This is a genomic window from Pseudotabrizicola sp. 4114, from assembly GCF_031457365.1.
Lineage (GTDB): Bacteria > Pseudomonadota > Alphaproteobacteria > Rhodobacterales > Rhodobacteraceae > Pseudotabrizicola.
Map to the genome: position 1 here is coordinate 113,725 of NZ_JAVDWP010000003.1, position 56,106 is coordinate 169,830.

Genomic DNA, 56,106 nt, shown 5'->3' on the forward strand with positions numbered 1-56,106 from the left:
CGGGCAGGAAGATTTCCGGGTGAATTTCTCGGGCGGGATGCTGGCCTCGATCCAATCGGTTCTGGCCGGGTCGGATGCGCTGACGGTGCTGCCCTATTCGGTGGTCTTCATGTCGCGCCGCACCATCCCGCTGGAGGCGCTGCCGCTCAAGATCGACCACCCCGACCGGCAGTTGGGTCTGCTGACCGTGACCGACCGGCAGGGGCCACCAGCGGTGGCGCAGCTCATCAGCTTTCTGCAGGCCGAATGTCAGCGGCTGCAGGCCCGGATGGACCATGACCAGCAGGTCACCCGGCGGCGCGGCTGACCGCTATTTCAAGGTGATATAGGTGTCGGGGTCCAGTGACGCGATCCGCACCGCGACCGTCAGCCCTGTCGCGCTGTGCAGATGGTCGCGCAGGTCATAGGCCATCTGTCGCAGCAGGGCAGGGGTGCGCTCGCGGTGCGGCAGCACATGCAGTTCGGCATTGATCTGCGGCTGATCGGGCAGGCCCAGCACCGGGATCACCGCAATCTGACAGGCCGAATGCCCCACCGACAGCGCCTCGCACAGCATATCGCGCAGGCCCGGCAGCAGGGCGGCAATATCGGGTCCGATGGTCCGATACTGCGTTTCATCCACAAAAAGCTTTACATTGGGCATGGTGGTTCAGCCCGGCACCAGAATGAAATCAAACGGTGAACGCCAGACCGTGTCGCCGCCCTCAACCCGCTCATAGGGGGCGATCAGCGTATCCTTGACTCCGAACACCGCATCCGAGGTCAGATAGTCATCGCCGCCGACAAAGGTGTGGGTCACCAGCTTCTGATAGCCGGGGGCGGTGATCAGGTAGTGCATATGCGCGGGCCGGTACGGGTGGCGGCCCAGATGGCCCAGCATCTGCCCCACCGGGCCGTCATCGGGGATCGGATAGCTGACCGGCTTGATGCCGCGAAACGCATAGACCCCATCCGCCCCGGTGATGAACCGGCCCCGGTTGTTCCACTTCGGCTGGATCCCCGGCTGCTGCACATCATAGAACCCGTCGGCATTGTCGGACCAGACATCAACCGTTGCGCCCTCGATCGGGGCGCCGTCCAGATCCAGCACCCGCCCCTCGAACAGGCAGGCCTCGCCTTTGCCATCAAGGCTGATGTTCTCTCCCATCGCCCGGATCGGCGCATCGGCCACGTGGAACGGGCCAAAAACTGTGTTCTCCGTCGCCGGTTCCGGGCGGCGGTTGTTGATCGCATCGACCAGCATCGACACGCCCAGCGTGTCGGATAGCAGAATGAATTCCTGCCGTTCACCGGAACAGATCTGGCCGGTGCGGGTCAGAAAGCCGACGCCATATTCCCACTCCTCCTGCGTCAGGCCGACATCCTTGATGAAATCATGCAGATGCCGCACCAGACTGGTCATCACAACCGCCAGCCGGGGATCGGTCTGCGCGCCCATGCGGCTGTTGACCGTTTCGGCGGATCTGGCTTCGGAAAAATAGCTCATGGTCGTTCCTCCAGGGTAGGGTGGGGGGGCCTTGGCGCGGCGTGGCCCAGGGGCAGCGGGTCATATCCAATCCGGTGGATCAGCCCGCCCCACAGCCCGCGCCGGGCAAACAGCATGATGGCGATGCCGATCAGCCCCAGGGCAATCAGATAAACCGTGCCGTAATCGGCCAGCAGTTGTTGCAAAGCGTAGAACACCAGCACGCCGACAATCGGGCCGGGCAGGGTTCCGATGCCGCCGATCACGACTATGAAGATCACAAAGGCGGTCCAGTCGATGACCGAAAACGCCGCATCCGGGGTGATCCGGCCGGTCTGGATGAAGAGCAGCGCGCCGCACAATCCGGTGGCAAAAGCGGTCAGCAGAAACACCAGCGCCTTGAGCCGGGTCGGGTCGACGCCCACCGATTGCGCGGCCACCGGGTTGTCGCGCACCGCCTGCAACCCCAGCCCCATGCGCGAGCGCAAGAACAGCCAGCACGCCAGCAGCATCACCGCCGCCAATGCCAGCGCCAGCCAATAGGTCACCGCATCAATCGCCGCCGCAGGCGACACCCCCAGCAGATCGCGCACCCTGCCCACCCCCAGCATCTCACGCGTGGCATCGCGCGGCAGGGCGGTGCCGGTGCCGCCGCCAAGCGCGCGCCACTGGCCGAACGACAGCCGCGCAATATCGGCCACCGCCCAGGTGCCGATGGCAAAATACGCGCCGTTCAGGCGAAAGGCGAAAAACGCAACCGGAACCGATAGCGCCATCGCCACCACGCCACCGATCAGCACCCCCGCCAGCGGGTCCAACCCCCACAGGATGGTGGTGGCAAACATCACATAAGCCCCGACCCCGACAAAGGCCTGCTGCCCCACCGACACCAGCCCGGCAAACCCCGCCAGCAGGTTCCAGTTCAGCGCCAGCACCAGCAGGCACAGCACCTTGAACAGATCCTGCACCAGAATCCGCGGGCCAAGCACCGGAACCAGCGCCATCGCCGCCAGAAGCGCCAGACCGATCGCGAGTGTCACAAGCGTTCTCATCGCTGCCCCTCAGTCATTCGCGCGCGGAAACAACCCGCGCGGCCGCACCAGCAGCACCGCCACAAAGGCGATATGTCCGGCCAGAATCTGCCATTCCGGGTTCAGCGCCGCGCCAAAGGCCTGCGCCACACCGATCACCATGCCGCCCGCCAGCGTGCCCCACAGGCTGCCCAAGCCGCCGATGATCACCGCCTCAAAGGCATAAAGCAGCCGCGCCGGGCCAATCGACGGGTCAAAGTTCGCCCGCGCGCCCAGATACAGGGCGGCAATCGTCGCCACCACCAGCGCGATGCCCGTCGCGATGGCGAAAATCCGGCGTGGGCGGATGCCCATCAGCTGCGCCGTCACCGGATCATCCGAGGTGGCACGGAACGCCCGCCCCAAGGCCGTGTGATAAAACAGCCAGTTCAGTGCCAGAATGACCACGATGGCCGAGCCAAACGTCACCAGCGGCATCACCCCCACTGTGACCGGCCCCAGCGGCAATGAGGCACTTTCGACCGGCCCCACCGGCAGTTTGCGGCTGTCGGCGGTCATGCTTTGCAACAGCACATTCTGGATCACCACCGACAGACCAAAGGTCACCAGCAGCGGCGGCAGAATGTCATCGCCCAGCACCCGGTTCAAAAGCGCGGTCTGCAACACCCAGCCAAAGGCGAACATCACCGGCAGCGCCAATGCTGCCGCCAGAAACGGGTTCAGCCCGGTCGCCGTACCGATGCCCAGAATGAGATACGCCCCCAGCACGATCAGATCGCCATGCGCCAGATTGACCAGCCGCATGATCCCGAACACAAGGCTCAACCCCGCCGCAAACAGCGCATAAAGCCCGCCCAGCATCACCCCTTGCACCAGCGTATCCAGCCAGATCATGCGTGGTTCACTCCGAAATATGCGTCATGAATCGCCGCGCGGGTCAGATCCTGCGGGCGGCCCGACAGGGTGATCCGCCCTTCCATCATGCAATGCACATGGTCGGCCACCTTCAGCGCCTGGCCGATATCCTGCTCCACCACCACAATCGCGGTGCCGCTTTGCCGGATGGTGGGAAAGGCGGCGTAGATTTCGCGGATCACCACCGGGGCAAGGCCAAGGCTCAGCTCGTCACACAAGAGAACCACCGGGTTCGACATCAGCGCCCGCCCGATGGCCACCATCTGCTGCTGCCCGCCCGACAGGGCGGTGCCGGGTTGCCCGCGACGCTCGCGCAGAATGGGAAACAGCGTGTAAATCCGCTCCAGCGTCCAGAACCCGTTGCCGCGGCGCGCATGCGCGCCGATCTGCAGGTTTTCCTCGACCGTCAGGCTGGGGAACAGGCGGCGGCCCTCGGGCACCATGGCGATGCCGGCGGTCAGAATGTCGGGCGCGGGCAGGCGGGCAATGTCGCGCCCCGCCAGCCGGATGCTGCCGCCGGTCACCCGGGCAATGCCGGTGATCGCGCGCATCAGCGTGGTCTTGCCCGCGCCATTCGCCCCGATGATGGCAAGAGTCTGGCCCTGATCGAGCGTCAGATCGACCCCGAACAGCGCCTTGAAATCCCCGTAATGCGCGGTCAGGCCTTCAATCTCCAGAAACGCGCTCATGCCTCGATCCCCAGATAGATTTCCTGCACCTGAGGCGAGGCCATCACCTCCGCCGGCGTGCCCGACATCAGCACCCGGCCAAAGTTCAGCGCGATCAGCCGGGTCACCACCGATGTCAGCGCATGCAGCACATGCTCGATCCAGATGATCGCCGTGCCCTCGGCATGGATGGCGCGGATGGTGGCGACCAGATCGACGCATTCCGCATCGGTCAGCCCGCCTGCAATCTCATCGAGCAGGATCACCCGGGGCCGGGTCGCCAGCGCCCGCGCCAGCTCCAGCCGTTTGCGGTTCAGGAGCGGCAATCCCCCGGCCTTGCGGTCCGCGAAGGCCGTGAGGCCAGTGCGTTGCAGAATGTCCATGCAGATCCCCGGGGCCTGCGCCGCGCCCAAACCGCCGCCAAACCGCGCCGCAACCAGCAGATTTTCATAGACCGTCAGATGATCAAACGGCTGCGGAATCTGAAACGAGCGCCCGATGCCACTGGCACAGCGCTGCATCGGGGTCTCATGTGTGATGTCGCGCTCATCCAGCATCACCCGCCCCGCATCGGGGCGCAGATTGCCGGTGATCAGGTTGAACAGCGTCGATTTCCCGGCCCCGTTCGGCCCGATGATCCCCAGCGCCTCGCCGGGGGCAAGGTCGAAACTGACATCGTCAGTCACCTTCAGCGCGCCAAAGCTCTTGGACGCGCCCTGCAATGACAAGATCGCCATACTGCCTCACTCCCCCCGCTGTCCGGCGGGGTTTCCCTTTGGACAGGTTAGCCGCACTGCCAGACGAAGATGATCGGATGGCTGCGTCCCAATATCACGTTTCGGTATGAACATGCGGCTTAACCCGCCGCAATGATCAGCTCTGCCGCCTTTTCCCCGATCATCACCGCAGGCGCATGGGTGTTGCCGCTGACAATGCGCGGCATCACCGAACAATCGGCGATCCGCAGCCCGGCCAGCCCCCGCACCCGCAGGCTGGCATCGGTGACGGCCAGCGCGTCATCCCCCATCCGCGCCGTGCCGACCGGGTGAAAGATCGTGGTCCCGATGTCCGCCGCCAGCCGCGCCAGACTGGCATCATCCTCCGCTCCGGGGCCGGGCTTCAGCTCCACCGGGGCAAAGCGCGCCAGATGCGGCTGCGCCATCAACCGGCGGGCATGGCGGATGCTGTCGGCGGCCACCTTGCGATCCGCCTCGGTCGCCAGATAGTTCGGCTGGATCGCCGGGGCGGCGGCAGGGTCGGCCCTGACCGCATGGCTCGACCCGGCAGAGGTCGGGCGCAGGTTGCAGACCGACACCGTCAGCGCGCGCGTCTTGTGCAGCGGCTGGCCAAAGGCATCAAGCGACAGTGGCTGCACATGGTACTCGATATTGGCGCGGTCGTGGTCCGGACCCGAGCGGGTAAAGATCCCCAGCTGGCTGGGTGCCATCGCCATCGGCCCCGATTGCATCAGCGCATATTGCAGCGCAATCCCCGCCTTGCCCCACAGGCTGCGCGCCCGGTCGTTCAGCGTGCGCGCGCCCGAGATGGCAAAAACCGTGCGCAGTTGCAGATGGTCCTGCAGGTTTTCGCCCACGCCGGGCAGGGCATGGACAACCGGCACGCCAATCGCGCCCAGCACATCCGGGCGGCCAATGCCCGACAGCTCCAGAATCTGCGGCGTGCCGATGGCCCCGGCGCACAGCACCACCTCTTGCCCGGCGCGCACTTGATGCAGGCCCCTGCGGTCGCGGAACACCGCGCCGGTCACCCGCTGCCCCTCCAAAGTCAGGCGCAGCACCTGCGCGCCGGTCACGATGCGCAGGTTGGGCCGCCGCCGGGCCGGGTCCAGAAACGCCTTGCGCGCGTTCCAGCGCAACCCGCGCCGCTGGTTGACCGGAAAGTATCCCACGCCTTCATTGTCGCCGGCGTTGAAATCGGCACTGGCGGGGATGCCCATGGCTTGCGCCGCCTGTGCCACCTCGTCCAGGATCGGCCAGTGCAACCGCTGCTGTTCCACCCGCAACTCGCCATCGGTGGCGTGATGCGCGTCCGCCGCGCCGAAGTGCCGTTCTGACCGCCGGAACAGCGGCAGCACATCCTCCCAGCCCCAGCCCGGATTGCCCAAATCGCGCCACAGGTCATAATCCTGCGCCTGACCGCGCATGTAGATCATGCCGTTGATCGACGAACACCCGCCCAGCACCTTGCCGCGCGGATAGAGCAGGCTGCGCCCGTTCAGCCCCGGCACGGGTTCGGTGCGAAAGCCCCAGTCCAGCCGGGGATTGCCGATGGCAAACAGATAGCCGACCGGGATATGCACCCAAGGGTGATTGTCGCTGCCCCCGGCCTCGATCAGCAACACCCGGCGGGTTGGGTCGGCAGACAGCCGGTTGGCCAGCACACAGCCCGAAGACCCGGCCCCCACGATCACCACATCATAGCTGCCGAAATCGGCAGGCGGCTCAGCGAAAGACATCGCGGTAATCTTCATCCATCAGCGTCAGGCTGGCCGAGCCGTCTGCGGTTTCACGCAGGCGGTGCCAGCGCCGGTCCAGATAGATCAGCGATTCCAGCTCCGGCGCGCCGGGCGGCGTGCCGCAATCGCCCTCCAGCAGTTCGGCGGTGACAACCGTGGCCCCCTCGACCGGCAAGGTGCCGATGATGCGGGCGCGGAACCATGTCGCGACCGCCGTATAGCGCGGCTCGCCACTGGCCAGCCGCTCCCACGGGACCGCCGGGCCGAACCGGTCCGCGCCGGGCGTCGCCCCCAGCAGCGCCAGCTCCAGATCAGCGTAGCGCAGCAGGTGAATCACCACCGTGCCCGCCGCCAGCACCGCTGCGGTGGAGCCGGACCGCGCCGACAGTGAGAACGCGACCGTCGGCGGCGCGGCACTGACCGAGATCAGCGACGACACTGTCATCGCCACCGGGTTTTCGCCCGGATCAGCGGTGATCACCGCCACCCCGGCAGGGTGACAGCGAAACGCCTCACGAAAGGCATCAGAAAGGGCGGGGGCCGTCATCAGCATCACTCCTGTATCCCCGCTGGCCAGCCGCAACCGGCCAGCGGGCCTTGGCTTACTTTTTCTCGATCAGATCGTAGAACTGCCAGCTGCGGTCAGTCCATTGCCCGCCGATCTCGCGCCCGGCAGAGGTGACGATGGACGGCGCGATGGTGAAGTGGTTGGCCGCCACCATCATGTCGCGGAAGGTGCGCTGGATCACCCCGGCCCGCAAACCCGCCCCGCCCGAAGCGCGATAGGCAAAGTTGCAGACTTCGACGCCCGCCTCATGGATCTGCGCCTTGGCCAGATGGACCAGACTGATCTGGCGGGTGCTCATCTGCTGGCCCGCCTCGGCGGTGGCCTCAATATCTCCCCAGACCTCCATCACAAAGGCGCGGGCGGCGCGATAGCTGGCCTCGGCGCGGCCATAGTCATGCCAGAACTTTTCGCTTTCGCCCAGCAGCCCGGCGCGGCCCGATTTCGACCGGGCAAACTGGGCAATCTCGTCCAGCATCCGCCGCCCCGCGCCCATGGCCCAGCCGGTGTGACCGATGGCCGCCAGCCCGACGATGCCCAGACTGAACAGCTCTTTGAGCCGCTGCGGCGGCGCGGTCAGGATCGGGAACACCAGATCCTCGGCGATGAAGACATCTTCCGCCGCATAGTCGATGGACCCGGTGCCTTTCAGCCCCAGCACATCCCAGTTGCCCAGCTGCTTGTGTTCCGGGATCGGCGCATGGGCGCACATGATGATGACATTGCCCGCGTCATCCTTGGCCGGTTTGCCGCTGCCATCATCGACGAAGCAGGCCGAATGTGACCAGGTGGCATGGGAAAAGCCCGAGCCATAGCTCCATTTGCCGGTCAGGCTGTAGCCGCCCTCGACCTTTTTCAGCATCCCGAGCGGCGCGCCCTGACCCGAGAACCGGTTCTCGGTGCCCGGCGCAAACAGCCGCTCCACGGCGCTGTCGGGCAGGAACGCCGCCGACATCGCGCCGATGCAGCAATGCACCATCGACACCCAGCCCGCGGAACCGGACCACCACGTCACCGCCTCCAGCAGTTGCAGCACCTCGGTCGGGCGCATCTGCGCGCCGCCCAGTTCTTCGGTTGCCATCAGATGCGACATCCGCAGCGGGCGCAGCAGCGCGAAGCTTTCCGGCGTCAGCTCGCCCGCAGCCTCATCGGCGGCGGCATTGGCCTCCAGCGTCGGGCCGATTTCGGCGATCCGGGCCATGACATCGGTGTAATCGACGGTAGCGCCCCAGTAGCTGTGCTTCATAGGTTTGTTCATCGTTGTCTCCTCCTCAGACAATTGGCTTCAGGCGGCGAGAAAATCGCCGATTTTGGTCAGGGTTCCGGGGTTTTCCTGCAAGACCAGATGGCCCGCGCCGGGCACGCGCAGCAGGGTTGCTGATGGCAAGGCGTCACACCACAGCGGGGCCTGACTGGCGGGCAGCAGCCGGTCTTCCTCGCCCCAGACCACGAGTGTCGGGTTGGTGATGCGCGCCAGCATCCGGCGCAGGTTCGGGTGCCCCATGCCGAATGGCGCACACATCCTGCCCACCGCCTCGCCCTCACGGGCGCGGTCGGCGCCAAAGGCGGCGGCAAAACCCGGGTCAGAGCCATCAGGGAAATAGGGCAAGGCCACCGCCGGGTCATGTGCCAGATAGCCGGGGAAATCCTGCGGCGCGATTGCACCCAGCGGGGTCGCCGGATGCGCCGGGTCGTTCAGTCCGGCGGGGGCGACCAGCACCACGCGGTCAAACCGCTCGCGCGCAACGGCGGCCAGTTCGGTGGCCATCCAGCCGCCCATCGAAAAGCCCATCAGATGTGGTGCCTCAGACAGATCCAGCGCATCCAGCAGGTTCAGGTAATGCACCAGCAGGTCGGCCATGCCAGACACATGCGGTGCAGGGCCGGAAAACCCCATGCCCGGATGGCTGGGCAGCAACACGCGAAAGCGGTCGGCCAGCCCGGCGGCAAAATCAAACCCTTCCAGCGTGGCGGCGCCGTGCAGGAACAGCACCGGCTTGCCGGTGCCGATGGCCTTCACCACGGTCTTTACGCCGCCGATCTCATACTCCATCGTCTCAAACGTCACGGACATCTTGTCTCCTCCTCAGGATAGCTCTGGCTGGATCAGCACTTTGCATTGCGTGGTGCGGCGGCGCAGGCTTTCAAACACCTGCGGCACCTGTGACAGACCGATACGGTCGGTGATAATCCCTTGTGGGACGCCCCCCGCCAGCGCCTCAAGCGCTGCGCCGAACTCGTTACGCTGATGGAAAAACACCGCAAAGATCAGGTCGATTTCCTTGGTCAGCGCGACGAACGGGTCCCATTCATCGCCGCCGATGCACAGGCCGACGCCGATCACCTTGCCCTGCAAGCGCACAGTCTCAACAGCCGCCTGCAACAGCCCGCGCTTGCCGACGCATTCAAAGACGATATCAGGCGGCCCATTGCACAGATCGGCAATATTCTCGGCCAGCCGGTCGCCCGACAGAGCAAAGTCGGTGGCCCCCAGCGCCAGCGCGCGGTCGCGCTGATGGGTGTGGATGTCGGCCATCACCACATGCGACGCGCCCATCCGCCGCGCCCAGAACGCGACCAAGAGACCAATCGGCCCGGCCCCCAGAATCGCCACCCGGTCCCCCGGCTTTACCCCGGCGCGGACCACGCAATGCAGCGCCACCGCCAGCGGTTCGGCCAGCGCCCCGTCGGCCAGCGCCACCCCCGCAGGCAGCTTGTGGCACTGCCGTGCCGCCACGGTCACGTAGTCCGCATAGCCGCCGCCGATCAGCACCATCTCGGCGCAGCGCGCCGGATCACCCGACAGACAGCGCGCGCAATGCCCGCAGCCGCGCATCGGCACCACCGCCACGCCGTCACCGGGGCGCAGATCCTGCACATCAGCCCCCACGCTCACCACCTCGCCCGCGATTTCATGGCCCAGCACAAAGCCCGCGCCGATGCCGAACGGGGCAGGGTCTTCGGTGATGTGCAGGTCACTGCCGCAGATCCCGCAGCCCGCCACCCGCAGCATCACCTCATCCGGGCCGGGCACCGGATCGGCCTGCTCGCCAATGCGCAGCGGGCTGGAAACCGCGTCGAAAAACGCTGCCTTCATGGCCGTTCCTCCGTCTTGTAGGTCAGGTGCCGCCGGATCGGGAACCAGTGCACATCCCAGCGCTTAGACACCGCGCCCCAGATGCCGCCCCGGGCATAGAGTGCGACAAACACCGTCATCACCCCCAGCACCACGAAATAGCTCGCGCCGTATTGGCCGAACCAGCGGTCGGCGATGAAATAGATCAGCGAGCCGATCAGCACCCCTTCGATCGACGCAATGCCGCCGACCATCACGATAAAGATCGCCACATTCGCCCACATCGGATCAAAGGCCGAGGGCGGGTTGATGCGCAGCTGCGCCATCGCATAGACCGCGCCCGCCAGCCCGCAGCCCACCGCTGCCGCGACGTAGATCATGAATCGCAGCCGGGGCACGTTCACGCCCTGACTGGCCGCCGCGACCGGATTGTCGCGCATCGCGATCAGCGCCAACCCATAGCGTGAGCGCAGGAACCAGTAGCTGCCGCCGATGGTCAGCAGGATCATCAGCGCGCACAGCAGTGACATCGCAATATTGCGCTCCAGCAGCGAATAGTCCTTCATCACGTTCAGCGACATGCCGGCGCCCGCGTTCAGAAAGCCCATGTTGGATGCCACCAGCCGGAACACCTCGGCCACCACCCAGGTGCCGATGGCGAAATAGGGCCCGTCCAGCCGGTGCAGCAGCATGTAGCAGGGAACAGCGAGGAAGGCGGGCACCAGCAGGGCGATGAAGATCGCCAGAAACGGGTTCACCCCAAAGGTCTGCGCCAGCACGAACAGCGCATAACCCGCGGCCCCCATAAAGGCCTGCTGCCCGACCGACACCAGCCCGGCATAGCCTGCCAGCATGTTCCACATCTGGGCCACCGCGATATAGCAGCACAGCTCCAGCACCATGCGGATCGTGCCGGTCTTTGCCCACCACGGCATCGCGGCCAGGGCCACCACCGCCAGCAGAAACAGCACCATGGCAATGCGCCCGGAAGGGGTTTGCCGGCGAACCATCACCTGCGGCAGGGCAGGGGACAGTGGGGAAAGCGGAACCGATGTCATGTCTCAGACCTTTCCAAACAGCCCCTGCGGGCGGACAGCCAGCACGAGCAGGAACACCAGATGACCGGCCAGCACGCCAAAGCCGGGGTCGATGCGGAAACCGATGGCCTGCGAGATGCCCAGCACCATCGAGCCGATGAACGCGCCCCAGACCGAGCCCATGCCGCCGATGATCACCGCCTCGAACGCATAAATCAGCTGCGCGCCGCCATCGGCCGGGGCCACGGTCGAGCGCAGCGACTGGAACACGGCGGCAAAACCGAGGATGCCGACGGCAATCGCGGTGGCCGAGGCATAGACGGCGCGGGCGTTGATCCCGGTCATCGACGCGGCCTCGACATCCGCCGACGCTGCGCGCAGCGCCCGGCCAAAGCGGGTGCGTTTCAGCATCAGGTCCAGCCCCCAGGTCAGGCCGGTGGCAAAGACCAGCACCATCACCGGCAGCAGGCCGACATAGATGCCGCCGATCTGGATCGACTGGCTTTCGATCCCGCCGCCGGGCAGCGACCGGCTGTTGGCCGACCAGATCTGCAACATCATGTTCTGCAACGCAATCGACAGGCCAAACGTCGCGATCAGCGACGGCAACGGGTCATCGCCCACCACCTTGTTCAGCACCGCCTTTTGCAACAGCCACCCCAGCGCGATGGCCAAAGGCACCAGCGCCACCATCACCGTGAACGGACCCCAGCCAAAGGACGATGCCAATGAAATGCCGATCAGCGACAGCAAAATCACCAGATCGCCGTGGCTGACGTTCACAATCCGCATCACGCCGAACATCAGCGCCATGCCAAGCGCATATTGCGCATACATGCCCCCCAGCAGAACGCCTTGAACCAGTGCGTCAAACCACTGCATGAGATCCTCCGAAATAGGCGTCGGCGATCTGTTCGCGGGTGATCACCGATGATGCGCCGGTCAGGGTCACGCGCCCCTCCAGCATGCAGAAGATCCGGTCCGTGGCGGATTGTGCAAGGCCGACATCCTGTTCGACCAGAACAAGGGCGGTGCCCTGCGCGCGGATTTCCGGCAGCGCGGCATAGATTTCGCGGATCACCTTGGGCGCCAGGCCCAGACTGATCTCGTCACACAAGAGCACCCGTGGCTGGCTCAGCAGCGCGCGGCCGATAGACACCATCTGTTGCTGCCCGCCCGACAGGTTCTGCACCCCGGTCCGGGCCTTTTCCTTCAGGATCGGGAACAAGAGGTGCAGCCGCTCCAGGGTCCAGCCGCCCTTGCGCCCCAGCCGGTCGGCCTGATCCATCGCCACGCGCAGATTGTCGTCAACCGACATGCCGGTGAACAGGCGGCGGCCCTCGGGCACAATCGCCACGCCTTTTTGCACCATGCGGTCAGTCGGCGTGCCGCCAATCGGCTGACCCTCCAGCCGGACCATCTCGGGCTTGACCGGCAACAACCCCATCACCGAGCGCAGAAAGGTGGATTTCCCCGCCCCGTTTGCCCCGATCAGGGCCACGGCCTCACCTTCGGCCACGTCAATATCAACGCCATATAGCGCCTGAAAGTCGCCATAGCGCGCGACAAGGCCATGGGTGGACAGAACCGCCGTCATGCCTCCACCCCCATGTAAACCCGCTTGACCTCGGGGTTGGCGATCACCTCCTGCGGCAGGCCTTCGGCGATCTTTTCGCCAAAGTTCAGCACCATCAGCCGGTCGGCCACCGCCATCAGCGCGTGCAGCACGTGTTCGATCCACACAATCGTCACCCCCCGGTCGCGGATGCGGCGCACCAGTGCCACCAATGACCGCGACTCCTCTTCCGTCAGCCCGCCCGCGATTTCATCCAGCAACAACAGCTTCGGGTCCGAGGCCAGTGCGCGCGCCAGTTCCAGCCGCTTGCGGTCCAGCAGCGTCAGGCTGCCCGAGGAGGTGTTGGCCTTGTCCGCCAGCTCGCAATCGGTCAGCACCTGCGCACAGAACGCATAGGCGTCGCGCTCGCTGCGCCCGCCGCCAAAGGCCGCCGCAACCAGCAGATTTTCAAACGTGGTCATCCCCGAATAGGGCCGGGGGATCTGATAGGTCCGCCCGATGCCCATCCGGCAGCGCTTGAACGGCGGCTCGCCCCGCAGCGCAACGTCCCCCAGGCGGATGTCGCCGCCCGAGGGTTTGATGTCGCCGCTGATCATGTTGAACAGCGTCGTCTTGCCCGCGCCGTTGGGGCCAAGAATACCCAGCACCTCGCCCCGATAGACATCGAAGCTGACCTCGTGCAGCACCCGGACCGCGCCGAAGCTTTTCGACACCTCGCGGGCTTGCAAAAGTACGTCCCGGCTCATTCCCGCCCCTCCGACTGCATCATCACCAGACGATCGGCGCGATGGCCTGCTCTGCCTCGAACAACTGGTTCACCGAGTTGTCGACGATCTTCAGATCATAGGGCCAGCTTTCGCCCTTGACCCATTGGCCACCAAAGATCGGCATGGTGCAGATGTTCTTGTGCGGGGTGCCGCCAAAACTGACCGGGCCGCAGACCGTGGTGATGTTGGTCGCGGCCATCGCCTCGCGATTGGCCTCGCGGTCCAGCGGATCGGTGGAGCGTTTCAGGATGTCGATGGCGACCTCCAGCAGCGCATGCGAATAGCCCAGCGGCTGGGTCCATTGCCGTTTCTGATCCGTCTCCCACTGGCTGGCCAGCGCCGCGCTGTTCTGCCCGGTGAGGGTCGAGTTGAACGGGAACGCCGGGGTCCACCAGACCTCGGACGACATGCCATTGCCAAGCGCGCCCATCGCCTCCACCCCGCCGGGGAACAGCAGCGCCGCCGCCACCGTCACCGCACGCGGCTTGAAGCCCTGCTGGTTGCATTGGGTGACAAAGGTTTTCAGATCGTCGGGGTAGGTGATGCCGCCGATGATATCGACGCCCGCCTCCTTGAACGCGGCGATCTGGGCCGAAAAGTCATTGGTGCGCGGCTGGAAATAGCCGGGGATCGTGACCTCATACCCCGCCGCCCGCGTCGGGACCGGCAGGCCATAGTCATTGTTGCCCCAGGTCTCGCCGTCGATGTTCTGCGGGAACAGCATGCCGACCTTCTTGTTGGTCTCCAGCCCGTCCCACAGCCCGACAAAGGTGTTCAGCGCCTCGTCCAGGCCCCAGAAGAAGTGATAAGTCCAGTCGAAATCGCCGCCGCCGCGCGGCATGATCACCGCCTGCCATGGGGCCCCCGACGAGATGCAGGGCGCTTCATACAGTTCCGCCTGTTCCATCACCGGCAGAATGGTGTCGGTGGTCGAGGCGGGCACCACCAGATGCACCTCTTCGTTCAGGATCAGATCGCCCGCCAGTTCGGCCGCCTTGTTCGGGTTCGACTGGCTGTCGCGCTCCAGAATTTCCAGCTCATAGGTGCTGCCATTGGCAGACTGGATTGTGCCGCCCAAAGCCTCGCGGATCTTTTGAACCGTATAGCCGTCGGTTTCCCCGAACAGGCCCAGCGGGCCGGTGGCCGGAGTGATATAGGCCATCTTGATCTTGCCTGCGGTCTGGGCGCGCAGATAGGTCGGCATCGCCAGTGTCGACGCCGCAACACCCGCCCCCATGCCCCGCAGCACAGACCTCCGGCTGATCCCCGCTTTGACCAGTTTGTTGTAATAGGTCATTCCCGTCTCCTCCCTCTTGTTGACCCCCCGGCCTGCTTCCTCCTCGCAGACCGGCGGGCGGATAAGTCACGTCATCCGGATCAGCGATCCGCCGTCGATCACGATCAGCGACCCGGTGAAATAGGCCCCGGCCGGCGAGGCCAGCAGCAGCGCCAGACCCTTGATGTCTTCGACATCGCCGATCCGCCCGATCAGCGACTGCGACTCGAAGGCGGCGCGATCCGCCTTGTTGCGCAAGCGGCCGCCCGCGATATTGGTGATGAACGGTCCCGGCAGGATGGCATTGACCCGGATGCCATAAGCGCCCAGCTCCATCGCCATGTGCCGCACAAAATGGTTCACGGCGGCTTTCGCGGGCATATAGCTGGTGCCGACGATGCTTTCGTTGATCAGCCCCGCGATGGAGGAGGTGACGATGATCTCACCTCCGCCCGACGGTTTCATGTGCCGCACCGCATTCTTGACCGTCACGTAAACCGAGGTCAGGTTGATCTCGATCCCGCGGTCCCACTGCTCATCGGGAATGTTCTCGATGGCGCCATCCGGGTTGCGCGCGCCGGTGGGCGTATTGAATCCCGGGCCGGGGTCAATGCCCGCATTGGCAAACACCGTGTCAATCCGCCCGTGCCGCGCGGCCACCGCGTCAAACGCCGCCGCCATGCCGGGCCGGTCGCCGACATCAACGGTCTGGCCCCAGACATCCCCACCCTGCGCCACCATCCCCGCCACGGTCTCATCAAGGCCCGCAGGGTCAATATCAAAGATGCACACCCGCGCCCCCTGTTCGGCGAGGATCTCGGCATAGGCCTTGCCAATGCCGCTCGCCCCTCCGGTCACGATCACCGATTTGCCACGGACATCGAACATCGTCTCAAGTGCTGCCATCTGGTCCTCCCCCGGTCAGTTTGTCCGCACACCCTCGCCGCCCCTGACAGGCAGCCGGACAGAGCCCGGTCCCGCCGGGGTCAGCCCATGAATGCTGCGGAAAGGCTCCACCCGCCTCCCAGGGAGCGAAACCAACTGCATACATCAGGGTCTGAACCGCCTTCCAAGTCAAATGCGGAAAACCGCGATTAATATATCGTTTCGACATAAGATTAAGATACTGATCGGATTGCATATTATTCAGGTCATGCTCAGCATGCGGAAAAGATCAGAGAAATGCGCCATTCTCTGGAATGTCCGGATTGGAGTTCTTTGAGCCTTGCCGACGGATCGGCACAGGAAACCACCGCTGCTGCCAACGGGTCGCACGAATGCCTCCGCCTGAACGGAGAGCGCGCGCCCGCAACCGGTCAGGGCGGACCGCATTCGGCGTCGCGAACGGCGCCACTGGCCTACCGCGAAAAGGCCGCGCGAAAACAGCGGCGGGACCGAAAGCTGGCCCCGCCGCTGGCAGCCTCAGGACAGCGCTTCCATCGTGCCGCCGGTCGGGATCTCGGTCGCGCCGCCGTTTTCCACGATCACCAGATCATAGCCGCCGCCGTCCTTCATCCGCCACTGACCGCCGGTCAGCGGGGTTTTGCAGACGTTGCGGGCGGCAAACTCGGGCACGCCCGCGCCGTTCCACGCCACCTTGCCGACGATGGTCTCCAGATCGGTCGTGGCAATCGCTTCGGCCACCGCGTCGCCATCGGTCACATCGCCCGCCCGGCCCATCACATTGGCCGCCACCTCGAACAGCGAATGCACAAAGCCGATCGGCTGGGTCCAGGGCCGCCCGGTCTTTGCGGTAAATGCCGCCGCCAGATCGGCCGAGCTTTGCCCGGTCAGCGTTGAGGCAAACGGGTGCGACGGCGTCCACCACACCTCGGACGACAGGTTATGCCCGGCCGCGCCCAGCGTTTCCACCGATTGCGGGAAGAGCAGCGCCTTGGCCACTGTCACCACCTTGGGATTCACCCCCTGCTGGCGCAGCTGGTTCCAGAAGGTGGTGAAATCCGGCGGGATCAGGACGCCGGTGATAATGTCGGTGTTCGCCGCCTTGAACGCATTGATCTGGGACGAGAAATCATCGGTCAGGTTCTGAAAGCTGCCCGGATTGGTCAGCGCATAGCCCGCCGCATCCAGACCGGGGCGCAGCCCGTTGTCATTGTCGCCCCAGGCATTGCCATCGGCATCATTTGGGAACAGCCCGCCCACGGCCTTGTTGGTCTCCAGCTGGTTCCACATCGCGGTATAGACCCGGATCACATCTTCCATGCCCCAGAAGTAGTGGAAGGCATAGTCAAACGGCTTCCAGCTCGCCGGATCGCGCGGGTTGCCTTGCTGGCCGATGAACCATGGCTGCCACGGCGCCACGGTCGTGATGCAAGGAATACCCTCACCCTCACAGACACCCGCCACTGGATTGGTGTTTTCCGGGGTCGAGGCCGCCAGCATCAGGTTGACCTCGTCGTTCAGGATCAGCTCTTTGGCCACCTCTGCCGCGCGGTTCGGGTTGGACTGGCTGTCCTTGACGATCACCTCGAACTCGCGCCCCATGTCCGAGGCCAGAAACGCCTCGATGTTAAAGGCATCGCTTTCGGCAAATCCCGCCAGCGGCCCGGTCTGCGGTGAGACGTAGCCGAGCTTGATCTTTGCCCCCTGCGCGATGGCGGGCGCGGCCAGACCGCTTGCCGCCAGTGTCAGGCCGGTCGCCGATGTGGTGCGCAGGAACGTGCGTCTGGTAATCATGTCTCTCTCCCTTTGGGTTGTGCGGGCCTGTCATGCGGCCCGCCGGAAAAATGAAACGGCGGCCCTAACGCGGGGCCGCCATTCCGGGTGTCTTGCCGCTGGCCAGATCGGACAGCACGGTCTGAAGCATCGCCACTTCGGCATCACTCACCTCGTGCCCGCGTCCGGGGAACAGATCGCTGCGCAGCCTGGCGCGGCTTTGGCCAAGCTCCAGCACGGCCTCCCTAAAGGCGGTGACCGGAATCCACGGATCAGCATCCGAGCCGGTCAGATAGACCGGCAGATCCGGGGGCAGGGCCTGCGGGCGCAGATCGCCCGGCTGACCCACCCGGCAGCCGGTGAACGCCATCAGCGCCTCGGGCGCAGGGCGGCCCGAAAAGGCATATTCCAGCGACAGGCAGGCGCCTTGCGAGAACCCCGCCAGCACCAGCGGCAGGCCGGGATAGTCCGCCCGCGCCGCCGCCAGATCCGCCTCCAGCTGATCCAGCGCGTCCGAGAGCGCGCGCTGCGTGTCCTCGGTCAGCGTGTCCACCGCGCGGGCGGCATACCAGCTGCCGCCATCCGCACGGGGCAGCACAAACGCCACTTCCGGCGCGGAAAATCGCGCCAGAATATGCGCTTGCATCTCTTCGGGCGATTGCCCCCTGCCATGGACAAGGACGCAGACCGCCCTTGCCCCGCCTGCCGCCGCCCCCAGCCAGAGCGCGCCGTTTGCCATCAGACGAACTCGGCCGCTTCCAGCCCCTCGCGCAGCTCTGCTTCGCGGTCCTTGAACCATGGCGGGAACACCAGCGTCTTGCCGATCTGGCTAGGCGGTTCATCCTTGGCCCAGCCTTCGGGTGTGGTCCAGGCCAGCTCGAACAGCGCGCCGCCGGGGCTGCGGACATAGCAGGATTTGAAGTAGTTGCGATCCTTCTGCTCCGAAATATCGGTGAACCCGAGGCCCTCGATATGGGCGCGCAGCTTCAGCTGGTTTTCCTCATCGCCGGTGTTGAGCGCCAGATGGTGGATCGTGCCGCCCGACAGCGTCCAGGTGCCCGCCGGGCTGTCGCGGTCCTCGATCACCTCCACCCGCTGCACCACGCCATTGGCATCGGGCACGCGGTAGACCAGACCCTCATGCGTGTCGGCCTCTTTGGTCAGGGGCAGGGCGATGGTCATGAAATCATCCATCGCCGTGCGGTCAAAGCAGGCCACCACCGCACCGTAAATCCCCTTGATCCCATGCTCCGGGCCAATGCCCTGTGCGGCATTGGTGATCGGCGTGCGCGGGTCGGCGTCGCTTTCCACCAGCTCATGCGGAATGCCGCAGGGGTGGGCAAAGACCACGCGATCCGCCCCGAACCGGGTCGTCATTTCCGCCGCAATGCCGCGCTGGTTCAGCCGGTCCACCCAGAACTGCGATGCGCCCTTGGGAATGGTCTGCAGAATGCTGCGCGACTGGTTGGTGCCGCGACGGCCATACACGCCGGGCTTGCGGAACGGGAATGTGGTGATGATGGTCGAGGCATCGCCATCGGGCGAGCCGTAATACAGATGATAAACCGGGATGGTCCCGTCAAACAGCACCGTGCGCTTGACCGAATGCAGGCCGAGCGTCTTGGTATAAAAGTCAAAATCCTCCTGCGCGCCGTCGGTCGACATTGTCAGGTGGTGATAGCCGCTGATCTGGCTCATGTGGTCTCCTCCGTTTCAGATCCGCTTTGCCGCAACGGGCAAAGCACCAGGTTTACGTCAAGCAATCGCCCCGCCGCCGGATTTGGGGCAGGGAGAAAATCGGCAAGCAATTCGGGTTTGACCCCAAAGATCGCATCCCGCCCGATGGCGGCATCGGCGCGGTCAAAGATATGCGTCACCAGCGTCTCATGGCCCTTGGCCGAGACGCGGAAATGCAGATGCGCCGGGCGTTCCAGACACAGGCCAAGCGCCTGCATCAGCCTGCCGACCGGGCCGTCAGACGGCAAGGCATAGCCGCGCGGCATCACCGAGCGAAAGCCAAAGCGCCCTTGGCTGTCGGTGCGGAACCGGCCGCGCAGATTGTGCTCGGGCTGGCGGTCGGGTTCCTGGTTTTCGTACTTTCCCTCGGCATTGGCCTGCCACACCTCGACCAGCGCGGCGGATAGGGGCGCACCGCCCAAAGCCGTGATCTGCCCGCGCACCGCCAGCGGCACACCCTTGCCATCGCGCGACAGATCGGCCCCCAACGGCAGATCGGGCGCGTCAGCGCGGTAGAACGGCCCCGCCACCGTGTTGGGCGTGGCGCCAGACGGGCGCGGGCAGCTCAGATCGTCCAAGAGCGACGACAGCCCCAGCGCATCGGCCAGCAGCACCCATTCCTGCCGGCGCGGGTCCGCCGCATGGCCCACCTCGGTCAGAAATTCGATTGCCGCGCGCAGTTCCGCCGGGGTCAGGTTCAGATCGTCGCTCAGCTGATGCAGGGTCAGAACCAGCGTGCCCAGCGTTTCGCTCAGCCGCGACGGGGCGACCCGGCCCAGCCGGTCGGCGAACTCTGCTGAAACCCTGCGCGGCTGCGCCGGGCTTGCGCCCGCCTGCGGCCTGCCATGCTGCCCTTCCATCCCTCGGGGCCTCCCGTCCCCTTGCGATAGCAATAGCGCGGCTTGGCGCGAATCTGATTGAGTTGTTCGCCGCACAGTATAGCACTATGGCATGAAGCTGAATGAACGCCATCTGATGCAACTCGCCGCCGTCCTCGATGCGGGCGGCGTCTCCGAAGGTGCGGCGATGCTGGGCCTGACCCAACCCGCCGTCAGCCGCTCACTCGCCATGCTGGAGGCGCGGGTCGGCGAGCCGTTGTTCATCAAGGGCCGCCGCCCGCTGCAGGCCACCGCCCTGGGCGGCCAGCTCGCGGTTCAGGGCCGCGCCATCATCGCCGCCTCGCGCCGGGCGTCAGATGTGGTGCAGGGCTTTGTGCGCGGCACCACCGGGCAGGTGCGGCTGGGTGGGGTGCCATTCTTCATTGACGCGATGATCAGCCGGATGATCGGCGAGTTTCTCAATCTGGAACCCGGCGTCACCGTGCATCAGGCCTATATGAACCTGCCCGAGCTTTCCGCCGCGCTGGAAGCGAACCAGATCGACCTTGGCATCGTGCCGATTGGCGCGCTGGAGCTGGGGTCGCGCTTTGTCTTCACCGAGATCTTGCCCGGCCGCAACATCGTGGCCTGTCGCCCGGGCCACCCTCTGATGCGCAAACGCCCGCTGGAGGCGGGCGATCTGACCCGTTATCCATGGGTGGCCCCACTGCCCGGCTCGCCCCTGATGTCGGATCTGCAGATGATCCTGATGTCGATCGGCATGTCGGATTTGAACATCCGCTATTCCGGCGGCTCGCTGATGAGCGTGGTGAATGTGCTGGGCGAAACCGATGCGCTGGCGGTGCTGCCGTTTTCGGTGGTCTTTGCGCAGCGGCAGGAAAACCGGGTGGTCGTGCTGCCCTATGACATTCCGCAGCCCAACCGCTCGCTGGGCCTGCTGCGCCTGACCTCCGGACCGCGCAATCCGGCGGTGGAGCGGTTTGCCGGCTATATCCTCTCGGCCTTTGACGATCTGAAACATGTGATCCGCCGGCATGAGCGGTCGGTGATCTGGGGCGCAGGCCCTGACAACAACGGCTGACAGCAACGACCCGGCCCCCGCACGCCGCGCCAACACAAAGGACATGCCATGAATCGCATCGACGGAAAAATCGCAGTCATCACCGGCGGCACCCAAGGCTTGGGTGCCGCCGTCGCGCGCCAGTTTGCGCAGGCCGGGGCGGCGGGCATCGTGCTGGTGGGGCGCGGGCAGGACAAGGGCGACAAGGTCGCCGCCGAAATCACCGCAGCGCATGGCATTCCGGTGATCATGGTGCCCGCCGATCTGGGCCGGATCGAGGATGTCCGCAGCGTCATCGCCCGCGCGGACAGAGCCTTTGGCCGCGTCGATATTCTGGTCAACGCCGCCGGGCTGACCGACCGGGGCACGATCCTGAACACCACGCCAGAGCTGTTTGACCGCATGTTCGCCGTCAACGTCCGCGCGCCGTTTTTTCTGATGCAGGACGCCGCAGCCCTGATGATCCGCGAGCGCGTCGAGGGCCGGATCGTCAACATAGGCTCGATGTCCGAACAGGCGGGCCAGCCGTTTCTGGCCCCCTATAGCGCCTCCAAGGGCGCGCTGGCGACGCTGACCCGCAACGCCGCCTTTGCCCTGATGCGCAACCGGATCCACATCAACCAGCTGTCCATCGGCTGGATGAACTCCGACCACGAACGCCAGCTGACCGCATCCGAGACGGGTGATCCCGGCTTCATCGACCGCGCCGCCGCCGCCACACCCTTTGGCCGCATCCTTGACCCGGTCGAGGTGGCAAAGGCGGTGCTGTGGCTGTCCAGCGCCGACAGCGGGATGATGACCGGCGCAATCGTCAACTTTGACCAGTCGATCTGGGGCGCTTATGATGACGCCCCGGTGCCCGCATTGCCGCTGTCCCCTGCGCCTTGACGGCGAACTCGGCGGGCTGTGGCGCCCCCTCTCAGCGCCGCCCCACGGGGCGCAGCGGCGGGGCAGGGGGCAGCAGCCCGCGAATGTCGGCAAAGGGAAAGCGCGGCTCGAACCGGAACGCCTCGGCCCGGTGCTCTGGCGGCGCATTGCACTCGCCTGCGCGGAACGCCGCCTGCCGGTTCGCCATATGCACAAACCGCTCCGGGTCTTGTGAGACATGCGCCCGGATCGCCGCCTCTTTCGCGGGCCAATGGGGCGTGATCCCGACCCAATGCGACGGCGCAAAGCCGGTGCCGTTCAATGTGTCCATCCACAGCACCGGCACCGAAAACCCCGCCGCCTGCGACGCCGCCGCTGACAGGGCGCGGTGATCGGCGTGGTAATCATTCGGCGCATGGGTCAGCAGCAGGTCAGGCCGCTCGCCGGCGATCAGATCACGCAAGCACTCTTCCAGCGCCGCATCCGCCCGCAACCCGCCATCGGGGAACCCAAGGAACCGCGGCACCGCCAAAGGTGCAAGCGCTGCGGTCGTCTCTGCCGCGCGCTTTGCCCGCAATTCCGCTGCAGGCAAAGCGCCCCCCTTGGCCCCATCCGTGGCAATGGCGAGCACCAGTTCCGCCCCCATCGCCGCCCATTCCGTCAGCGTGCCAAAGGCGAAAATCTCCAGATCGTCGGGATGTGCGCCAATGGCTAGAATCTTCACTCAGGTCTCCATCGCCAGAAACTCCAACACCATCGCCGCCGTCCAGGTGAACCGCCCGCCGCCCAAAGGCTCGCCCGTCTGCGGATCATAATACTCAGCAAAGCCGCTTGTCCGGATCAGATCAAGGCTTGATGCGGTGATCTTAGCCGCCGCATCGCTCTGCCCGGCCCGCGCAAGACCATCGGCGATCATGTAATTGACCACCAGCCAGACCGGCCCGCGCCAATAGCGCTTGGCATCAAAGCGCGGGTCCGATGGCGGATGGCTCGCCACCCGGAACCTTGTGCCATGCCCCCCGATTGTCGCCGCAATCGTCGCGGCGCGCGCGGCAGGGATCGCACAAAACGCCGCCAGCAAGCCGCCCACAGACGGCGAGTCGATCAACGCCCCCGTCACCCGGTCCAGACACAGATACTGGCCATGCGCGTCCGACCACAGCCGTTCCAGCGCCGTCAGACCCTTGGCCGCATAGGCCCGGTTCTCCACCGCCAGCGCCGTTTCGCCCAACGCTTCCGCCAGATCGGCCAGATCGGCGCAGGACCGGATCAGGATCGCATTGAACCCGGGGTCCACCACCTGAAACGGTGAGGCGTCGTGCAGCTTTGCCGTATCCCATCCCAGACCCCGGAAATGCTCGACCAGCCACAGATAGCGGTCATACTGCGCCTTGGTCGGGCGATGCGCCGGGTCGGCGTGCTGGGTGTCGCGGCGGGTATAGGGGGCGATGCCGTCGGTCGGCACCCGTTCAAACGGCGCGTCCCAGTCGATGGAATTGTCGCGCCCCGCCTCCCACGGATGCAGGATCGCCACCAGACCCTCACCGCCCGGATCGCGGGTCGCATAAAACCAGCGGTGCCAGGCCGCCACCTTTGGCAGCAAGGCCCGCGCCCGCGCCTCTGCCGCTGCCCGGTCCGTCGCCCGGTCAAACATCCGGCGCAGCGCAAAGCCTGCGACCGCCGGCTGGGTGATGCCCGATGTCGGCACCGGCCGCCCCGTGGCCCAGACCTCGGCGCCCGGAAAATAGCCGTCATCCAGCTTGTGAAACACGATATGCGGCACCATCCCGCAGGGCCATTGATGCGCAAACAGCGTGTCAATCTCGGTCCAGGCCCGCGCCTCGTCAAAGTGCCGCTGGCCAAGCGCTGTCAGGCACGAATCCCAGTTCCATTGGAACGGATACAGCCCCTTGGTCGGCACGGTGTAACTGCCGCGATCATTTTCGCGCAGAATTTCAATCGCGTTCTCAGACAGTGTGGTCATGGATTCGTCTTTCACAAGGCAGATTGCGTGTCAGGGTCGAACCAGCGGATGCGGTCCGGCACCGGGGCAAGGTGGAGGATGTCGCCGGGCGAGGGCAGCAGATTGCTTTCAAGAATCGCGCGGAACGGCTGGCCCGCCACCGAGGCGGTGATCAGCGTATGCGGCCCCAACGGCTCCACCACGCGCACTTCGGCGGGCAGCCCGTGCTCTGCTGGATGCAGATCCTCGGGCCGGATTGCAAACTCGGCCGCCGCAGCCGCAGGACCATCAAACACCTGCCCCGCCACCTGCCATTTGCCCACCCCCGCAGGGGCGGCGGTCAGGAAGTTCATCGGCGGGTTGCCAATGAAACTGCCGACAAACCGCGCCGCAGGGTTGCGGTAAACCTCCACCGGGTTCGCCGCCTGCACGATCCTGCCGCCGTTCATCACCGAAATCCGGTCGGCAAGGCTCATCGCCTCGACCTGATCATGCGTCACATAGATCGTGGTGGTCTTGCTTTCGGCCAGCACGCCTTTCAGCTCGGCGCGCATCTCCAGCCGCAAGAGCGCATCAAGGTTCGACAACGGCTCGTCCATCAAAATCACATCCGGCTCCATCGCCAGCGCGCGCGCCACCGCGACGCGCTGGCGCTGACCGCCCGACAACTCGCCCGAATAGCGCTTCAACAGCTGCCCGATATGCATCAACTCGGCGGTGCGGGTGACGCGCCGTGTCACCTCGGCCTGATCCATCTTTTTCATCCGCAGGCCAAAGGCGATGTTTTCAAACACCGTCAGATGCGGAAACACCGCGTAATTCTGAAACACCATCGCGATGCCCCGCTCGCGCGGGGGCAAATGGTCCACCCGCCGCCCGCCGATCCAGACCTCTCCGGTCGTGGGCGTTTCCAGCCCGGCGATGATGCGCAGCAATGTGGTCTTGCCACAGCCTGACGCGCCCAGAAGCACCATGAATTCCTGATCGGCAATGGTCATATCCACCGAATGCAGGGCGGTGAAACTGCCAAAACTCTTGGCGACCTGCTTGATTTCGATAACGGCCATGGTGACCCCCCTTAACGGTTGGCGATGCCCCACATCGCAAACAGGTATTTGCGAACGGCAAAGATGAAGAACAGGGCAGGCAGCACCAGCGCCGCCCCGCCCGCGAATTTCAAAGGCAAGGGGGATACATCCAGCGATTGCAGCAAAAACGCCGTCAGCGTCCGGTTTTCCACCGTCAGCACGGCGGCGGCAAACACCTCGTTCCAGCTGATCACAAAGGCAAACACCGCCGAGGCCGCAATCCCCGGGGCCGCCAGCGGCAGGATCACCTTGATGAACGCCTGCACCCGGTTGCAGCCCAGCGTCCAGGCCGCCTCTTCCAGCTCCAGCGGAATGCCGGAAAACAGCGAATAGGTGATCAGCACCGCAAACGGCAGCGCCAGCGTGGTATGCACCAGTGCCAGGCCCAGAATGGTGTCATCCAGACCCGTGCGGATGAACATGACCGCCAAGGGCAACGCCAAGAGCGGCAGCGGAAACGCCCGCGTCATCACCACCAGAAAGCGGAACGCCTCCTTGCCCGGAAAGTCGAACCGCGACAGCGCATAGCCCGCCGGTGCGCCGACCCCGATCGACAGGATCATCGTCACCGCCGCCACCCGTACCGAATTCCACAGCGCATCCAGCACGCCGGAAAACCCGAAAAAGAACGACAGCGACGCCAGATCAAACGACGGGATGAACCGCTTGGGAAAGGCCGTCACCTCGGCAGGGGCCGACAGCGCGTTGACGAACAAGAGCCAGATCGGCAGCAGAACCCACAGGATCAGCAGGGCAACCCCTGCGACAAACACACGGTCGCCCGCGCGGCGAACGGATGGCGCGCTCATACCCGTGCCCCCTTTGGCACATGCAGCAGCCGCAGGATCAGGATGGTGAACGCCACCGAAACGCCCAGAATGACCATGGCAAAGGCCGCCGCCACCCCGCGTTCCTGCATCGCAAACTGCCAGTGATAGGTTTCCGACATCAGCACCGGCAGCTGGGTGCCACCCAGCGCCACCACCACCGCAAACACCTCAAACGCCAGAATGACCCGCAAGATCAGCGCGGTCTGCAGGCTGGGCCGCAGCATTGGCAGCGTCACCCGACGGAACTTCTGCCAGCGCGAGGCACCAAACACATCCGCCGCCTCGCGGTATTCCTTGGGGATCAGCCCCATCCCGGCGACAAGGATCACCATCATGATCGCCGTCGCCCGCCACACCTCGGCCAGCACGATGGCGATGAAGATGATCCAGGTGTTCTGATAGCCCAGCAGCAGAATGGGTTGGTCAATCACGCCCAGACCGACCAGCAGCGAGTTCAGAAACCCCGACTGCTCGAATATCGCGAGCCACACCAGCCCCGCCGCCAGATCCGAAATCCCCAGCGGAATCGCAAAGATATACAGGATCGTCGACCGCCCGCGTTGCAGTTTGGTCACAATGCTGGCCATGGTCAGCGCCATGGCCAGCTGGATCGGCACCACCACCGCCGCCAGCAGCATCGTATTCCAGAACGCGGTGCTGAATTTCCAATGCCCGGCCATGCGGGTGAAATTCTCCAACGTATAGGCCCCGTTACGCATCACCGAGTCATGCGCGACCTGTACAAAGGGGAACAGGAAAAACAGGCATAAAAACGCTGTTGCCGGCAGCAGCAGCAGATAGGGAAGCAGACGCGGCATGGCCCTCGCCCCTTTCGGTCAGGTGGGAATGCGGGGCGCAGCCGCAGCTGCGCCCCGAAAGGCTCAGTTGACCGGCCTCAGTTCACCGGGCAGGGGCCTTCCGAGGCCACATCCGGGGCCCAGCACGGCGCATTCGCCTCGACCATCAGCGCCCGCAGAACCTCGGCCTGATCATCCAGCACTTCGCGGATGTCCTGTCCCGCCAGGATGATCCGCTCGAATGTGTCGGTGTAGACCTGATTGAACTGACCGCCCTTGTCGCCCAACCCCATCGGCAACAGTGCCGGCAACGCATCCGCCGCCCCCGTCATCGCCGCAATCGCCGGACCGGCCGCCTGAACCGAGGCGGGCATGTCGTCGGGCAGCTCGGTCGCGATCACCGGGAAAAAGTTGGTCGCCCGCAGCGTCGCAATCTGCGTCTCTGGCTGCAGCATGTACTGCACCAGCGCCATCGACTGCTCCATATCCGGCGCGGTGCGCGGCACCGCAATGCCCGCTATCACCGGCATGAAGGCGCGGCCCTCGGGCCCCGCCGGGGCCGGGAAGGCCACGAAATCATCGGGCCGCTGGTTGAACGCATCGGCGATCCGCGCCACGTGGTCAAAGGCGATCCAGACCTCTTCGGTCACCAGCTGTTCTTGCATGAACGAATAATTGGTCGCCGCCGGATTGGTGTACTGCCACAGCTCGCGGAACTTCTCCCACGCCACCACCGCCGCGTCAGAGCGGAACTCGGTTACCGTCGATCTGGTATAGGCGGGCAGCAGAAAGCCCTGGAAAAACCTGTGCTTCAACCCCTGCGGCCCGGCGGGAAAGCCGAATTTCGGCCCGCCCGTCGCCTCGGCGGTCGCGCGCGCCCAGTCGATCAGCTGGTCATAGGACAGCGCATTGATATCCGCGCCCTCGGGCACAAATTCCAGCGCCTTGCGGTTGGCCACCATCAGATAGGTCGCCTGCATCCACGGGATATACTTCTGCTCACCCGATCCCAGACTGCCCAGCTCCATCATCGCCGGACCCACCGCCGTGGCATCAATGCCCGACAGATCCACCAGATCGCCGCCCAGCGACGACAGATCGCCATGCAGACCGCCCAGCACCGCAATCGTGCCCGATCCGGCCTGGAGTTCCGCCTGCATCCGCGTCAGCCATGGCCCTTCGTCCGAGGGCTGGTAATCCACCCCGCCGGGGAATCCCGCCATCACCGCGTCGCGCATCTTCTGGCTTTCCTCGATCGGCTTGGCCTGAGTGGACCAGAACAGCGGCTCCGCCAGCACCGGCCCGGTCAGCATGGAAACCGTGACCGCAACTGCCGTCATCCGCAAATGTCTCAGCATCTTCATTGTCGTCCTCCCTTTTTATCGTCTCTGGTCGTCAATTCACGCCGGCACCGGCCCGTGGCTGGCGCGCAGCACCAGCTTTGGCCGGATCAGCAAAGAGTGGTGGTCCGCCCCGGGGGCCTCGATCCGCGCGATCAGCATCCGCCCGGTCGCGCGCGCCGCAGAAAACGTGTCGCTGTCAAAGGTGGTCAGCCCGGGCCGTGCCAGCGCGGCCGAGGTGATGTTGTCATAGCCGATCACGCTCAGATCCCCCGGCACCGACAGCGACAGGCTTTCCGCCACCTGCAGGACATTCAGCGCCAGCGAGTCAAACAGCGCCAGCACCGCCGTGGGCCGCGCCTCTTGCGTCAACAGATCGCGCACCACCTGCCGCCGCCGCGCGGCATCGTACCGGGGTGAGGTGGCGATGCTCACCGACACATCCGGGTCGCCCCGCCGCTCGATCGCCTGCAACACGCCCTCGGTCCGGTGGTGGCGGAAGGTCATCTGCTCTTCGATGGTCAGCAGCGCAAACCGCCGGTGGCCAAGCGCATACAAGAGATCAAACGCCTCGGCAAAGGCCGCCGTGCCATCGGTATCGACCCAGGAATAGGGCAGGGCGTCCGACAGCACCCGCCCATGAGTGACAAAGGGAAAGCCTGCGCCGATCAGATACTCCACCCGCGGGTCAACCTCTGATGTCCGGCCCAGAATCAGCCCGTCGGCCCGCCGCGTGGTCACGATGTTGCGGATCACCGACAGCTCTGACTGGCCTTCGGGGATCGCGGCCAGAAACAGGTCCACCCCGGTTTCCGCCAGCCCATGGCCCAGACCCGAGATATATTCACCCAGATAGCTGTCTTCGCGGCCATAACCGGGGTCGGTCAGCACCAGCCCGGCAAAGCCGGAACTGCGCCCGCCAACCAGCGATTGCGCCGCCCGGTTGGGCGCATAGCCCAACTCTTCCGCCGTGGTCTGAACCCGCAGACGGGTGGTTTCGGGGATCCGCGCATTCCCGGCCAAGGCCCGCGACACGGTTGAGGCCGACAGCCCCAACACCCGCGCAATATCCTTGATCGTCGCCATCCCAGACCCCCTCCCAGCTGTCCATGACGGAAAGGCTAACACCAGATCTGAGTCTGCGCAAACGTTTGCGCAGATTTTTTTAGGGGCAGTATCGCGCTTCCAACAGGGCGATTAGAGGGGGCAGAAATCGCGCGGCCGCATTTTTTAGGGTAGAAAAGGGCAGGGGCCGGCGTCCATCACAGACCCTGCCCCTTTCCATTCCGGCTTCAGATTTTCCCGTCAGTTCGGGGCGACCGAAAAGCTCTGCCCTGCCAGCAGGGCGCAGGCGGCCTGATCGGCGGGCACTTCAAAGCCACCCTCGGCACCGGCAGCAACCTCGCACTCCAGCGGCAGCGCCGTGCTGTCACCGCCCTCTGCCGCCTCCAGCCGCAGAACACCGTTTTCCAGGCTGTATTGCCCGGCAAGGGTCTGCTCTTCGCTGACAAGCTCAAACGCCCCGCCGTCCGCAAGGGTCAGGGTCACGCCCTCGGATACATATTGACCCGGCTCCAGCGAAATCACCTCGGGCGCGTCGCCTGTGTCCTCGGGCGCTGCGTCAGCCGCAGTCTGATCAACGGCCCCGTCCGGCACGGGTGTAGCATCTGCCTGATCGGCGGCTCCCTCAGGTGCCGTCGAGGCCTCATCAGCGGCACCGCCCTGTGCATCCCCGGCAGCAGACGGATCGGCGGCCCCCTGTTGATCAGGGGCGGCGGCAGGCTCTTCGGCTCCCGCCGCCTGATCTGCGTCACCCGCATCCTGCGCAGCGTCCGCACCAGATCCGGCAGGCGCGACAGCATCCTGACCTTCGGGCGCGCCTGCTGCCGCAGGCGCATCTGCGCCCTCCGCGTCAGCCGAGGCAGGGTCTTGCGACCCCTCCGTTCCTTCCGCCGCCTCGGGTGACGCTTGCGCCGCTGTGCGCGCGAATGCCTGCGTATCATCTGCAATCAGGGCCGTTTGCGCCGCCATCTGCTCGGTCAGCTGACGCTCGATCCGCACCAGATCCTGCGACCGCGCCGAGACATCCTCGGTCAGCTGGGTCAGCACCGCCTGTCGCTCTTCGCGCTGCGCCTGAATGGCGGCGACATCTTCGCTCAGCGTCGACTGCACCTGCGTCAGCCGCGCGATCTCTTCGGTCAGGCCGCGCGACTGGTCTTCCAGCCGGATCGCCTCTTCGCGGGTCTGCGCCGTGGTTTCCTCAACCGCAGCCGCCTCCTGCAGCGCGGCTTGCAGCCGGGCTTCAGTCTCGGATGCCGTCTCGCTCAGGGTGGCGGTCTCGGTGGTCAGATCGGCAAGCGTCTGGCGCACCTCGGCCTCACGCGCGCGCGCTTCTTCCAGCCGCGTCCCGATGGCAGCCATTTCTTCGGTCTGCGTGGCGACCTGCGATTCCAGCTCGGCGCGCCGCTGCTCATAGCCCGCGAGTTCCTCGCGCAGCGGTGCAACTTGCGCCTCCACTTCGGCCAGCGACGCCCGCCCAGCCTCCTGCTCGGCCTCCAGCCCGGTCAGTGCCGCCTGTGCGGCATCCCGCTGGGCGATCAGGTCGTCCAGCTCGGTCTGCACGGCCGCGCGCTGCGCCGTCGCCTCTTCGACCTCGGGGGCCAGACGCGCGATGGACGCATCCAGCTCCTCCAGCGTGCCCGCCGCCGCGCGCTGCGCCTCCAGATCGCGTTGCAATGTGCCGCTCTGGGCCACCACGGTGTCCAGCTGAGCTGCCGTATTGCGCTGCTGGGTAAAGAAATAGATCGTACCGATCCAGCCGACGACCGCCGCAACAGCAACAATACTGGTTGTCGAGGTCAGTCCGCTTTTGGTGGTGGCCGCCATGTGAGTATCTCCCCTGTGAAAATCTGTCGGTTTTCCGCTCCCGTCAGGCCATGGGTGGGGCCGGTGATTCAAAAGGGCACAGGTCGCAACTGTGTCTGATCGTCCAGGGGGCGCTCGTAAAGGATTAACACCGATGCCCGGTATCCGGTTCCCCGCTCTGACAACATGACGCACCGCGCCCCGGCTGCTTGCCGGGGGACGGGCCTTGTGGGGCGGGCACAGATAAGGGGAAGGCAGCGCGACGACGAGCGGTCGCAAAGCAAAGATGACCGCCCTGCAGTCGCAAAATGGAAAAAGTTAACGATCCGTTAAACCGACCGGGTCAATCCATTGATTTTAAAAGATGCAGAGTCCTGTAACACAGGGGGAACCGCAGGTTCCCCCGTGCCGTCAGACCAGCCGCTCCACCTCTTTCGCGGCCCGCACGAAGTCGGCGAACAGCGGGTGCGGGGCAAAGGGCTTGGATTTCAGCTCGGGGTGGAACTGGACCCCGATGAACCACGGATGATCCTTGACCTCGACGATCTCGGGCAGCTTGCCGTCAGGAGACATCCCCGAGAACACCAGCCCGCAGGTTTCCAGCTGTTCGCGGTACTTGATGTCGACCTCATAGCGGTGCCGGTGCCGTTCCTCGATCACCGTGCCGCCATAGATCTCGGCCACATGCGAGCCGACCTTCAGGCTGGCGGTATAGGCCCCCAGCCGCATGGTGCCGCCCTTGTCGTCACCGGCCTTGCGCCGCACCGTGTGGTTGCCCTGCACCCATTCCTTCAGGTGATAGACCACCGGGGTAAAGCGCTTTTGCCCGGCCTCATGGTCAAACTCCTCCGACCCGGCATTCGGCAGCCCGGCCAGATTGCGGGCGGATTCAATGACCGCCATCTGCATGCCAAGGCAGATGCCCAGATAGGGGATCTTCTTTTCCCGCGCGAACTGCGCCGCCTTGATCTTGCCTTCGGTCCCGCGCTCGCCAAAGCCGCCGGGCACCAGAATGGCGTGGTAGTTCTGCAGATAGGGGGCGGGATCTTCATGCTCAAAGATTTCCGCGTCGATCCATTCTGCCTTGACCCGGGTGCGGTTGGCCATGCCACCATGGGTCAACGCCTCGGCGATCGACTTATAGGCGTCTTCCAGCTGGGTATACTTGCCCACGATCGCCACCCGCACCGTGCCTTCCGCCCCGTTCAGCCGGTCCATCACGTCTTCCCAACGGGTCAGGTTCGGCTTGGGCGCGGGCGAGATGCCAAAGGCGTCCAGCACGGCCTGATCAAGGCCCGCACGGTGATAGGCGAGGGGGGCCTCGTAGATCGTCTTCAGATCATAGGCCGGGATCACATGTTCCTTGCGCACGTTGCAGAACAGCGCGATCTTTTCCCGCTCTTTGTCGGGGATCGGATGTTCCGACCGGCAGACCAGCACATCCGGGGCCAGGCCGATGCTCTGCAACTCCTTGACCGAGTGCTGGGTGGGCTTGGTCTTCAACTCTCCGCTTGCCGCAAGATAGGGCAGCAGCGTCAGGTGCATCAGGATCGACTGACCGCGCGGACGCTCATGGATGAACTGGCGGATGGCCTCAAAGAACGGCAGGCCCTCGATATCGCCGACGGTGCCACCGATCTCGCACAGCATGAAATCGACCTCATCCGCGCCGATGCGCAGGAAATCCTTGATCTCGTTGGTGACATGCGGAATGACCTGAATGGTCTTGCCCAGATAATCGCCGCGCCGTTCTTTCTCCAGCACGTTGGAATAGATCCGGCCCGAAGAGATGGAATCGGTGGCGCGGGCATGCACGCCGGTAAAGCGCTCGTAATGGCCAAGGTCCAGATCGGTTTCGGCGCCATCGTCGGTGACAAACACCTCGCCATGTTCAAACGGCGACATCGTGCCGGGGTCGACGTTCAGATAGGGGTCAAGCTTGCGCAGGCGGACGGTGTAGCCCCTGGCCTGCAACAAAGCACCCAGGGCGGCAGAGGCCAGCCCCTTGCCAAGCGATGACACAACGCCGCCGGTAATGAAAATATAGCGCGCCATGTGCGGCCCCCGTGTTGTTCGTCGCGATTCGATGGGTGGGAATCGCAGCACCACGGGACCCATGCCTTACCCTAGGCAACGGTCTTTTGCAACAGCACCGCTAGATGCTGTTTTGCAAGGTGGAGCCGCGACAACAGATAGTGTCGTTGGATGGGTTCAGTTATCAGCCCGTGGCGGGGCCAGGGGCGCGTTGGTCGGGGCCGGTGGCAGCAGGTCGGTGCCCGAAGGTGCCGCCGGCGTCTCTGGCGCCCGTGCCGGAGCCCCGATCTGGTCGATCACCGAGCTGGACCCGGCCTTTTGCGCCGCCAGAATGGTCAGCGTGATCGAGGTGCAGATGAACAGAATGGCCAGAACCCAGGTCACCTTGCCAAGCGCTGTCGCCGCAGCCCGGCCCGACATCGCGCCACCGCCGCCGCCACCCATGCCAAGGCCGCCGCCTTCGGACCTTTGAAGCAGAACCACGCCGACCAGGAGGAGGGCGAGGATAAGGTGGATGGCGAGGATAACGTTTTCCATGGGTGTTCCCGAAGCTGACGCGCCTATCTAGGCTGATGGGGGGCGGCGCGCAACCCCTTCACGGACCGCGCGGGGTGGCAAAGGGCGGATGCCTCCGGCGGGAGTATTTGGGCCAAGATGAATGCCCCCTGCCTTCTTTGCGATTTCATCTTGGCGAAAATACTCCGTGGGGAGGCGAAGCCGGGGGGCTGGCCCCCCAAGCGCGGGTGACGATGGCGGGGCGGGGCAGGAAAGGCGGGGCGGGGCAGGAAAATGCCCGGGCCGGGCGCGGTGGGGCATTTCGGTGTTTCCCTGCGCGGCGCTTTACGTCTATAGCACAGACGGTTTTGGAACCGAGGAGAACAGCATGGCCAACGTGGTTGTCGTGGGCGCCCAATGGGGCGACGAGGGCAAGGGCAAGATTGTGGACTGGCTGTCCGAACGCGCCGACATCGTCGCGCGCTTTCAGGGCGGACACAACGCGGGCCATACGCTGGTCATCGACGGCAAGGTTTACAAGCTGTCGTTGCTGCCGTCGGGCATCGTGCGCGGCGGCAAGCTGTCGGTGATCGGCAATGGCGTCGTGCTGGACCCCTGGCATCTGGTGTCCGAGATCGCCAAGCTGCGCGATCAGGGCGTGGAGATCTCGCCCGAGAACCTGCTGGTGGCCGAGAATGCGCCGCTGATCCTGCCGCTGCATGGCGAGCTGGACCGCGCCCGTGAGGGCAGCATTGCGGTGGCCAAGATCGGCACCACCGGGCGCGGCATCGGCCCCGCCTATGAAGACAAGGTCGGCCGCCGTGCCATCCGTGTCGCCGATCTGGCCGATGCGGCCACGCTGGAATTGCGGGTGGACCGCTTGCTCGCGCATCACGATGCGCTGCGCCGGGGGCTGGGCATGGAGCCGGTGGACCGCGCCGCCCTGCTGGCGGCTCTGCACGAGATCGCGCCGCAGGTGCTGCCCTATGCCGCCCCGGTCTGGAAGGTGATGACCGAGTCGCGCCGCGCCGGAAAGCGCATCCTGTTCGAGGGCGCGCAGGGTGCTTTGCTGGACATTGATTTCGGCACTTATCCGTTTGTTACCTCGTCCAACGTGATCGCCGGGCAGGCCGCCACCGGCGTGGGTCTTGGCCCGACCGCGATTGATTTCGTATTGGGGATTGTGAAGGCCTATACCACCCGTGTCGGCGAAGGTCCGTTCCCGGCGGAACTGTTCGATGCCGATGGCGACCGGCTGGGCGAGCGCGGGCATGAGTTTGGCACCGTCACCGGGCGCAAGCGGCGCTGTGGCTGGTTCGATGCGGTTCTGGTGCGCCAGACCTGCGCCACCAGCGGTGTGTCGGGCATTGCGCTGACCAAGCTGGACGTGCTGGACGGGTTCGAGACGCTGAAGATCTGCGTGGGCTACGATCTGGATGGCAAGCGGCTGGATTATCTGCCGACCGCCGCCGACCAGCAGGCCCGCTGCACCCCGATCTACGAAGAGATGCCTGGCTGGTCGGAATCGACCGCCGGAGCGCGGTCCTGGGCTGATCTTCCGGGGGCTGCGATCAAATATGTCCGCCGGATCGAGGAGTTGATCCAGTGCCCGGTCGCGCTACTCTCTACCTCACCCGAGCGGGATGACACCATTCTGGTGACCGATCCCTTTGCCGATTGATCACAACGCGCAGCCTGCGGGCTGCGCGCGGACCCTGCCACAGAGGAGGACAGCATGGCCCTGAGCTACAAGGCACGGCGGCGGCTGGCACTTCTGGTGCTGCTGGTCGGGTTGCCCGGCTATGTCGTGGTGGCGGTCAGTCTGGTGAACTGGTTTGATCCGCAGTCGCGGCTGGCGCAATTCTTCATTTACGTCGGACTTGGGCTGGTCTGGATTCTGCCGCTGCGCCCGGTGTTTCTGGGCGTGGGGCAACCCGACCCCGACGCAAAACCTGACGATCAGGCGAGATAAGGTCAGGCCGCCGAAACAAGATCAGGCCGCCGAAATAAGATCAGGCGGAATGCGTTGCTGCATTCCGCCTGTCTTTGGGGCCTTGATGGCAGCCTCGGCCCACTATCTCATATCTTGTTCACCCGGCAATCTTGCGGGCCTCGGCCAGCAGGGGCGAGGCTTCGCTGATCGCGAACTGCCCCCGGCGGCTGCGTTCGATCACGCCGTCACGTAGCAGGATACCAAAGCTGCGCAAGCCGTCTTCGCGCGACAGACCCTCGGCAGCGGCGTCGATGTGGCGCATAAGCTGCGGGCGGGTAAAGCTGTCTCGGCCTTCCACACAGGCGATATAGGCTGCGGCGGCTTCCAGCAGGTCGGGCAGATCGGTGGCACCCAGACGTTCGGCAAATTCGGGAAAACCGCTGTCGGCGCCAAAGATATTGTCCGTTGCGTCCTCGGGATCAAACACATCATCCAGATCCGGCGCGTGCGAAAAGGCAGGTGCCACAGACGCAGCGGCTGCGGGCATCGGGGCCGTCACTGCCGCTGGCACGGCTGCACGCGGCTGGACGCTGACCAGAGCCGGGGCAGGGCGGGCCGGGTCAACGGGTCGGTCGATGCGCTGTTCCGATACCAGAACCAGCGGTGCAGGGCGCTCGCCCTGGATCGGCGTCGCAGGGCGCACCGCCTTGGCCAGATCGTCGCGGTAAGCGCCAAGGCGTTCGCTGCCATTGCCGGCAAGCGTGCTGCCGGTGGCGCGGCGTTCGGCGATGGTTGCGGCGACAGCGGCTTTCAGATGGGCGATGGCCGACTGGCGCCGCTTGGTATCGGGCACGTCCATCTGGGTGCGGGCCTCGGCCATCAGACGGCTGACCGCAACATCTTCGGTCGGCGCGCCAAGGCGGCGGTCACGGGCGGGATCAGCTTTGGCGACCGGCGCCGGAGCAGGCGTGTCCTGTTCCAGAGCGGCAAGTTCGGCCGCAAGGGCTGCCTCGGCCTCTTGTGACAGGCTGGCAGCGGCGGCTGCCGGTGCGGGCTGCTCTGTCGTGGCACCAGCCTCGTTGCGCCGGATCTTGATGACACGGGCGCGGGCACGTTGCAGCTTTTCCACTGTGACCGGCACGGGGGAGTCCGCTTCGGCATCTGTGTCAGCGGCGGTGTCGGTCACAGGGTCTGCCGCAGGTGCCGCCGGGCTGTCCACGGCTGCCGGGCGCAGGGTACGGACCGGGCGCACCGGACGCACGGGTGCTGCGGGCGCATCCTGTGCGGCGGGTTCCGCCACGGGCAAAGTCTGGCTGGCAGCCGGGGCCGGTTCCTGAACGAAGTCTGCGTCTTGCGTGGCCGCTGCCACCTGCATCTCAGACGGATCAGCCTGGGGCAGCATACCGGCGCTGTCAGCTGTCTCGTCCAGCAGATCGTCGTAATCGTCGGCGGCGGACGCCCCGCGCAGGCTGTCTTGTGCGGCAGGCGCAAAGCCTGCCGGTTCTTGGGCATCGGTATCGTCCTCAGGGTCGATCAATGCGCCAAGGCTGGCGCGCAATGCGTCATCGGACTGATCTGCTGCGGACTGGTCCGCGCCCGCCATGGCAGCGGCCAAAGGCGTGGCGTCTGCGCCGGTTTCGGCCGCCAGACTGGCAAGCAGGAACGCATCGTCCTCAGACGAATCGGCTTCCGGGGCGTCGGCATAGGCCGCAGCCGCTGCGGGCGTTTCCACATCGTACAGGCCATCGGGCTCTGCCATGTCTTCGGTCGTGTCTTCGGCCATGTCATCCGGCATCGCCTCCGGGGCCGCCAGATCGGGTCGGGGGGCTGCATCAAGCGCCATCAGCGCCTTCAAATCTGCGGCCCCGATGTCATCCTCAAGCTCTGTCTCTGCAGCAATTCCGGAATCAGCCGTCTGCGCTTCGGGGGGCAGATCGCCGGTCACGATTTCTTCGGTCGTGGCAGCAGGGTCTTCGGGCAGCAGATCGTCAAAGCTGTCGTCAGCCATTGGCTGCTCTGCCGGTTCCGCCAGTGTCCCGGCAGCATTCTGCGAGCCAGGATCATTTTCGGCCAGGTCTTCTGTGGTCAGGTCTTCTGCGGTCAGGGTCTCAGCCGCAAAGTCATCGGCAAGCTCATCAGTCTGCGGCGGGCTCAGCGGCGCCATGGCGGTCACAATTGTGGCCGTCTCTGCCCCTTTCTGAGTCTCCGCTGCGGCCTTGCGCAGACGTGACAGCTTTTCGGCCACTGATTCTGCGCCCTCGGCATTGGGCTGCGGGGTTTCAGTCTGAACCGGGGCCAGAACGGGCGCGGGCCGTGGCGGTGCAGCTGTCGTCCGCGCCGGCATTTCGACAACCGGCTGCGGCGCAGCCTCGGTTGAAGCCTGTGCCGGGGTGCCGGAAATGCGCCGCGCCGATTGCGCCTCATTGTCTTCGGCGCGCAGAATCACGCCATTATCCTGTATTTTCGCCTCAACCCGGCGCTGAATCTCGCGTTCGGCAATCCGGTGCAGCATCGCGGCATCGGGCTGCGGTGGCTCTGCTCCGAAATAGCGGTCCTCGGCAGCCAGATCGCGGAAGTATTCCGCAATGGCCTTCATCGTATTGAAAGGGTCTTCAAACCCCTCCAGAGTACAGGAGAAGGTTCCATAGGAAACCGTAAGGATCTTACTCGCACCGGTCATCGGATGCTCGCTTTCTGCAAAGTTCGATACGCCTTGATCTCCCACCACCGGTTCGAATCCGTGGACAGATCAGGGTAATTTGAAGGATTGTTTGTGGCAGCCGCCCCGGTGTTTTGCCGCAATTGGAAAGACAGTATCCACATGAATCAGGTCATTGTGCAATCCTCGGGCGGGATCACACTTGTCGGAGGCGCGCCGGTTTCGGCCCCATTGTTTCGATTTTCGCAGCAACGCGCGCCGGTGATCGTGGCCGCAGACGGGGGCGCTGACCGCTGCCTTGCGCTTGGCGTGCGGCCAGAGGCGGTGATCGGCGACATGGATTCGATCTCGGAGTCGGCGCGCGCGGCGGTCGGGTCTGACCGCCTGCACCAGATCGACGAACAGGACAGCACCGATTTCGACAAGGCGCTGCGGTCGGTCGATGCGCGCTTTGTGATTGCGCTGGGGTTCATGGGGGCGCGGGTCGATCATGGGCTGGCGGTGTTCAACACGCTGGTGCGCCAGCACAGCGCCTGCGTTCTGCTGGGTTCGCGCGATGTGGTGTTTCATGTGCCCTCCCGGTTGCAGATCGGGTTGAAAGCGGGTGACCGGTTCAGTCTGTTTCCGCTGGCGTCCGTGACAGGCACCAGCACCGGGCTGGACTGGCCGATTGACGGGCTGGACTTTGCCCCCGATGGCCGGGTCGGCACCTCGAACCGGGTCAGCACCGGGCCAGTCAGCCTTGAGATGGCGGGGCCGGGGATGCTCTGCATCCTGCCGCGCGCCCGACTGGATCAGGCCTTGGAGGCGCTGACCGGCGCAGACCGGGCCGACAGCCGCTCGCGGTAGATGATGTAGAGCCCCGACGAGGTGATCACGGCAATCCCGGCCCAGGTCAGCGCATTGGGGAAATCGCCAAAGATCCAGTAGCCAAGCGCCACCGCCGCCACGATCTCAAGATAATGCAGCGGGGCCAGCGTGGCTGACGGCGCGAACTTCAGCGCATAGGTCATGCACATATGGCTGAGCGCGGCCCAGAACCCGACGCCGAACAGCCAGAGCCAGACCATGCCCTGCGGCATCACCGGATCAAAATGCCGCCACCCAGTGCCCTCGGCCAGCAGCATCACCGGCAAGCACATCAACAGCCCGGTCCACGAGGTGTGGAACTGCATCGCAACCGGGTGCATGAACCCCGACACCTGCCGGGTCGACAGCATGTAAAAGGCAAAGAAAAACGCGGTGCCCAGCGGCCAGAGCGCGACATAGCCGAACGCCGCCAGCGAGGGCTGGATCACCAGCAGCGCGCCGGCAAAGCCGACACAGGACGCCGCAATCCGGCGCGGCCCGACCTCGTCGTTGAAGAGCAGCCGGCCCAGCAACAGCAGGATGAACGGCTCGACAAAGGCAATCGCCAGCGCATCGGCCACCGGCATCACCTGAATGGCGGCCACAAAGCTGAAGGTGGACAGGATCAGGAACACCGCCCGCAGGCTGATCAGCCCCAGCGCGCGCGGGGTCAGCCGCAGCGTGATGCCCATCAGCAGAATGATCGGCAGCATCAAGGCCCCCTGCACCACAAACCGCGCGGTGACGATCTGGCCCACCGGAACGGTGGACGAGGCCAGCTTTGCCGACACATCCAGCAACGGCGCCAGAACGCAGAAGGCAAGCATCAGCACGACGCCGGGCAGGATACGGTCAGGTTGACGGCTCATCCCCTTGGGCTAGCGTGGCATTCCCTGCGCGTCCATCGCAAAAACGACACGCTGGCCCCGGATTTTGCGCGCCGGGCCTTGCTGGCCCCCGCCACAACCCCCTAGGTGTCAGGCAATGAAGGCAAAAGCAGGGGGCAAAGGTGCTGGTTCTGGAACAGGCGCGGCTGGTGTTTCTGGCCAATCCAAAGACCGCCACGCAATCCCTGCGCGCGATGCTGGAGCCGTTTGCGCAGGCAACCCCGGCCAACACCGGCCACAAACACATCAACGCCCAGATTTACGGCCGCAAATGGGCCGGCGTGCTGCGCCGCAGCCCCGGCCCGCGCTTCGAGACCTTTGCCGTCATGCGCGAACCGCTGGAGCAGCTGGGCAGCTGGTTCCGCTACCGGCAGCGTGAGGCGTTGCGTGGCCATGAAAACTCCACCCACGGCCTGAGCTTCGCCGGATTTGTCGAGGCCCGCCTGTCGGATGACCCGCCGCCCTTTGCCCGCATCGGCCGGCAGGACCGCTTTCTGGGCTTTCTCAACAGCGGCCCGCCGGTCAATTACATTTTTGATTATGCCGCCCTTGACCGGCTGCTGGCGTTCCTGTCTCCCCGCCTTGGCACCCGGCTGAGCCTGCCGCATCGCAACGCCTCGCCCCGTGCTGACGTGGCGGCACTGACCCTGCCAGAGGACCTGCTGGCGCGATACCACAGCGCCCATGCGACGGAATTTGCTCTGTATGACCGGGTGCGGCAAAGCGGGATGCTCCATACACCCGCTGCGCCCGGTGACACGGCAGAATGAGTATTTGGACCAAGATGAAACCGCAGGCCTGCGCAGTTTGTGATTTCATCTTGGCGAAAATACTCCCGCCGGAGGCTCCGCCCTCTCCCCCGGTCCCGCGGTCAGCAGTTGGGCACGTTGACCGCCAGCCCGCCCAGTGAGGTTTCCTTGTATTTCTCGTGCATGTCGCGGCCGGTCTGACGCATCGTCTCGATACAGACGTCCAGGCTGACCAGATGCTGGCCGTCGCCGCGCATCGACAGCGAGGCCGCCGAGACGGCCTTGATCGCGCCCAAGCCGTTGCGCTCGATGCAGGGCACCTGCACCAACCCCCGGACCGGGTCGCAGGTCATGCCAAGGTGATGCTCCAGCGCGATTTCGGCGGCGTTTTCAACCTGTTCCGGCGTGCCGCCCAGCACGGCACACAGCCCGGCCGCGCCCATGGCGGCGGCGCTGCCGACCTCGGCCTGACAGCCGCATTCTGCGCCCGAGATACTGGCATTGTGCTTGCACAGGCCGCCGATGGCGGCGGCGGTCAGCAGGAACTCCCCGATGCGCGAGGGAGCGGCACCCGGCACATGGTCCAGCCAGTAGCGGATCACCGCAGGCACCACGCCCGCAGCCCCGTTGGTCGGTGCGGTCACCACCTGACCCCCGGCGGCGTTTTCCTCGTTCACCGCCATGGCATACAGGCTCATCCAGTCGTTGATCGTGTGCGGGGCCTGCATGTTCAGCCCGCGTTCGGCCAGGAGCTGGTCGCGAATGCCCTTTGCCCGCCGCCGCACCTTGAGCCCGCCGGGCAGGATGCCGGTTCCTTCCATCCCCCGGTCGATGCAGGCCGACATCACCTCCCACAGCCGGGCGATGCCGCGATCCAGCTCGGCAGCCGAGCGGAAGCGCAGCTCGTTGGCGCGTTTCATTCCGGCAATCGACAAGCCGCTGTCATTTGCCATCGCCAGCATTTCGGCGGCGGTCTCAAACGGGAACGGCACATCGGCGCGGGCTTTTTTCTTGTTTCCGGTGCTGTCTTCCAGTTCCGTCGCCGTCAGGACAAAGCCGCCGCCGATCGAGTAATAGGTTTCCTCCAGAATAACGTCGCCCTGCGCGTCGGTCGCCCGCAGGATCATGCCATTGGCATGGCCGGGCAGGGCCGGGCCGTAGTCAAACGCCAGATCCCGCTCGGGGTCAAACTGCAGCGCCGACAGGCCGGGTGGCGTGATGTGGCGCGACTGGCGGATGTCGTGCAGGGCGGCATCGGCGAGGGCTGCGTCATAGGTTTCCGGCACAAACCCGGCGAGGCCGAGGATCGTGGCCCGGTCCGTCGCATGGCCGACGCCGGTAAAGGCGAGGCTGCCATGCAAGGATGCCCGCAACCCATGCGCCTGAAACGGCGAGGCGCGGAGGCGGTCGAGAAACCGGGCGGCGGCGACCATCGGCCCCATGGTGTGGCTGGAAGACGGGCCGATCCCGACCTTGAACATATCGAAGACGGACAGGAACATGCAGGCGTATCCTTTGCTTTGGCGCCACCTTGCGACATTCCGTCCCGGTTTCACCACACGAAAACGACATGACCGTAGGGGAAGCGTCATCGGGGGCAGGGCGCGCTTTTGGGCAATTCATCCTCGCGCGCCGGGGCAGCTTTGCCTATAACCCGGGCACGCCATTCATTTACCGCCGGGGAATCGATCCATGCCTGCCGAACTGTCACCCATCGACAAGGCCAAGTTTCTCGCGGCCAAGCGCGCCACCGAATTTGTCGAGGACGGGATGAAACTGGGCCTTGGCACCGGGTCCACCGCCGCGTGGATGGTGCGCTGTCTGGCTGAACGCATCCGCGAAGAGGGGTTGCGCGTGGTGGGCGTGCCGACATCCAGCCGCACGGCGCAGCTGGCGGCGCATCTGGGCATCCCGCTCACCACGCTGGATGAGGCCAAATGGCTGGATATGACCATTGACGGCGCGGATGAATTTGACGGCCACCTGAACCTGATCAAGGGCGGCGGGGCGGCGCTGTTGCAGGAAAAGATCGTGGCCACCGCCTCGGATCAGATGATCGTCATCGCCGATGCCGCCAAGGATGTGACCCAGCTCGGGGCCTTTCCCTTGCCGATCGAGGTGATCCCCTTTGGCTGGCAGACCACCAAGGCGCTGGTCGAGGAAACCCTGGTCTCGCTCGATGTGCTCAACCGCGATGTCAGCCTGCGGATGAACGGGGCGTCGCCGCTGATCACCGACGAGTCGAACTATATCCTTGACCTGCATCTCAAACGGATCGGCAACCCGCGCCAGCTGGCGCTGGTGCTGAACCAGATTCCGGGTGTGGTGGAAAACGGGCTGTTCATCGACATCTGCGACATTGTGGTGATCGGTCATGGCGATGGCCGGGTCACGGTGCGTGACATCAACTCGGGCGAGACCGAGGACGAGCGGGTCGAATTCGTGCCCACCTCCAACATATTTGCGGATCTGGACTGATGGCTTTTGATGTAGACCTGTTTGTCATTGGCGGCGGCTCGGGTGGGGTGCGCGCCGCGCGCATGGCGGCGGCGACCGGGGCAAAGGTTGCCCTGGCCGAAGACAGCCGGCTTGGCGGCACCTGTGTCATTCGCGGCTGTGTGCCGAAAAAGCTGATGGTCTTTGCTTCATCGTTCCGTGAAATGCCATCCGAGGCGCGGGCTTACGGCTGGGATATTCCCGACGGCAGTTTCGACTGGCCCGTGTTCCGCGACAAGCTGCACACCGAGCTTGACCGGCTGGAGGGGGTGTATCGCCGCCTGCTCGACGCGTCGGGCGTGAAGATCCACGACACGCGGGCGCGGCTGAGTGACGCGCATACGGTTGAACTCGCCACCGGCGAGACCGTCACCGCCAAGCATATCCTGATCGCCACCGGCGGCTGGCCCGTCCGCCCTGATCTGCCGAATGCCAATCTCGGGCTGGTGTCGGATGATATTTTCGAGCTGCAATCGCTGCCCAAATCCATGTTGATCGTCGGCGGTGGCTTTATCGCCTGCGAGATGGCCTGCATCATGGCCGGGCTTGGCGTCAAGGTGACGCAGTTCTATCGCGGCGCGCAGATCCTGCGCGGCTTTGACGACGAGGCGCGCGGGCTGATCGCCGAGTCGATGAAGGCGCAGGGGATCGAGCTGCATCTGGGCACCAACATCGTCGAGATGGCCGAAGCCGCCGCGATGGCAAAGGATGACGCCAATATGGGCGCAGGGGTGGAGTCGGCGGTGGATCTGCTGCCGCAGTCGGGCCAGCTTGGCTGCCCGGTCTGGGTCAAGGCGACCAACGGGATGGAGCAGAGCTTCGATTCAGTGCTGTTCGCCACCGGGCGCAGCCCGAACACAGCTCAGATGGAACTTGAAGAGATTGGCGTAACGCTCGGACGTTACGGCGAAATCAGCGTTGATGCCTATAGCCAGACCGCCATCCCCTCGATCTATGCCATCGGTGATGTGACCAACCGGGTCAACCTGACCCCGGTGGCGATCCGCGAGGGCATGGCCTTTGTCCGCACCGTGTTTGAAGGCGAGCCGACGCCGGTGGATCACGACCTGATCCCCAGCGCGGTGTTTACCCAGCCGGAACTGGGCACCGTGGGCCTGACCGAAGAGGCGGCCCGCGCGCAAGAACCGATCGAGGTCTATTGCACTAGCTTCCGCCCGATGCGCACCGCTTTTGCCGGAGCCGACGCGCGGGTGCTGATGAAGCTGATCGTCAGCCAGTCTACCCGCAAGGTTCTGGGATGTCACATCGTCGCACCTGACGCGGGCGAGATGATCCAGCTGGCGGCAATCGCCATCAAAATGGGGGCGACCAAAGAGGATTTCGACCGCACGGTCGCGGTTCATCCGACAATGGCAGAAGAGCTGGTCACGATGCGGACACCGACACGCAAGGCGTGACCGGATTCGCTTGATTTTCGCGTCAGAATGACCAGTTAAAGACATAGTATAAAAAGAAGGGTTTCAACGAATGGCAAGTGGAGGTCCCTGGGGCGGTGGCGGCTCGGGCGGTGATGATCGGGGCAACGGGCGGGATGATGACCGTAAACCGGCAGGGCAACGACCCGCAAACGGTGGTCCGCAGATGCCCGAGATCGACGAGATCGTAAAAAAGGGACAAGAGCAGCTGCGTGTCCTGATGGGCGGACGCGGCAAAGGCGGCGGCACTGGCGGTGGCGGCGGTGGTCGTGGGCCATCGGGTCCACGGATCACCAAGCAGGGCATCGCGCTTGGCGCGCTGGCGGCGGTGGCACTCTGGGGCTTCATGTCGTTCTACACCGTGCGCCCCGAAGAACGCTCGGTCGAGCTGTTCCTGGGTGAGTTTTCGACCATCGGCAATCCGGGCCTGAACTTTGCGCCCTGGCCGTTGGTCACGGCGGAAATCGTGCAGGTCACCAACGAACGGACCACGGATATCGGCGTCGGCCGCACCGGCGAAGATGGCGGCCTGATGCTGACCCGCGACCAGAACATCGTGGACATCGGGTTTCAGGTGGTCTGGAACATCGACGATCCGTCCAAGTTCCTGTTCAACCTTGCCGATCCGGCAGACACCATGCGGGCTGTGTCGGAATCTGCGATGCGCGACATTATCGCGCGGTCTGAACTTGCCCCTATTCTGAACCGTGACCGGGGCGCGATTGCGACCGATCTTCGGGCAGCGGTGCAGGGCACGCTTGACAGCTATGATGCCGGTCTCAACGTGATCCGGGTCAACTTTGAAAAGGCCGACCCCCCGCGTGAGGTGATCGATGCCTTCCGCGCGGTGCAGGCCGCGCAACAGGAACGTGACCGGCTGGAAAAAGAAGCCGACGGCTATGCCAACCGGGTGACTGCAGGCGCGCGTGGTGAAGCCGCCCGCATTGTTGAGGAGGCCGAAGCCTATCGCGCCCAGGTCGTCAACGACGCCTCGGGTGAGGCCAGCCGCTTCCTTTCGGTCTATGAGGAATATGTCAAAGCGCCCGAAGTCACGCGCAAGCGCATGTATCTGGAAACCATGGAACAGGTGCTGGGCAGCATGAACAAGGTCATTCTGGATGGTGTTCAGGGTGGCGAAGGCGGTGGTCAGGGCGTTGTGCCGTTCCTGCCGCTGAATGAACTGGGTCGGCAGACGCCTGCATCCGCACCTGCGGCAGCGGCCACGACCGGAGGGAACAACTGATGAAAGCGCAACTCATTCTGCCCGTGGTGGTGGTTCTTGGCGCCGCCGTTCTGTCATCGCTGTTCATCGTGGACGAACGTGAAAAAGCGCTGGTCCTGCAGTTTGGTCAGGTCAAGCAGGTCAAGGAAACCCCGGGTCTGGGCTTCAAGATCCCGCTGATCCAGGAAGTCGTGAAATACGACAGCCGTATTCTGGGCCTGCCGACCCAACCGATGGAGGTCACACCTCTGGACGACCGCCGGCTTGTGGTCGATGCCTTTGCCCGCTGGCGGATCTCCAATCTGGTCGAGTTCCGCGAAGCGGTTGGCGCTGGTGGAGTCGATGCGGCGCAGACCCGGCTGGACCGGATTCTGAACGCCGCCATCCGCGAGGTTCTGGGTTCGGTGCCGTCAAACCGCGTGCTGTCCGAAGACCGGACCGCACTGATGAACCAGATCCGCGACCGGGCGCGCGCCGAATCCGGCGCGCTGGGGATCGAGGTTATCGACGTGCGCCTGACCCGCACCGACCTGCCAGAGCAGAACCTTGCTGCCACCTTTGCCCGGATGCGGGCGGAACGTGAACGTGAGGCCGCGGATGAGATCGCCCGTGGTGGCGAAGCTGCGCAACGGGTGCGGGCAACCGCAGACCGGACCGTGGTGGAACTGACCTCGGAAGCGCGCCGCATGTCCGAAGTCGCCCGCGGTGAGGCTGACGCCGAGCGCAACGGCATCTATGCCGAAGCCTTTGGCCGTGACCCCGAGTTCTTTGCCTTTACCCGCTCGCTCACCTCGTATGAGCGGTCGTTGCAATCGGGCAATTCGTCGATCGTGATGCAGCCGGACAGTGAGTTCTTCACCTATCTGCGCAGCGATCTGGCCCCGGCAGACCGTCCGGCAACAACGGGAGCACCAGCAACGGGGGCAGCAACGCCTCCACCCGCTCCTGCGGCAGCCCCTGCCGCCGCGCCAACCGCGCCGTGATCTGGATCGTCCTGGCCCTCGGGCTGGTGGCGGTTGCCGAGGGGCTGGTGCTTGCACTGGCCCCTTCGCGTGTGGAACAGGTGCTGGCGATGCTGGCGCGCCTGCCGCTGGATACCCGGCAGCTGGTCGGCATGGTGTCAGTGGCTGTGGGGGCAACAATGATCGCGCTTGCGCGCTGGATCGGGCTTTAGCGGCAGCTTTTCAGATCCGGCCCCGACCCGCGCCATGGGCCAAGATCACTTGCCAGAACGCCGCCCGGCCCAAGGGTCACCGCCAGTGCGCGGGACCAGTCTGCCGACGCGACAATCAGCGTATCAAGGCCCTCACAGCGGCGGGTGCCGCCGGCAATCCGGCTCTCCCCGATACGGTGATTGGTAAAGCCGGGCGCACGGGCGATTTCGGTCAGCGCCTTGCCCACCAGCCGGACAAAGACCAGCTCGCGCGCCAGATGCGGGCGGTCGACATAGGCAATCTCGATCCGGCCATCGCCGTCAAAATCGCCCCAACCGCTTGGCGCCAGCCAGCGGTTCGGCTGGCCGATATAGGGCGTCGCCGCGCGTCTGCCGCCTGCGTCATAGATGGCAAGCGCCGCGCCTTGGGTGACCGAGGTTTCAACCACCATCACTTCAGGCAGGCCATCGCCGTCAAAATCGCCAAGGCGCGCCGTGATGTCTTCGAACACATGGCTGTCCGGCAGGGTAAAGCGCAGGCGCTGGCCGTCCGAAAGGGTCAGCTCCAGCCCGCCCCATTCCAGCGCATCGCCGAGCACGGCATGGGCGTAGCGGCCGGTCGGGGCCACCAGTTCAGCGGCCACAATCTCTTGCGCCATGGCAGGCCCTGAAAGCCCCACCAGCAGCGCAAGAGTGCAGCGCATCAGATCTGTTTTTCCGGCATATGCACAACCAGACCGTCCAGCGCATCAGACACCTTGATCTGGCAGGTCAGGCGCGAGCGGGCGGGGTCGGGCTGATAGGCGAAATCCAGCATGTCTTCTTCCATGCTGTCTTTCTGCGGCAAACGTGCCACCCAGTCGGGCGCGACATAGACATGGCAGGTCGAGCAGGCGCAGGCTCCGCCGCAATCGGCCTCGATCCCCGGGATGCCATTGTCCCGCGCGCCCTCCATCACGGTCAGGCCGTTGGCCACGTCCACGATATGTTCCTTGCCGCCGAATTCCACATACTTGATCTTGGCCATCGTTTGTCTTCGTCCCTTTTCGCAAGCTCGCGCGTTTCCTTGGACATAGGCCACAATCAGCCTCTTTGCCAGAGGGGCAGGGGTCGCAATTCCGCCGCACCGTCTCGGCGATGGCGCGGGGTTGCCGGGGTGCAACGCCCGCCCGGCGATGTTGGCCGCCTGCTAGGCCCGGCGGCCTGCGCGTGTTAGGGTCTGCGCGAAGCCGGATCAACCGGCGCAGGCAGGACAGATCACCCGGATGATGCGCCACGCGTCTTTGACCCTGACCGGAGCGTTGCTCTGGCTTACTGCCTGCCAGCAGGGCGGCGTGCCCCAAGCGCCGGGCCGGGCCGATCTGTCGGTGGATCTGGTTCGCCTCACCGTGCCCGGCCCGCCCGAAGGCGCTGCAGGCGAGTGCTGGGCGTCAGATGTCACGCCGATGGTGATCGAGACGGTGACTGAACAGGTCATGGTGTCAAAGGCAAAGCTGGGCCCGGATGGTACGGTGCTGTCGCCAGCGGTGTTCCATTCGGAAGCCCGGCAAAAGATCGTGCAGGAGCGCGAGCAGGTCTGGTTCCGCAGCCCGTGCCCGCAAGAGATGACGGTGGATTTCATCGCCAGTCTGCAACGTGCGCTGAAGGCACGGGGCCTCTATGTGCTGCCGCTGACCGGCCAGATGGACGCGGCCACCCGCGCCGCCTTGCGCCGGTTTCAGGCGGACCGGGGGCTGGAAAGCGACAAGCTGTCGCTGACCGCCGCGCGCGAGCTGGGGCTGGTTACGGCGGATCTGGGGAAGAAATAATGTCACTGGAACAGGCTGCACGGGCGGAATTGATCCGCCTGTGGCACGGTGCGCAGGATGCGGCGCATGACATCGGGCATATCGACCGGGTCTGGGCAAATTGCCAGCAGATCATGATGGATGAGCCGGGGCTTGACCGCGATGCGTTGCAGATGGCCGCGATCTTTCACGACGCGGTCAACCTGCCCAAGGACGCGCCCAACCGGGCCGAGGCATCGGTGCTCTCGGCGCAGGCGGCAGCGGACTGGCTGACCGGGCAGGGCTGGCCGCCCGAGCGGATCGCCATGGTCCGCCATGCCATCGAGGCGCACAGCTTTTCCGCCGCCATCTTGCCGCGCAGCGCCGAAGCACGGGTGTTGCAGGATGCCGACCGGCTGGAGGCTCTGGGGGCCATCGGCCTTGCGCGGATGTTCGCGGTGGCGGGGGCAATGGGCGGGGCGCTGTTCGATGCCAACGACCCGATGGCGCAGCATCGCCCGCTCGATGACCGCGCCTTTGCGCTCGACCATCTGGAGGTCAAGCTGTTCCGTATCGCAGACACCATGCAAACCCCGACCGGGCGCGCGATGGCCGAAGAGCGGGCGGAGTGGATGTACAGCTTCCGCTCGCGCCTGCTGCGCGAAATTGGCGGCGGGACCACGTTTTTCTGAACCGATTTTTCGGACCGGCATTTTCGGACCGGCACAGCAAAACGCGCGGCAGTCAGACTGCCGCGCGTTTCAATAAAGTGTCAGGGCGTCTGAAAGTGTCAGAGCGTCAGTCGATGGCAAGCGCCACAAAGCGCGGATCACCGGCACGGCGCACCAAAAGCAGGATCGACTTGCGCCCGGCGTCACGGGCCTCGGTGATGCGGTCTTCCAGATCCTTCAGCCGGACCACCTTTTGCTGTCCCGCTTCGGTGATGATGTCGCCCTCGCGCAGGCCCTTGGCATAGGCTTCGGCTGCCGGATCAACCTTGCCGACCACCAGCCCTTCGGCATCAGCGGGCAGGTTCAGCGATTGCTTCATCTCATCGGTAACCGGGGCCAGCGTCATGCCCAGAATTTCGGCCTCTTGCGGGTCTTCCGGCGCATCGGCGACCGCAGGGCGCACCTCGGCGGCTTCGGCCTCTTCGCGGCGGCCCAGCGTGACCTGCAGCGTTTCGGTCTTGCCCTCACGCACCACGATCACCGGAACCGCTTCGCCCACCGGGCTGTCGGCAACGCGACGGGTCAGGTCGCGGGTGTCGCGCACTGGCTGGCCGGCAAACTGGGTGATCACATCACCCGCGATGATGCCGGAGTCCTTGGCCGGACCGTCCGGCACATCCGTCACCAGCGCACCCGAGGCCTCGGTCAGGCCCATGGCTTCGGCGACATCCGGGGTCACGTCCTGAATGCGCACGCCCAGCCAGCCGCGACGGGTTTCGCCGAACTCTTTGAGCTGATCGACAACCTTGGTCACCACATTGGAGGCCATGGAAAAGCCGATGCCGATCGAGCCACCATTGGGCGACAGGATCGCGGTGTTTACGCCGATCACCTGACCATCCATGTTGAACAGCGGCCCGCCCGAGTTGCCACGGTTGATGGCAGCATCGGTCTGGATATAGTCGTCATAGGTGCCAGACAGCGCCCGGTTGCGGGCCGAGACGATCCCGGCGCTGACCGAAAATCCCTGACCCAGCGGGTTGCCCATGGCGACGACCCAATCACCAACCCGGCTCAGATCCGAATTGCCGAAGCTGACATAGGGCAGCGGCTCGGTGCTTTCGACCTTGAGCAGCGCGATGTCGGTTTTCGGGTCGGTGCCGACCAGCTTGGCCTTGAGCCGTTTGCCGGAAAAGAACTCGATCTCGATCTCATCGGCGTTTTCGATCACGTGGTTGTTGGTCACGATGAAGCCGTCTTCCGAGATCACGAAACCGGAGCCAAGCGCATCAGACCGGCGCGGCGCACCTTCGCCGCCCGGATTGTTGCGATCCATGAAATCGCGGAAGAAATCCTCAAACGGGCTGCCCTCGGGCACGATTGGCCCACCCGACGCCGGGCCAGAGACCACGGCAGAGGTGGTGATGTTCACCACCGACGGGCTGATCTGTTGCGCCAGATCGGCAAAGCTGTCTGGCGCGCGGGCGAATGCCCCCTGCGCCTGACCCAACGCAAGCGCCAGACCCAGGCCGAGCGCCATGAGCGTGGCACGCCCCCGCGCGGCAATGGCCGGGTGTCTGGAATAAGTAATGGCTTTGGACTGCACTCCCGAACTCCTCTTCGTTTGGACGGCAGGCCCAAGGCGCGAAGATACGCGCCGGGTCGCCAGCAGGCTCTAACATATCATCAGGTAAGCACGGCCAATTGCAATGCAAACCCTGTTACGATCTCTCAAAGCCTTGTGATGCCCCGTGTCTGAACCGGGAGCCTGATCCGTCAGCGGTTGCCCTTCCGGGCGAACAGGCCCGCATCTTCGGCAGCACGGCGCAAGGCGCGGGATTTGTTGACGGTTTCCTGAAATTCCGCCTCGGGATCGCTGTCAAACACCACGCCGCCACCGGCCTGAACATACAGCGTTTCATCCTTCAGAACGGCGGTGCGCAGCGCGATGCAGAAATCCATTTCGCCATTGGCCGCGAAATATCCGACCCCGCCGCCATAGATGCCGCGCTTTTCCGGCTCCAGCTCGTCGATGATCTCCATCGCCCGCACCTTGGGCGCGCCCGAGACCGTGCCAGCGGGCAACCCAGCGAGCAGCGCCGACAGCGCGTCCTCGCCTTCCTTGATCTGTCCGACCACGTTGCTGACTATGTGCATGACGTGGCTGTACCGCTCGATGGTGAATTTCTCGGTGGGGTGAACGGTGCCGACCTTGGCCACCCGGCCCACATCATTGCGGCCCAGATCCAGCAGCATCAGATGCTCGGCCAGTTCCTTTTTGTCGGCCAGCAGGTCCAGTTCCAGCGCGCGGTCTTCCTCCGGCGTCTCGCCGCGTTTGCGGGTTCCGGCGATGGGGCGGATCGTCACCTCGCCATCGCGCAGACGCACGAGGATTTCCGGGCTCGCCCCGATGACCTGAAAGCCGCCGAAGTTGAAAAAAAACAGGAACGGCGACGGATTGGTGCGGCGCAAGCTGCGATAGAGCGCAAAGGGCGGCAGCTCGAAGCGCTGCGCCCAACGTTGGCTTGGCACCACCTGAAAGATGTCGCCCGCCCGGATATAGTCCTTGGCGCGTTCAACCGCCTGCTTGTACCCCTCATGCGTGAAGTTCGACACCGCCTCACCCACCGGGGCGGCTTCGCCCAGATCGCGCTGCGCCGGGGGCGCGCGGTCCAGATCGCGCAAGGCATCCATCACCCGCTCTGCCGCCTGCGCATAGGCGGCGCGGGCTGACAACCCACCGGCGACCCAGGCGGGCGAGACCAGCGTCACCTCGCCCTTGACCCCGTCGAGCACCGCAATCACCGTCGGGCGCATCAGCACCGCATCGGGCAGTTGCAGCGGGTCGGGGTTCACGTCGGGCAGGTTTTCCACCAGCCGGATCATGTCATAGCCCAGATAGCCAAACAGCCCGGCCGACACGGCGGGCAGGCCATGGGGCATCTCAATCGCACATTCGGCGATCAGCGCCCGCAGGGTATCCAGCGGGTGGCCGTCCTGCGGATGGAACGCTGCCGCGTCATAGCGCGCCTCGCGGTTGATCTCGGACCCGGTGCCGGTGCAGCGCCAGATCAGGTCAGGCTTCATCCCCACGATGGAATAGCGCCCGCGCACCTCGCCCCCGGTGACCGATTCCAGCATGAAGGTCTCGGGCCGCGCCTCGCCCAGTTTCAGCATCAGGCTGACCGGCGTATCCAGATCGGCGGCAAGGCGCGCCCAGACCAGCTGGTTCTTTCCCTGGCTCCAGTTGCGCTCGAACTCTTCAAAGCCGGGGGAAAGGATCATCGGTCAGGGCTTTCGGTCAGGGGTTGGTCAATTGAACTGGGCGTGAACGGCGTTGATCGCGTTCTGGTCCAGGAAAATCCCGGCCTCTTCGGTCAGCGCGTTCGAGAACAGTTGCAGCGCATCCTGTGCCAAGGCCTGCTCGACCTGAGCCGAAATCGCCTCTTTCAGCGCGGCAACCTCTTCGCCGTCCTGTGCGGCGGGCATCACCTCATCCAGCCGCACCAGCCCGACAAAGCCTGCGCCCTCGATCACCCGCAACTCGCCGGGCGACATCGCGAACACGGCTGTCATCAGCTCGGGCGGGGCGCCTTCGACAAAACCCTCGCGCGCGATGCTGGCGGTGCGCTGCACGATGCCGAAAGCCCCCAGCGACCCACCGCCTTCGACCGCCGCTTTGACCTCGACCGCACGGTCTGCCAAGGCTTTGGCTGTTGCATCAGCGGTATAGGCCGCCACAACAGCGTCGCGCGCGGTATCAAACGGGATCGGAGCGGCAGGCACCAGTTCAACATATTGCAGCGCCACGACGCCACCATCTGCCAGCAGAACCGCCTCGGGGAAATCGCCCTCGGCCAGGCTGTCTGCCGCTGTGCGGAATGCCGGATAGGCGGCGATGCCTTCGGGGGCGGGTTCAGAGGCGACATAGTCTACCGTATCCAGTGTCATGCCTTGCTCTTGTGCCACCTCTTCCAGCGTGGAGCCACCGGCCAGCATGTCGTCAATCGCCTCCACCCGGTCGGCAATGGCGCGCCGTGCCGCATCGGCCTGAATTTCAACCGCCAGGTCAGCGCGGGCCGCGTCAAAGCTGACTTCCTGTGCCTCCAGAATCGCATTCATCCGGAACAGGGCGGGGCCAAGGTCGCTGTCAAACGGGCCGACCACGCCGGGGCCGTCCAGGGCAAACACAGCCTCGCCAGCAGCGCCCAGTTCCTCTTGCGATACATCGCCCAGATCAATGTCTTCCAGATCCAGCCCGCGCTCGGCCACCAGCGTCTCGAACGCCTCACCAGCCTCGACCCGGGCCATCGCCGCGGCGGCGGCTTCTTCGGACGGGTAGATCAACCGCTCGACCAGCCGCTTTTCTGGCTGCACGAAATCGGCAATCCGGCTGTCGTACATCCGGCGCAGCGTTTCGTCATCCACCGGCTGATCGGCGGCAATCGCGTCGGGCAGCAGGGCGGCATAGCGGATGCGCTTGGCCTCGGGCGCGGTAAAGCGGGCCTGATTGGCCTCGTAAAACGCCATCAGCGCCTCTTCGGTTGGCTCCGCGACCGGGGCCGCCAGATCGTCGACCGTCAGTTGCAGCAGTGAAAAGCCGCGCCGTTCGCCCACCCAGTTGTAGAGCGTATCGGTCAGGGCCGCAGGGGCGACAAAACCGCCCGCGACCGCCCCGGTCAGCAACTGCCGCGCCACATCGGCGCGCAGCGTCGCCTCATAGGCGCTTTCGGTCAGGTTGTTGCGATCCAGCGTAAAGCGATAGGTCTCGCGGTCAAACTGGCCCGCCGTGCCCTGAAACGCGGGCGACTCGGTGATCCGCTGGGCCACCACCGCATCGCCGACCGACAGCCGGACCCGTTCAGCCTCGTTGTCGAGCGCGGTCTGCGCGACCAGCGATTGCAGCACCTGCCGGTCCATCCCAAGGCTTTGCGCCTGTGACAGCGAGATGTTCTGGCCATATTGCGCCCCCAGCGCCGCCAGCTCCTGTTGCAGGGCGCGGGCATAGCTGTTGGTGTCAATCTCGCGGTCACCGACCCGGCCGATGCTGGTCAGGCCGCCGCCGAAATTGGTCACACCAAATCCGCCCAGACCGACGACCAGCATGGCCATCAGCACCCAGACCACAATCTGGCTGCCCTTGCCCTTTTTGCGCGGGGTATCGTCGCTGTCTTTTGCCATCATCCGCCCCTCTGGAACCTGCTTTGCGACTGTCTATGCGTTAAGCCACAAAGGAACAAGAGGTTGGCGGGCAAGAGACCAGCGGGCGAGACATCAGGCGCGAAAGGCCCTTAGGCGGAGGAACAGCTCCGTGATCCCTGCCGCATCGACATTGGCAAAGGCAATACGGATCTGCCGCTTGCCCGCCTCTGATCCGGCGGGCTGGAACATGGTGCCGGGCAGCATCAGCAAGGATGCCTCGGCCACCAGCCGTTTGCACAGCTGATCTGAAGGCAGATCAAACGGATGCTCGACATAGGCGAAATAGGCGCCGCAGCCCAGCAGCCGCCAGCCCTCCAGCTGGGCAAACCCCTCGATCATGGCGCGGCGGCGCGACAGGATCTCATCCCGTTCGCCCGCGACCCATTGGCTCAGGTTGCGCATGCCCCACAGGGCCGCGATCTGGCCCAGCTGGCCGGGGCAGATCGCGACGGTGTCGAGGAACTTCTCCACCTCGGCCAGACGGCCCGCGCTGGCCACAACCGCGCCCACCCGGTGCCCGGTCAGGCGGTAGGCTTTGGAAAAGCTGTAGAGGTGGATCAGCGTCTCGGCCCAGTCGGGATCGGCAAACAGATCATGCGGCCGCCCGCCGCGTTCGACCGAGTGGCGGCTGTCAAAGTCGCGGTAGGTTTCATCCACGATCAGCGCCAGACCCTGCGCGCGGCACAGATCGCGGAACGCGGTGAGGGTTTCCGCCGGATATTCGACCCCGCCAGGATTGTTGGGCGATACCAGCACGATAGCGCGGGTTCTTGATGTAATCAGCGCCCGCGCGGCATCGGCATCGGGGATCAGCGTCGGCCCGGTATCCAGCGCGATGGTCGCGACACCCTGCATGTCGAACCACATCTTGTGATTGAAATACCACGGCGTCGGCAGGATCACCTCATCCCCCGCTCCGGCAAGGGTGGACATGACGGCGGTAAAGGCCTGATTGCAGCCTTGGGTGATCGCCACCTGATCCGGCCCAATCTGGCCGCCATACAGCGCAGACCATTGCCCCGCGATCTCGGCCCGCAGTTCGGGCAGGCCCAGCACCGGGCCGTACAGATGGGCCGCGTCATTGGTCAGCGCGGCCTCGGCAATCGCCTGCCGCAAGCCCAGCGGCGGCGGCTCCACCGGGGCGGCCTGACTGACATTGATCAGCGGGCGGTCGGCGGGGAAGGTCACCCCCTGCAACCAGCGCCGCGCCTCCATCACCGGGGGGGCTTCGGTTGCGGCCATGGCGGGGTTCAGCGGGTGGGTCATGATTGCGCCTTGTGCTGGCGGCAGGACCGGGGGTTTCACACCCCCGGACCCCCGTGGGATATTTTTGCCAAGATAAAGGAAGGGGCGCTGCGCAAGATCAGTCGGTGCCGCGATAAGGCTGGACGTATTGCAACGCCATGTCCCAAGGGAAGAAGATCCAGGTGTCCTGAGAAACCTCGGTGATATAGGTATCGACCTGCGGGCGGCCCGAGGGTTTGGCGTAGACGGTGGCGAAATGCGCCTTTGGATACAGGCTGCGCACCAGTTCCAGCGTCTTGCCGCTGTCGACCAGATCATCGACGATCAGGATACCGGTGCCATCGCCCATCAGCTCGGGTTGCGGCGATTTGATCACCCGCGCTTCGGTCTGGTTC

The 56,106-nt window shown here is 65.1% G+C and carries 55 protein-coding genes (2 of these 55 cut by a window edge); 14 read left to right on the forward strand and 41 right to left on the reverse strand.

The window, feature by feature from the left end; all coding sequences use genetic code 11:
- On the forward strand, positions 1-307 hold the 3' end of the coding sequence (locus tag J2X53_RS07965) for a LysR family transcriptional regulator (RefSeq protein ID WP_349036959.1). It extends 644 nt beyond the left edge of the window; the window shows 307 of its 951 coding nt (coding positions 645-951); its start codon lies beyond the left edge, outside the window; the stop codon is at positions 305-307.
- Between the two features lie 3 nt (positions 308-310).
- On the opposite strand, the gene J2X53_RS07970 is transcribed toward J2X53_RS07965, so the two are convergent.
- The 21 genes from J2X53_RS07970 to J2X53_RS08070 all read right to left on the reverse strand — a co-directional run bounded on the left by J2X53_RS07970 (position 311) and on the right by J2X53_RS08070 (position 20,125).
- Positions 311-643: a hypothetical protein gene (locus J2X53_RS07970; RefSeq protein WP_349036960.1), complete on the reverse strand. Its 333-nt coding sequence runs from the start codon at positions 641-643 to the stop codon at positions 311-313.
- Between the two features lie 6 nt (positions 644-649).
- Complete coding sequence (locus J2X53_RS07975) at positions 650-1,486, reverse strand: intradiol ring-cleavage dioxygenase (protein ID WP_349036961.1); 837 nt, start codon at positions 1,484-1,486, stop codon at positions 650-652.
- Positions 1,483-2,517 (reverse strand): branched-chain amino acid ABC transporter permease, encoded by a 1,035-nt coding sequence (locus J2X53_RS07980; RefSeq protein WP_349036962.1) that lies wholly within the window; start codon positions 2,515-2,517, stop codon positions 1,483-1,485. Before J2X53_RS07980 ends, J2X53_RS07975 begins: the two co-directional genes overlap by 4 nt.
- A 9-nt stretch (positions 2,518-2,526) precedes the next feature.
- A complete protein-coding gene (locus J2X53_RS07985) occupies positions 2,527-3,390 on the reverse strand; it encodes a branched-chain amino acid ABC transporter permease (RefSeq protein WP_349036963.1) in 864 nt (287 codons plus the stop codon).
- Positions 3,387-4,100, reverse strand: coding sequence for an ABC transporter ATP-binding protein (locus tag J2X53_RS07990; RefSeq protein ID WP_349036964.1), 714 nt, complete (start codon positions 4,098-4,100; stop codon positions 3,387-3,389). The genes J2X53_RS07985 and J2X53_RS07990 overlap by 4 nt, the downstream gene beginning before the upstream one ends.
- On the reverse strand, positions 4,097-4,816 hold the full coding sequence (locus J2X53_RS07995; protein ID WP_349036965.1) for an ABC transporter ATP-binding protein: 720 nt from the start codon (positions 4,814-4,816) through the stop codon (positions 4,097-4,099). Before J2X53_RS07995 ends, J2X53_RS07990 begins: the two co-directional genes overlap by 4 nt.
- Positions 4,817-4,935: 119 nt before the next feature.
- A complete protein-coding gene (locus J2X53_RS08000) occupies positions 4,936-6,555 on the reverse strand; it encodes a GMC family oxidoreductase N-terminal domain-containing protein (RefSeq protein WP_349036966.1) in 1,620 nt (539 codons plus the stop codon).
- On the reverse strand, positions 6,542-7,102 hold the full coding sequence (locus J2X53_RS08005; protein WP_349036967.1) for a flavin reductase family protein: 561 nt from the start codon (positions 7,100-7,102) through the stop codon (positions 6,542-6,544). The genes J2X53_RS08000 and J2X53_RS08005 overlap by 14 nt, the downstream gene beginning before the upstream one ends.
- Positions 7,103-7,157: 55 nt before the next feature.
- Positions 7,158-8,378, reverse strand: coding sequence for an acyl-CoA dehydrogenase family protein (locus J2X53_RS08010; protein WP_349036968.1), 1,221 nt, complete (start codon positions 8,376-8,378; stop codon positions 7,158-7,160).
- A 27-nt stretch (positions 8,379-8,405) separates the two neighbouring features.
- On the reverse strand, positions 8,406-9,194 hold the full coding sequence (locus J2X53_RS08015; RefSeq protein WP_349036969.1) for an alpha/beta hydrolase: 789 nt from the start codon (positions 9,192-9,194) through the stop codon (positions 8,406-8,408).
- Positions 9,195-9,206: 12 nt separating this feature from the next.
- Positions 9,207-10,217, reverse strand: coding sequence for an alcohol dehydrogenase catalytic domain-containing protein (locus J2X53_RS08020; RefSeq protein WP_349036970.1), 1,011 nt, complete (start codon positions 10,215-10,217; stop codon positions 9,207-9,209).
- Positions 10,214-11,254, reverse strand: a complete 1,041-nt coding sequence (locus J2X53_RS08025) for a branched-chain amino acid ABC transporter permease (protein WP_349036971.1) — start codon at positions 11,252-11,254, stop codon at positions 10,214-10,216. The genes J2X53_RS08020 and J2X53_RS08025 overlap by 4 nt, the downstream gene beginning before the upstream one ends.
- 3 nt (positions 11,255-11,257) lie before the next feature.
- A complete protein-coding gene (locus J2X53_RS08030; protein ID WP_349036972.1) occupies positions 11,258-12,115 on the reverse strand; it encodes a branched-chain amino acid ABC transporter permease in 858 nt (285 codons plus the stop codon).
- Positions 12,102-12,830: an ABC transporter ATP-binding protein gene (locus tag J2X53_RS08035; RefSeq protein ID WP_349036973.1), complete on the reverse strand. Its 729-nt coding sequence runs from the start codon at positions 12,828-12,830 to the stop codon at positions 12,102-12,104. The genes J2X53_RS08030 and J2X53_RS08035 overlap by 14 nt, the downstream gene beginning before the upstream one ends.
- On the reverse strand, positions 12,827-13,555 hold the full coding sequence (locus J2X53_RS08040) for an ABC transporter ATP-binding protein (protein ID WP_349036974.1): 729 nt from the start codon (positions 13,553-13,555) through the stop codon (positions 12,827-12,829). Before J2X53_RS08040 ends, J2X53_RS08035 begins: the two co-directional genes overlap by 4 nt.
- A 22-nt stretch (positions 13,556-13,577) precedes the next feature.
- A complete protein-coding gene (locus tag J2X53_RS08045) occupies positions 13,578-14,873 on the reverse strand; it encodes an ABC transporter substrate-binding protein (RefSeq protein WP_349036975.1) in 1,296 nt (431 codons plus the stop codon).
- A gap of 66 nt (positions 14,874-14,939) precedes the next feature.
- The gene (locus J2X53_RS08050; RefSeq protein ID WP_349036976.1) at positions 14,940-15,758 is read right to left on the reverse strand and encodes an SDR family oxidoreductase; all 819 of its coding nucleotides are present in this window, start codon (positions 15,756-15,758) and stop codon (positions 14,940-14,942) included.
- A gap of 516 nt (positions 15,759-16,274) precedes the next feature.
- Positions 16,275-17,549: an ABC transporter substrate-binding protein gene (locus tag J2X53_RS08055; protein WP_349036977.1), complete on the reverse strand. Its 1,275-nt coding sequence runs from the start codon at positions 17,547-17,549 to the stop codon at positions 16,275-16,277.
- A 64-nt stretch (positions 17,550-17,613) separates the two neighbouring features.
- The gene (locus J2X53_RS08060; RefSeq protein WP_349036978.1) at positions 17,614-18,267 is read right to left on the reverse strand and encodes a hypothetical protein; all 654 of its coding nucleotides are present in this window, start codon (positions 18,265-18,267) and stop codon (positions 17,614-17,616) included.
- A complete protein-coding gene (locus J2X53_RS08065; protein ID WP_349036979.1) occupies positions 18,267-19,226 on the reverse strand; it encodes a glyoxalase in 960 nt (319 codons plus the stop codon). The genes J2X53_RS08060 and J2X53_RS08065 overlap by 1 nt, the downstream gene beginning before the upstream one ends.
- The gene (locus tag J2X53_RS08070) at positions 19,223-20,125 is read right to left on the reverse strand and encodes a dioxygenase (RefSeq protein ID WP_349036980.1); all 903 of its coding nucleotides are present in this window, start codon (positions 20,123-20,125) and stop codon (positions 19,223-19,225) included. The genes J2X53_RS08065 and J2X53_RS08070 overlap by 4 nt, the downstream gene beginning before the upstream one ends.
- A gap of 91 nt (positions 20,126-20,216) precedes the next feature.
- Between J2X53_RS08070 and J2X53_RS08075 the strand changes: the two genes are divergently transcribed.
- Together J2X53_RS08075 and J2X53_RS08080 are read left to right on the forward strand one after the other, a co-directional pair.
- A complete protein-coding gene (locus tag J2X53_RS08075; RefSeq protein ID WP_349036981.1) occupies positions 20,217-21,185 on the forward strand; it encodes a LysR family transcriptional regulator in 969 nt (322 codons plus the stop codon).
- A 48-nt stretch (positions 21,186-21,233) separates the two neighbouring features.
- The gene (locus J2X53_RS08080; RefSeq protein ID WP_349036982.1) at positions 21,234-22,052 is read left to right on the forward strand and encodes an SDR family oxidoreductase; all 819 of its coding nucleotides are present in this window, start codon (positions 21,234-21,236) and stop codon (positions 22,050-22,052) included.
- A gap of 31 nt (positions 22,053-22,083) precedes the next feature.
- Here J2X53_RS08080 and J2X53_RS08085 read toward each other — a convergent pair whose 3' ends face one another.
- The 10 genes from J2X53_RS08085 to secG form a co-directional block, all read right to left on the reverse strand.
- Positions 22,084-22,755, reverse strand: a complete 672-nt coding sequence (locus J2X53_RS08085; protein ID WP_349036983.1) for a PIG-L deacetylase family protein — start codon at positions 22,753-22,755, stop codon at positions 22,084-22,086.
- Positions 22,756-24,015: a hypothetical protein gene (locus J2X53_RS08090; protein WP_349036984.1), complete on the reverse strand. Its 1,260-nt coding sequence runs from the start codon at positions 24,013-24,015 to the stop codon at positions 22,756-22,758. It abuts the gene before it with no gap.
- Positions 24,016-24,026: 11 nt separating this feature from the next.
- Positions 24,027-25,061: an ABC transporter ATP-binding protein gene (locus J2X53_RS08095; RefSeq protein ID WP_349036985.1), complete on the reverse strand. Its 1,035-nt coding sequence runs from the start codon at positions 25,059-25,061 to the stop codon at positions 24,027-24,029.
- Between the two features lie 11 nt (positions 25,062-25,072).
- A complete protein-coding gene (locus J2X53_RS08100; protein WP_349036986.1) occupies positions 25,073-25,891 on the reverse strand; it encodes a carbohydrate ABC transporter permease in 819 nt (272 codons plus the stop codon).
- Positions 25,888-26,730 carry a sugar ABC transporter permease gene (locus J2X53_RS08105; RefSeq protein WP_349036987.1) on the reverse strand — a complete coding sequence of 281 codons (843 nt, stop codon included), beginning with the start codon at positions 26,728-26,730 and terminating at the stop codon, positions 25,888-25,890. The genes J2X53_RS08100 and J2X53_RS08105 overlap by 4 nt, the downstream gene beginning before the upstream one ends.
- Before the next feature lie 77 nt (positions 26,731-26,807).
- On the reverse strand, positions 26,808-28,073 hold the full coding sequence (locus J2X53_RS08110) for an ABC transporter substrate-binding protein (RefSeq protein ID WP_349036988.1): 1,266 nt from the start codon (positions 28,071-28,073) through the stop codon (positions 26,808-26,810).
- 36 nt (positions 28,074-28,109) lie between these two features.
- The gene (locus tag J2X53_RS08115; protein ID WP_349036989.1) at positions 28,110-29,135 is read right to left on the reverse strand and encodes a LacI family DNA-binding transcriptional regulator; all 1,026 of its coding nucleotides are present in this window, start codon (positions 29,133-29,135) and stop codon (positions 28,110-28,112) included.
- A 219-nt stretch (positions 29,136-29,354) separates the two neighbouring features.
- Positions 29,355-30,935, reverse strand: coding sequence for a hypothetical protein (locus J2X53_RS08120; RefSeq protein ID WP_349036990.1), 1,581 nt, complete (start codon positions 30,933-30,935; stop codon positions 29,355-29,357).
- Between the two features lie 390 nt (positions 30,936-31,325).
- Positions 31,326-32,969, reverse strand: a complete 1,644-nt coding sequence (locus tag J2X53_RS08125) for a CTP synthase (protein WP_349036991.1) — start codon at positions 32,967-32,969, stop codon at positions 31,326-31,328.
- 156 nt (positions 32,970-33,125) lie between these two features.
- Positions 33,126-33,485 carry a preprotein translocase subunit SecG gene (secG, locus tag J2X53_RS08130; RefSeq protein ID WP_349036992.1) on the reverse strand — a complete coding sequence of 120 codons (360 nt, stop codon included), beginning with the start codon at positions 33,483-33,485 and terminating at the stop codon, positions 33,126-33,128.
- A gap of 346 nt (positions 33,486-33,831) precedes the next feature.
- Between secG and J2X53_RS08135 the strand changes: the two genes are divergently transcribed.
- A complete protein-coding gene (locus J2X53_RS08135) occupies positions 33,832-35,124 on the forward strand; it encodes an adenylosuccinate synthase (RefSeq protein ID WP_349036993.1) in 1,293 nt (430 codons plus the stop codon).
- A 54-nt stretch (positions 35,125-35,178) separates the two neighbouring features.
- Entirely contained in the window at positions 35,179-35,415 is a 237-nt protein-coding gene (locus J2X53_RS08140) for a DUF2842 domain-containing protein (protein ID WP_349036994.1), read from the forward strand.
- A gap of 118 nt (positions 35,416-35,533) precedes the next feature.
- Here J2X53_RS08140 and J2X53_RS08145 read toward each other — a convergent pair whose 3' ends face one another.
- Positions 35,534-38,056 carry a hypothetical protein gene (locus tag J2X53_RS08145; RefSeq protein WP_349036995.1) on the reverse strand — a complete coding sequence of 841 codons (2,523 nt, stop codon included), beginning with the start codon at positions 38,054-38,056 and terminating at the stop codon, positions 35,534-35,536.
- Between the two features lie 141 nt (positions 38,057-38,197).
- Between J2X53_RS08145 and J2X53_RS08150 the strand changes: the two genes are divergently transcribed.
- A complete protein-coding gene (locus J2X53_RS08150) occupies positions 38,198-38,884 on the forward strand; it encodes a thiamine diphosphokinase (protein WP_349036996.1) in 687 nt (228 codons plus the stop codon).
- Here J2X53_RS08150 and J2X53_RS08155 read toward each other — a convergent pair.
- Entirely contained in the window at positions 38,830-39,753 is a 924-nt protein-coding gene (locus J2X53_RS08155) for a DMT family transporter (protein WP_349036997.1), read from the reverse strand. The two genes, J2X53_RS08150 and J2X53_RS08155, sit on opposite strands and share 55 nt — an antisense overlap.
- 140 nt (positions 39,754-39,893) lie before the next feature.
- Between J2X53_RS08155 and J2X53_RS08160 the strand changes: the two genes are divergently transcribed.
- Complete coding sequence (locus J2X53_RS08160) at positions 39,894-40,541, forward strand: gamma-glutamyl kinase (RefSeq protein WP_349036998.1); 648 nt, start codon at positions 39,894-39,896, stop codon at positions 40,539-40,541.
- A 101-nt stretch (positions 40,542-40,642) separates the two neighbouring features.
- Here J2X53_RS08160 and J2X53_RS08165 read toward each other — a convergent pair whose 3' ends face one another.
- A complete protein-coding gene (locus J2X53_RS08165) occupies positions 40,643-42,022 on the reverse strand; it encodes an L-serine ammonia-lyase (RefSeq protein ID WP_349036999.1) in 1,380 nt (459 codons plus the stop codon).
- A 190-nt stretch (positions 42,023-42,212) separates the two neighbouring features.
- Here J2X53_RS08165 and rpiA point away from each other — a divergent pair, with 190 nt between their 5' ends.
- From rpiA to J2X53_RS08190, 5 genes are all read left to right on the forward strand, one after another.
- Positions 42,213-42,998: a ribose-5-phosphate isomerase RpiA gene (gene rpiA / locus J2X53_RS08170; protein WP_349037000.1), complete on the forward strand. Its 786-nt coding sequence runs from the start codon at positions 42,213-42,215 to the stop codon at positions 42,996-42,998.
- The gene (locus tag J2X53_RS08175; protein ID WP_349037001.1) at positions 42,998-44,434 is read left to right on the forward strand and encodes an FAD-dependent oxidoreductase; all 1,437 of its coding nucleotides are present in this window, start codon (positions 42,998-43,000) and stop codon (positions 44,432-44,434) included. Before rpiA ends, J2X53_RS08175 begins: the two co-directional genes overlap by 1 nt.
- A 70-nt stretch (positions 44,435-44,504) precedes the next feature.
- Positions 44,505-45,695 carry an FtsH protease activity modulator HflK gene (gene hflK, locus J2X53_RS08180; RefSeq protein ID WP_349037002.1) on the forward strand — a complete coding sequence of 397 codons (1,191 nt, stop codon included), beginning with the start codon at positions 44,505-44,507 and terminating at the stop codon, positions 45,693-45,695.
- Positions 45,692-46,657, forward strand: coding sequence for a protease modulator HflC (locus J2X53_RS08185; protein ID WP_349037368.1), 966 nt, complete (start codon positions 45,692-45,694; stop codon positions 46,655-46,657). Before hflK ends, J2X53_RS08185 begins: the two co-directional genes overlap by 4 nt.
- Complete coding sequence (locus J2X53_RS08190) at positions 46,654-46,848, forward strand: DUF2065 domain-containing protein (RefSeq protein ID WP_349037003.1); 195 nt, start codon at positions 46,654-46,656, stop codon at positions 46,846-46,848. The genes J2X53_RS08185 and J2X53_RS08190 overlap by 4 nt, the downstream gene beginning before the upstream one ends.
- Here J2X53_RS08190 and J2X53_RS08195 read toward each other — a convergent pair.
- Both J2X53_RS08195 and J2X53_RS08200 read right to left on the reverse strand, forming a co-directional pair.
- On the reverse strand, positions 46,845-47,531 hold the full coding sequence (locus tag J2X53_RS08195) for a VCBS repeat-containing protein (protein WP_349037004.1): 687 nt from the start codon (positions 47,529-47,531) through the stop codon (positions 46,845-46,847). The two genes, J2X53_RS08190 and J2X53_RS08195, sit on opposite strands and share 4 nt — an antisense overlap.
- Entirely contained in the window at positions 47,531-47,854 is a 324-nt protein-coding gene (locus J2X53_RS08200; protein WP_349037005.1) for a 2Fe-2S iron-sulfur cluster-binding protein, read from the reverse strand. Before J2X53_RS08200 ends, J2X53_RS08195 begins: the two co-directional genes overlap by 1 nt.
- A 238-nt stretch (positions 47,855-48,092) precedes the next feature.
- Here J2X53_RS08200 and J2X53_RS08205 point away from each other — a divergent pair, with 238 nt between their 5' ends.
- Together J2X53_RS08205 and J2X53_RS08210 are read left to right on the forward strand one after the other, a co-directional pair.
- Positions 48,093-48,635: a peptidoglycan-binding domain-containing protein gene (locus J2X53_RS08205; RefSeq protein ID WP_349037006.1), complete on the forward strand. Its 543-nt coding sequence runs from the start codon at positions 48,093-48,095 to the stop codon at positions 48,633-48,635.
- Positions 48,635-49,285: an HD domain-containing protein gene (locus tag J2X53_RS08210; RefSeq protein WP_349037007.1), complete on the forward strand. Its 651-nt coding sequence runs from the start codon at positions 48,635-48,637 to the stop codon at positions 49,283-49,285. Before J2X53_RS08205 ends, J2X53_RS08210 begins: the two co-directional genes overlap by 1 nt.
- Positions 49,286-49,391: 106 nt before the next feature.
- On the opposite strand, the gene J2X53_RS08215 is transcribed toward J2X53_RS08210, so the two are convergent.
- The 5 genes from J2X53_RS08215 to gpt all read right to left on the reverse strand — a co-directional run.
- The gene (locus J2X53_RS08215; RefSeq protein ID WP_349037008.1) at positions 49,392-50,870 is read right to left on the reverse strand and encodes a Do family serine endopeptidase; all 1,479 of its coding nucleotides are present in this window, start codon (positions 50,868-50,870) and stop codon (positions 49,392-49,394) included.
- Positions 50,871-51,040: 170 nt separating this feature from the next.
- Positions 51,041-52,549, reverse strand: a complete 1,509-nt coding sequence (gene trpE / locus J2X53_RS08220) for an anthranilate synthase component I (protein ID WP_349037009.1) — start codon at positions 52,547-52,549, stop codon at positions 51,041-51,043.
- 27 nt (positions 52,550-52,576) lie between these two features.
- The gene (locus J2X53_RS08225) at positions 52,577-54,445 is read right to left on the reverse strand and encodes a SurA N-terminal domain-containing protein (RefSeq protein ID WP_349037010.1); all 1,869 of its coding nucleotides are present in this window, start codon (positions 54,443-54,445) and stop codon (positions 52,577-52,579) included.
- A 93-nt stretch (positions 54,446-54,538) separates the two neighbouring features.
- A complete protein-coding gene (locus J2X53_RS08230; RefSeq protein WP_349037011.1) occupies positions 54,539-55,732 on the reverse strand; it encodes an aminotransferase in 1,194 nt (397 codons plus the stop codon).
- Between the two features lie 97 nt (positions 55,733-55,829).
- A protein-coding gene (gene gpt / locus J2X53_RS08235; RefSeq protein ID WP_349037012.1) for a xanthine phosphoribosyltransferase crosses the window boundary here: on the reverse strand, positions 55,830-56,106 show its 3' portion. 227 nt of this gene lie beyond the right edge of the window; 277 of the gene's 504 nt are visible here — the last part of the coding sequence; its start codon lies beyond the right edge, outside the window; the stop codon is at positions 55,830-55,832.

What these genes read in the sequence shown, in the direction of transcription:
- J2X53_RS08110 (WP_349036988.1), bottom strand. Translation starts at nt 28,073, where the DNA reads ATGAAGATGCTGAGACATTTGCGGATGACGGCAGTTGCGGTCACGGTT.
- hflK (WP_349037002.1), top strand. Translation starts at nt 44,505, where the DNA reads ATGGCAAGTGGAGGTCCCTGGGGCGGTGGCGGCTCGGGCGGTGATGAT.
- J2X53_RS08025 (WP_349036971.1), bottom strand. Translation starts at nt 11,254, where the DNA reads ATGACATCGGTTCCGCTTTCCCCACTGTCCCCTGCCCTGCCGCAGGTG.
- J2X53_RS08210 (WP_349037007.1), top strand. Translation starts at nt 48,635, where the DNA reads ATGTCACTGGAACAGGCTGCACGGGCGGAATTGATCCGCCTGTGGCAC.
- J2X53_RS08095 (WP_349036985.1), bottom strand. Translation starts at nt 25,061, where the DNA reads ATGGCCGTTATCGAAATCAAGCAGGTCGCCAAGAGTTTTGGCAGTTTC.
- J2X53_RS08145 (WP_349036995.1), bottom strand. Translation starts at nt 38,056, where the DNA reads ATGACCGGTGCGAGTAAGATCCTTACGGTTTCCTATGGAACCTTCTCC.
- J2X53_RS07985 (WP_349036963.1), bottom strand. Translation starts at nt 3,390, where the DNA reads ATGATCTGGCTGGATACGCTGGTGCAAGGGGTGATGCTGGGCGGGCTT.
- J2X53_RS08175 (WP_349037001.1), top strand. Translation starts at nt 42,998, where the DNA reads ATGGCTTTTGATGTAGACCTGTTTGTCATTGGCGGCGGCTCGGGTGGG.
- J2X53_RS07975 (WP_349036961.1), bottom strand. Translation starts at nt 1,486, where the DNA reads ATGAGCTATTTTTCCGAAGCCAGATCCGCCGAAACGGTCAACAGCCGC.
- J2X53_RS08205 (WP_349037006.1), top strand. Translation starts at nt 48,093, where the DNA reads ATGATGCGCCACGCGTCTTTGACCCTGACCGGAGCGTTGCTCTGGCTT.
- J2X53_RS08030 (WP_349036972.1), bottom strand. Translation starts at nt 12,115, where the DNA reads ATGCAGTGGTTTGACGCACTGGTTCAAGGCGTTCTGCTGGGGGGCATG.
- J2X53_RS08200 (WP_349037005.1), bottom strand. Translation starts at nt 47,854, where the DNA reads ATGGCCAAGATCAAGTATGTGGAATTCGGCGGCAAGGAACATATCGTG.
- J2X53_RS08150 (WP_349036996.1), top strand. Translation starts at nt 38,198, where the DNA reads ATGAATCAGGTCATTGTGCAATCCTCGGGCGGGATCACACTTGTCGGA.
- J2X53_RS08050 (WP_349036976.1), bottom strand. Translation starts at nt 15,758, where the DNA reads ATGGCAGCACTTGAGACGATGTTCGATGTCCGTGGCAAATCGGTGATC.
- J2X53_RS08125 (WP_349036991.1), bottom strand. Translation starts at nt 32,969, where the DNA reads ATGGCGCGCTATATTTTCATTACCGGCGGCGTTGTGTCATCGCTTGGC.
- J2X53_RS08000 (WP_349036966.1), bottom strand. Translation starts at nt 6,555, where the DNA reads ATGTCTTTCGCTGAGCCGCCTGCCGATTTCGGCAGCTATGATGTGGTG.
- J2X53_RS08195 (WP_349037004.1), bottom strand. Translation starts at nt 47,531, where the DNA reads ATGCGCTGCACTCTTGCGCTGCTGGTGGGGCTTTCAGGGCCTGCCATG.
- J2X53_RS08015 (WP_349036969.1), bottom strand. Translation starts at nt 9,194, where the DNA reads ATGTCCGTGACGTTTGAGACGATGGAGTATGAGATCGGCGGCGTAAAG.
- J2X53_RS08045 (WP_349036975.1), bottom strand. Translation starts at nt 14,873, where the DNA reads ATGACCTATTACAACAAACTGGTCAAAGCGGGGATCAGCCGGAGGTCT.
- J2X53_RS08020 (WP_349036970.1), bottom strand. Translation starts at nt 10,217, where the DNA reads ATGAAGGCAGCGTTTTTCGACGCGGTTTCCAGCCCGCTGCGCATTGGC.
- J2X53_RS08060 (WP_349036978.1), bottom strand. Translation starts at nt 18,267, where the DNA reads ATGGCAAACGGCGCGCTCTGGCTGGGGGCGGCGGCAGGCGGGGCAAGG.
- J2X53_RS08075 (WP_349036981.1), top strand. Translation starts at nt 20,217, where the DNA reads ATGAAGCTGAATGAACGCCATCTGATGCAACTCGCCGCCGTCCTCGAT.
- J2X53_RS08090 (WP_349036984.1), bottom strand. Translation starts at nt 24,015, where the DNA reads ATGACCACACTGTCTGAGAACGCGATTGAAATTCTGCGCGAAAATGAT.
- J2X53_RS07990 (WP_349036964.1), bottom strand. Translation starts at nt 4,100, where the DNA reads ATGAGCGCGTTTCTGGAGATTGAAGGCCTGACCGCGCATTACGGGGAT.
- rpiA (WP_349037000.1), top strand. Translation starts at nt 42,213, where the DNA reads ATGCCTGCCGAACTGTCACCCATCGACAAGGCCAAGTTTCTCGCGGCC.
- J2X53_RS07980 (WP_349036962.1), bottom strand. Translation starts at nt 2,517, where the DNA reads ATGAGAACGCTTGTGACACTCGCGATCGGTCTGGCGCTTCTGGCGGCG.
- J2X53_RS08055 (WP_349036977.1), bottom strand. Translation starts at nt 17,549, where the DNA reads ATGATTACCAGACGCACGTTCCTGCGCACCACATCGGCGACCGGCCTG.
- J2X53_RS08165 (WP_349036999.1), bottom strand. Translation starts at nt 42,022, where the DNA reads ATGTTCCTGTCCGTCTTCGATATGTTCAAGGTCGGGATCGGCCCGTCT.
- J2X53_RS08065 (WP_349036979.1), bottom strand. Translation starts at nt 19,226, where the DNA reads ATGAGCCAGATCAGCGGCTATCACCACCTGACAATGTCGACCGACGGC.
- J2X53_RS08005 (WP_349036967.1), bottom strand. Translation starts at nt 7,102, where the DNA reads ATGACGGCCCCCGCCCTTTCTGATGCCTTTCGTGAGGCGTTTCGCTGT.
- J2X53_RS08115 (WP_349036989.1), bottom strand. Translation starts at nt 29,135, where the DNA reads ATGGCGACGATCAAGGATATTGCGCGGGTGTTGGGGCTGTCGGCCTCA.
- J2X53_RS08230 (WP_349037011.1), bottom strand. Translation starts at nt 55,732, where the DNA reads ATGACCCACCCGCTGAACCCCGCCATGGCCGCAACCGAAGCCCCCCCG.
- J2X53_RS08135 (WP_349036993.1), top strand. Translation starts at nt 33,832, where the DNA reads ATGGCCAACGTGGTTGTCGTGGGCGCCCAATGGGGCGACGAGGGCAAG.
- secG (WP_349036992.1), bottom strand. Translation starts at nt 33,485, where the DNA reads ATGGAAAACGTTATCCTCGCCATCCACCTTATCCTCGCCCTCCTCCTG.
- J2X53_RS08035 (WP_349036973.1), bottom strand. Translation starts at nt 12,830, where the DNA reads ATGACGGCGGTTCTGTCCACCCATGGCCTTGTCGCGCGCTATGGCGAC.
- J2X53_RS07995 (WP_349036965.1), bottom strand. Translation starts at nt 4,816, where the DNA reads ATGGCGATCTTGTCATTGCAGGGCGCGTCCAAGAGCTTTGGCGCGCTG.
- J2X53_RS08155 (WP_349036997.1), bottom strand. Translation starts at nt 39,753, where the DNA reads ATGAGCCGTCAACCTGACCGTATCCTGCCCGGCGTCGTGCTGATGCTT.
- J2X53_RS08225 (WP_349037010.1), bottom strand. Translation starts at nt 54,445, where the DNA reads ATGGCAAAAGACAGCGACGATACCCCGCGCAAAAAGGGCAAGGGCAGC.
- J2X53_RS08040 (WP_349036974.1), bottom strand. Translation starts at nt 13,555, where the DNA reads ATGAGCCGGGACGTACTTTTGCAAGCCCGCGAGGTGTCGAAAAGCTTC.
- J2X53_RS08070 (WP_349036980.1), bottom strand. Translation starts at nt 20,125, where the DNA reads ATGGAAGGGCAGCATGGCAGGCCGCAGGCGGGCGCAAGCCCGGCGCAG.
- J2X53_RS08100 (WP_349036986.1), bottom strand. Translation starts at nt 25,891, where the DNA reads ATGAGCGCGCCATCCGTTCGCCGCGCGGGCGACCGTGTGTTTGTCGCA.
- J2X53_RS07970 (WP_349036960.1), bottom strand. Translation starts at nt 643, where the DNA reads ATGCCCAATGTAAAGCTTTTTGTGGATGAAACGCAGTATCGGACCATC.
- trpE (WP_349037009.1), bottom strand. Translation starts at nt 52,549, where the DNA reads ATGATCCTTTCCCCCGGCTTTGAAGAGTTCGAGCGCAACTGGAGCCAG.
- J2X53_RS08080 (WP_349036982.1), top strand. Translation starts at nt 21,234, where the DNA reads ATGAATCGCATCGACGGAAAAATCGCAGTCATCACCGGCGGCACCCAA.
- J2X53_RS08010 (WP_349036968.1), bottom strand. Translation starts at nt 8,378, where the DNA reads ATGAACAAACCTATGAAGCACAGCTACTGGGGCGCTACCGTCGATTAC.
- J2X53_RS08140 (WP_349036994.1), top strand. Translation starts at nt 35,179, where the DNA reads ATGGCCCTGAGCTACAAGGCACGGCGGCGGCTGGCACTTCTGGTGCTG.
- J2X53_RS08105 (WP_349036987.1), bottom strand. Translation starts at nt 26,730, where the DNA reads ATGCCGCGTCTGCTTCCCTATCTGCTGCTGCTGCCGGCAACAGCGTTT.
- J2X53_RS08120 (WP_349036990.1), bottom strand. Translation starts at nt 30,935, where the DNA reads ATGGCGGCCACCACCAAAAGCGGACTGACCTCGACAACCAGTATTGTT.